This window comes from Actinoplanes sp. NPDC051411 (assembly GCF_040682075.1).
GTDB lineage: Bacteria > Actinomycetota > Actinomycetes > Mycobacteriales > Micromonosporaceae > Actinoplanes.
In genome coordinates, this window is sequence record NZ_JBFBAD010000087.1 from 1 (window position 1) to 40,907 (window position 40,907).

The 40,907-nt window shown below is 70.6% G+C and carries 42 protein-coding genes and 1 tRNA gene; 19 read left to right on the forward strand and 24 right to left on the reverse strand.

The annotated features are described in order from the left end of the window. The first annotated feature begins 120 nt into the window (after window positions 1–120). Both AB0M88_RS36245 and AB0M88_RS36250 read left to right on the forward strand, forming a co-directional pair. Window positions 121–1,326: an MFS transporter gene (locus AB0M88_RS36245; protein WP_364110343.1), complete on the forward strand. Its 1,206-nt coding sequence runs from the start codon at window positions 121–123 to the stop codon at window positions 1,324–1,326. Continuing rightward, a complete protein-coding gene (locus tag AB0M88_RS36250; RefSeq protein WP_364110344.1) occupies window positions 1,319–1,825 on the forward strand; it encodes an N-acetyltransferase family protein in 507 nt (168 codons plus the stop codon). The genes AB0M88_RS36245 and AB0M88_RS36250 overlap by 8 nt, the downstream gene beginning before the upstream one ends. A 158-nt stretch (window positions 1,826–1,983) precedes the next feature. Here AB0M88_RS36250 and AB0M88_RS36255 read toward each other — a convergent pair. Beyond that, window positions 1,984–2,057: transfer RNA gene (locus AB0M88_RS36255), tRNA-Ile, on the reverse strand. 46 nt (window positions 2,058–2,103) lie between these two features. After that, on the reverse strand, window positions 2,104–3,366 hold the full coding sequence (locus AB0M88_RS36260) for an FAD-dependent oxidoreductase (protein ID WP_364110345.1): 1,263 nt from the start codon (window positions 3,364–3,366) through the stop codon (window positions 2,104–2,106). 351 nt (window positions 3,367–3,717) lie between these two features. On the opposite strand from AB0M88_RS36260, the gene AB0M88_RS36265 reads away from it, so the two are divergent. Together AB0M88_RS36265 and AB0M88_RS36270 are read left to right on the forward strand one after the other, a co-directional pair. Continuing rightward, a complete protein-coding gene (locus AB0M88_RS36265; protein WP_364110346.1) occupies window positions 3,718–4,710 on the forward strand; it encodes a methyl-accepting chemotaxis protein in 993 nt (330 codons plus the stop codon). Between the two features lie 54 nt (window positions 4,711–4,764). Then, entirely contained in the window at window positions 4,765–5,088 is a 324-nt protein-coding gene (locus tag AB0M88_RS36270; RefSeq protein WP_364110347.1) for a plasmid stabilization protein, read from the forward strand. Window positions 5,089–5,106: 18 nt separating this feature from the next. Here the strand turns inward: AB0M88_RS36270 and AB0M88_RS36275 are convergent, their stop codons facing one another. After that, window positions 5,107–6,018 (reverse strand): SGNH/GDSL hydrolase family protein, encoded by a 912-nt coding sequence (locus tag AB0M88_RS36275; protein WP_364110348.1) that lies wholly within the window; start codon window positions 6,016–6,018, stop codon window positions 5,107–5,109. Between the two features lie 186 nt (window positions 6,019–6,204). Between AB0M88_RS36275 and AB0M88_RS36280 the strand changes: the two genes are divergently transcribed. Then, window positions 6,205–6,585: an Asp23/Gls24 family envelope stress response protein gene (locus tag AB0M88_RS36280; RefSeq protein ID WP_364110349.1), complete on the forward strand. Its 381-nt coding sequence runs from the start codon at window positions 6,205–6,207 to the stop codon at window positions 6,583–6,585. A 31-nt stretch (window positions 6,586–6,616) separates the two neighbouring features. After that, window positions 6,617–7,132, forward strand: coding sequence for a peptide-methionine (S)-S-oxide reductase MsrA (msrA, locus tag AB0M88_RS36285; protein ID WP_364110351.1), 516 nt, complete (start codon window positions 6,617–6,619; stop codon window positions 7,130–7,132). Between the two features lie 76 nt (window positions 7,133–7,208). Here msrA and AB0M88_RS36290 read toward each other — a convergent pair whose 3' ends face one another. From AB0M88_RS36290 to AB0M88_RS36315, 6 genes are read right to left on the reverse strand one after another with little or no spacing between them, the layout of a single operon-like run. After that, window positions 7,209–7,913, reverse strand: a complete 705-nt coding sequence (locus tag AB0M88_RS36290; protein ID WP_364110352.1) for a hypothetical protein — start codon at window positions 7,911–7,913, stop codon at window positions 7,209–7,211. A 2-nt stretch (window positions 7,914–7,915) separates the two neighbouring features. After that, entirely contained in the window at window positions 7,916–8,230 is a 315-nt protein-coding gene (locus tag AB0M88_RS36295; RefSeq protein ID WP_364110353.1) for a type VII secretion target, read from the reverse strand. A gap of 1 nt (window position 8,231) precedes the next feature. Continuing rightward, on the reverse strand, window positions 8,232–8,672 hold the full coding sequence (locus tag AB0M88_RS36300; RefSeq protein ID WP_364110354.1) for a YbaB/EbfC family nucleoid-associated protein: 441 nt from the start codon (window positions 8,670–8,672) through the stop codon (window positions 8,232–8,234). Window positions 8,673–8,706: 34 nt separating this feature from the next. After that, window positions 8,707–9,501 carry a metallophosphoesterase gene (locus tag AB0M88_RS36305; protein ID WP_364110355.1) on the reverse strand — a complete coding sequence of 265 codons (795 nt, stop codon included), beginning with the start codon at window positions 9,499–9,501 and terminating at the stop codon, window positions 8,707–8,709. Window positions 9,502–9,507: 6 nt separating this feature from the next. Further along, window positions 9,508–9,834 (reverse strand): hypothetical protein, encoded by a 327-nt coding sequence (locus tag AB0M88_RS36310; protein WP_364110356.1) that lies wholly within the window; start codon window positions 9,832–9,834, stop codon window positions 9,508–9,510. A 14-nt stretch (window positions 9,835–9,848) separates the two neighbouring features. Then, on the reverse strand, window positions 9,849–10,469 hold the full coding sequence (locus AB0M88_RS36315) for a hypothetical protein (protein WP_364110357.1): 621 nt from the start codon (window positions 10,467–10,469) through the stop codon (window positions 9,849–9,851). 131 nt (window positions 10,470–10,600) lie between these two features. Here AB0M88_RS36315 and AB0M88_RS36320 point away from each other — a divergent pair, with 131 nt between their 5' ends. Then, complete coding sequence (locus AB0M88_RS36320; RefSeq protein WP_364110358.1) at window positions 10,601–11,224, forward strand: TetR/AcrR family transcriptional regulator; 624 nt, start codon at window positions 10,601–10,603, stop codon at window positions 11,222–11,224. Between the two features lie 269 nt (window positions 11,225–11,493). Next, entirely contained in the window at window positions 11,494–11,970 is a 477-nt protein-coding gene (locus AB0M88_RS36325; protein WP_364110359.1) for a sigma-70 family RNA polymerase sigma factor, read from the forward strand. Between the two features lie 4 nt (window positions 11,971–11,974). Here AB0M88_RS36325 and AB0M88_RS36330 read toward each other — a convergent pair whose 3' ends face one another. The 3 genes from AB0M88_RS36330 to AB0M88_RS36340 are packed head-to-tail and all read right to left on the reverse strand — an operon-like array spanning window position 11,975 to window position 15,263. Continuing rightward, window positions 11,975–13,207, reverse strand: coding sequence for a dihydrolipoamide acetyltransferase family protein (locus AB0M88_RS36330; RefSeq protein WP_364110361.1), 1,233 nt, complete (start codon window positions 13,205–13,207; stop codon window positions 11,975–11,977). After that, on the reverse strand, window positions 13,204–14,169 hold the full coding sequence (locus AB0M88_RS36335) for an alpha-ketoacid dehydrogenase subunit beta (protein WP_364110388.1): 966 nt from the start codon (window positions 14,167–14,169) through the stop codon (window positions 13,204–13,206). The genes AB0M88_RS36330 and AB0M88_RS36335 overlap by 4 nt, the downstream gene beginning before the upstream one ends. 17 nt (window positions 14,170–14,186) lie before the next feature. Continuing rightward, window positions 14,187–15,263: a thiamine pyrophosphate-dependent enzyme gene (locus tag AB0M88_RS36340; RefSeq protein ID WP_364110363.1), complete on the reverse strand. Its 1,077-nt coding sequence runs from the start codon at window positions 15,261–15,263 to the stop codon at window positions 14,187–14,189. A 131-nt stretch (window positions 15,264–15,394) separates the two neighbouring features. Between AB0M88_RS36340 and AB0M88_RS36345 the strand changes: the two genes are divergently transcribed. Next, complete coding sequence (locus AB0M88_RS36345; protein WP_364110365.1) at window positions 15,395–15,859, forward strand: Lrp/AsnC family transcriptional regulator; 465 nt, start codon at window positions 15,395–15,397, stop codon at window positions 15,857–15,859. On the opposite strand, the gene AB0M88_RS36350 is transcribed toward AB0M88_RS36345, so the two are convergent. Both AB0M88_RS36350 and AB0M88_RS36355 read right to left on the reverse strand, forming a co-directional pair. After that, window positions 15,837–17,129: an alpha-glucosidase/alpha-galactosidase gene (locus tag AB0M88_RS36350; protein ID WP_364110366.1), complete on the reverse strand. Its 1,293-nt coding sequence runs from the start codon at window positions 17,127–17,129 to the stop codon at window positions 15,837–15,839. The two genes, AB0M88_RS36345 and AB0M88_RS36350, sit on opposite strands and share 23 nt — an antisense overlap. Window positions 17,130–17,194: 65 nt before the next feature. After that, window positions 17,195–17,953 carry a DeoR/GlpR family DNA-binding transcription regulator gene (locus AB0M88_RS36355; protein WP_364110367.1) on the reverse strand — a complete coding sequence of 253 codons (759 nt, stop codon included), beginning with the start codon at window positions 17,951–17,953 and terminating at the stop codon, window positions 17,195–17,197. Window positions 17,954–18,188: 235 nt separating this feature from the next. Between AB0M88_RS36355 and AB0M88_RS36360 the strand changes: the two genes are divergently transcribed. From AB0M88_RS36360 to AB0M88_RS36385, 6 genes are read left to right on the forward strand one after another with little or no spacing between them, the layout of a single operon-like run. Continuing rightward, a complete protein-coding gene (locus AB0M88_RS36360; RefSeq protein WP_364110368.1) occupies window positions 18,189–19,502 on the forward strand; it encodes an extracellular solute-binding protein in 1,314 nt (437 codons plus the stop codon). After that, complete coding sequence (locus AB0M88_RS36365) at window positions 19,502–20,428, forward strand: sugar ABC transporter permease (RefSeq protein WP_364110369.1); 927 nt, start codon at window positions 19,502–19,504, stop codon at window positions 20,426–20,428. Before AB0M88_RS36360 ends, AB0M88_RS36365 begins: the two co-directional genes overlap by 1 nt. Continuing rightward, window positions 20,428–21,264 carry a carbohydrate ABC transporter permease gene (locus tag AB0M88_RS36370; RefSeq protein WP_364110370.1) on the forward strand — a complete coding sequence of 279 codons (837 nt, stop codon included), beginning with the start codon at window positions 20,428–20,430 and terminating at the stop codon, window positions 21,262–21,264. The genes AB0M88_RS36365 and AB0M88_RS36370 overlap by 1 nt, the downstream gene beginning before the upstream one ends. A 22-nt stretch (window positions 21,265–21,286) precedes the next feature. Beyond that, window positions 21,287–22,177 (forward strand): SIS domain-containing protein, encoded by an 891-nt coding sequence (locus AB0M88_RS36375; RefSeq protein ID WP_364110371.1) that lies wholly within the window; start codon window positions 21,287–21,289, stop codon window positions 22,175–22,177. After that, on the forward strand, window positions 22,174–23,247 hold the full coding sequence (locus AB0M88_RS36380; RefSeq protein WP_364110372.1) for a PfkB family carbohydrate kinase: 1,074 nt from the start codon (window positions 22,174–22,176) through the stop codon (window positions 23,245–23,247). Before AB0M88_RS36375 ends, AB0M88_RS36380 begins: the two co-directional genes overlap by 4 nt. 43 nt (window positions 23,248–23,290) lie before the next feature. Beyond that, a complete protein-coding gene (locus tag AB0M88_RS36385; RefSeq protein WP_364110373.1) occupies window positions 23,291–24,139 on the forward strand; it encodes a class II fructose-bisphosphate aldolase in 849 nt (282 codons plus the stop codon). Here AB0M88_RS36385 and AB0M88_RS36390 read toward each other — a convergent pair whose 3' ends face one another. From AB0M88_RS36390 to AB0M88_RS36405, 4 genes are read right to left on the reverse strand one after another with little or no spacing between them, the layout of a single operon-like run. After that, window positions 24,140–24,715, reverse strand: coding sequence for a low molecular weight phosphatase family protein (locus tag AB0M88_RS36390; protein WP_364110374.1), 576 nt, complete (start codon window positions 24,713–24,715; stop codon window positions 24,140–24,142). A gap of 4 nt (window positions 24,716–24,719) precedes the next feature. After that, window positions 24,720–26,135 carry a polysaccharide biosynthesis tyrosine autokinase gene (locus AB0M88_RS36395; protein ID WP_364110375.1) on the reverse strand — a complete coding sequence of 472 codons (1,416 nt, stop codon included), beginning with the start codon at window positions 26,133–26,135 and terminating at the stop codon, window positions 24,720–24,722. A 21-nt stretch (window positions 26,136–26,156) separates the two neighbouring features. After that, on the reverse strand, window positions 26,157–27,170 hold the full coding sequence (locus AB0M88_RS36400) for an MraY family glycosyltransferase (RefSeq protein WP_364110376.1): 1,014 nt from the start codon (window positions 27,168–27,170) through the stop codon (window positions 26,157–26,159). Beyond that, complete coding sequence (locus AB0M88_RS36405) at window positions 27,167–28,168, reverse strand: GDP-mannose 4,6-dehydratase (RefSeq protein WP_364110377.1); 1,002 nt, start codon at window positions 28,166–28,168, stop codon at window positions 27,167–27,169. The genes AB0M88_RS36400 and AB0M88_RS36405 overlap by 4 nt, the downstream gene beginning before the upstream one ends. Before the next feature lie 138 nt (window positions 28,169–28,306). On the opposite strand from AB0M88_RS36405, the gene AB0M88_RS36410 reads away from it, so the two are divergent. Then, window positions 28,307–29,662, forward strand: a complete 1,356-nt coding sequence (locus tag AB0M88_RS36410; protein ID WP_364110378.1) for an O-antigen ligase family protein — start codon at window positions 28,307–28,309, stop codon at window positions 29,660–29,662. Continuing rightward, window positions 29,662–30,486: a methyltransferase domain-containing protein gene (locus AB0M88_RS36415; RefSeq protein ID WP_364110379.1), complete on the forward strand. Its 825-nt coding sequence runs from the start codon at window positions 29,662–29,664 to the stop codon at window positions 30,484–30,486. Before AB0M88_RS36410 ends, AB0M88_RS36415 begins: the two co-directional genes overlap by 1 nt. Window positions 30,487–30,499: 13 nt before the next feature. On the opposite strand, the gene AB0M88_RS36420 is transcribed toward AB0M88_RS36415, so the two are convergent. The 5 genes from AB0M88_RS36420 to AB0M88_RS36440 all read right to left on the reverse strand — a co-directional run bounded on the left by AB0M88_RS36420 (window position 30,500) and on the right by AB0M88_RS36440 (window position 37,424). Then, the gene (locus AB0M88_RS36420) at window positions 30,500–31,159 is read right to left on the reverse strand and encodes a class I SAM-dependent methyltransferase (protein WP_364110380.1); all 660 of its coding nucleotides are present in this window, start codon (window positions 31,157–31,159) and stop codon (window positions 30,500–30,502) included. A gap of 1 nt (window position 31,160) precedes the next feature. Further along, window positions 31,161–32,084, reverse strand: coding sequence for an FkbM family methyltransferase (locus AB0M88_RS36425; protein WP_364110381.1), 924 nt, complete (start codon window positions 32,082–32,084; stop codon window positions 31,161–31,163). Then, complete coding sequence (locus tag AB0M88_RS36430; protein ID WP_364110382.1) at window positions 32,081–34,315, reverse strand: glycosyltransferase; 2,235 nt, start codon at window positions 34,313–34,315, stop codon at window positions 32,081–32,083. The genes AB0M88_RS36425 and AB0M88_RS36430 overlap by 4 nt, the downstream gene beginning before the upstream one ends. A gap of 74 nt (window positions 34,316–34,389) precedes the next feature. Continuing rightward, the gene (gene asnB / locus AB0M88_RS36435; protein WP_364110383.1) at window positions 34,390–36,258 is read right to left on the reverse strand and encodes an asparagine synthase (glutamine-hydrolyzing); all 1,869 of its coding nucleotides are present in this window, start codon (window positions 36,256–36,258) and stop codon (window positions 34,390–34,392) included. After that, the gene (locus AB0M88_RS36440) at window positions 36,246–37,424 is read right to left on the reverse strand and encodes a glycosyltransferase (RefSeq protein WP_364110384.1); all 1,179 of its coding nucleotides are present in this window, start codon (window positions 37,422–37,424) and stop codon (window positions 36,246–36,248) included. The genes asnB and AB0M88_RS36440 overlap by 13 nt, the downstream gene beginning before the upstream one ends. A gap of 83 nt (window positions 37,425–37,507) precedes the next feature. On the opposite strand from AB0M88_RS36440, the gene AB0M88_RS36445 reads away from it, so the two are divergent. Next, window positions 37,508–38,704 carry a glycosyltransferase gene (locus AB0M88_RS36445; RefSeq protein WP_364110385.1) on the forward strand — a complete coding sequence of 399 codons (1,197 nt, stop codon included), beginning with the start codon at window positions 37,508–37,510 and terminating at the stop codon, window positions 38,702–38,704. 13 nt (window positions 38,705–38,717) lie between these two features. After that, a complete protein-coding gene (locus AB0M88_RS36450) occupies window positions 38,718–39,698 on the forward strand; it encodes an NAD-dependent epimerase/dehydratase family protein (protein ID WP_364110386.1) in 981 nt (326 codons plus the stop codon). On the opposite strand, the gene AB0M88_RS36455 is transcribed toward AB0M88_RS36450, so the two are convergent. Beyond that, a partial coding sequence (locus AB0M88_RS36455) for a DUF4012 domain-containing protein (RefSeq protein ID WP_364110387.1) occupies window positions 39,655–40,907 on the reverse strand: 1,253 nt, incomplete at its 5' end. The genes AB0M88_RS36450 and AB0M88_RS36455 overlap by 44 nt on opposite strands.

A 40,907-nucleotide genomic window follows, 5' to 3' on the forward strand; every position in this document is an offset into this window, starting at 1 on the left:
CCGCGCCCGCGGGGGGGGTTTCTGCGCGCCAGCTCCCCCCCCCCCTCCGCGCCCCGGGCCGCGCGGGGCCAGTTGGCCGGCGGGCGCCCGCCTGTCACGCCCGACAGCAACCGGGCGATCGTGGCCGCGCTGGCGATCACCCAGACCGTCGGCTACGGCACCCTCTACTACGCCTTCGCCGTCTTCCTCGTCCCGGTCTCCGCCACCCTGCACACCTCCACCACCGCCGTGACCGGCACCTTCACCGCATCCGTCCTCGCCTCCGCCGCGCTCGCGGTGCCGGTCGGCCGGTGGCTGGACCGCCGCGGCGGCCGAGCCCTGATGACCGCGGGGTCGCTAGTCGGTGCGCTGCTGCTGGTGGCGTGGTCGCACGTGCACACCCTGGGCCAGCTGTATGCGGTCCAGGTCGGCCTCGGCGCCGCCGGCGCCGCCAGCCTCTACGAAGCAGCCTTCGCCGTCATCATCGCCTGGCACAGCCCCGACCGGCGATCCTCAGCCCTGCTGAGCCTGACCGTCGTCGCCGGATTCGCCAGCACCATCTTCCTGCCGCTGACCGGCTGGCTCGTCGACCAATACAGCTGGCGCACCGCCCTGCTGATACTCGCAGCGATCCAAGCCGTACTCACCGTCCCGCTGCACTTGCTGGTGGTGCGGGCGGCCCCGCGCCGGCACGACGCCAGAACGTCCACCCCGCCCATCCCGTTGCGCTCGGTGGTCACTGACCCGGGTTTCTGGCTGCTGGGCGTCAGCTTCACCGCCAACACCGCCGCCATCGCCGCGGTCACCGTCCACCTGGTCGCCGCCCTGATCAGCTGGGGCCACCCGGCCCCGTTCGCCGCCACCGTCGCCGGGCTGTTCGGCATCCTGTCGGTCACCGGCCGGCTCGCCACCACCGGCCTGCAACGCCGCTACCGCACCACCTCGATCGTCGCCGCCATCTTCGCCGTCCAAGCGATCGCCGTCGCGGCCCTCCCCCTGGCCGGGCGAAACGCCGTCGCCGCGATCATCGCCGTCACCGGATTCGGGCTCGGCTTCGGCGTCGCCGCCATCGCCAAACCGGTCCTGCTCGCCGACCGCTACGACACCCGCCGCTACGCCACCATCGCCGGCATCCTCGTCGTCCCCATAACCATCGCCAAAGCCACCGCACCGCTGGCCGCCGCCTGGCTCCACGCCACCACCCACGGATACACCAGCGTGTTCACCGCGACCGCCGCCATCTGCCTGATCGCCGCGGCATCCTTGATCGCGGTACCCCGCATCAATCCCGGCCACCAGCGAACACCGGCCCACCACGAAGGAGCTGAGGACGGCGGCCATGACTGACGCGAAGATCAGGCTGATGGTCGCCGCGGACGCCGACGCCGTGCTGGCCATCTACCAAGCCGGCCTGGACGGCGGTAACGCCAGCTTCGAGCACACCGCACCGACCTGGGCGGCCTTCGACTCGAGCAAACTCGGCCACCACCGCTTCGTCGCCGTCGACCATCACGGGCGGGTCCTCGGTTGGGTGGCGATCTCCGCCGTGTCGACCAGGGCCGTCTACGCCGGAGTGGTCGAGCACTCCGTATACGTCGACCCGGCCGCCCACGGCCGAGGCATCGGCCGGGCCCTGCTCCAGGCGCTGATCGACTCCACCGAAACCGCTGGGATCTGGACCATCCAATCCGGCATCTTCCCCGAGAACACCGCCAGCCTCGCCCTGCACCACGCCACCGGATTCCGCACCGTCGGCATCCGCGAACGCATCGGCCGCCACCCCGCCCACGGCAACCGCTGGCGCGACGTCATCTTCATCGAACGCCGCAGCCCACTCATCGACTAACCGGAAACCTCCAAGCCGATTCGAACAGCCCGAAGATGGCCCGAAGGCATGCCCTCGTGAAGCCGCGGGTGCAACTCTGGCTCACAGCGCGTTTTCGCAGCTCAAGGGGGTTACTGATGGGCAGCACGAAATGGACATTCTTCGCGAATGCCATACGGTGGGGCGGGCGGGACTCGAACCCGCGACCGAGGGATTATGAGTCCCCTGCTCTAACCCACTGAGCTACCGCCCCGTACCGGCGGCGATCCTAACCCGCCATGTCAGTGGCAATCCACTGATCAAACCGGGACGCGAGCCCCCAGCCAGGAGAGCACCGCGCCGGCCGTTCGCCAGCCGCCGGCCATGGCGCCCTGGATGGAGGGGCTGTCGCGGTGGTCGCCGGCCACGAAGAGTCCGTCGCCCAGATCGACCGGCTTGCGTAGGCCGGCCTGCGGGACGCGGGCCGTGGGCAGCGCCTCGGGCAGGGAGATGACCTCGAGCAGTTCCCAGTCGTCGGCCGGGGAGCCGTACAGGCGGGCCAGTTCCACGCGTATGACCTGCTCGGATGCGGTGGAGGGGGCGGAGACGCCGACCACCGAGGCCGCGATGAGGGATTTGCCCGAGGGCGCGTATTCCGGCGCCGCGTTGCTGACGACGACCGTGTTGGCGATGATCTCGCGGCGGTCGCCGTCGAGCAGGAGTGTGGGCTCGTTGAGCGGGGCGTGGTCGGCGCCGAAATAAAATGTGGTGAGGCCGTGCATGTCCGGGCGCGGCAGTTGCGGTAGCAGTCCGGAGGCGGTGACCGGGTCGGTGGCGACGATCACTGCCCGGGATCGGATCTCGCCGCCCTCGGTGACGACGATGCCGGGGCCTAGTGACAGCGTGCGAGCGCCGATCAGCAGCTGAGGGAACGGCAGGGGTCCGGCGATGGCGGCCGGGAGGGCGGCCATGCCGGCGGCCGGGACGCCGATGCGGCCGCGGAAGAACGAGCGCAGCACCATCGCGAAGACGTGGCTGGAGGTCTCGAGCGACCGGTCGGCGAAGACGCCGGAGAGGAACGGCCGCATGACTTCCTCGATCATCCGGTGGGACAGGCCGGCCCGGCGGAGCATGTCCTGGGTGGTGGTCTCGCGGGCGGCCAGCAGCTTGCCGGCGGGCGCGGTCGCGCAGTAGGTGGCGAGCGCGGCGAACTTCAGGCGGTCACCGAGGGTGCCGACGCCCGACGTCAGAGCGTGCGGGGCGGCGAGTGGCTGTCGCAGCGGGTTCTCGAGGCGGTGCAACTCTCCGCCGCGGCGCACGAGCACGCCCGACGTGAAGAACCGCAGGTCGAGCGCATTCACATCGACCAATGCGGATAGCCGCGGATAGGCGGTGTTGAGCACCTGGAATCCGCGGTCGAGATGCCAGCCGTCGACCACGTCGGTGGCGACCCGCCCACCGATTCGGTCGGACGCCTCGACCAGCAGCCATTCGACGCCGGCACGGTCGAGCCGGCGGGCCGCGGCGAGACCGGCGAGACCGCCGCCGACAATGACGACGTCCACCTCAACGGGTTGCGACACGGGCACCTCACAAGGGGGACGACCAGGCAGGCAAGCCTCAGACTAACGGCGGTCGGCCCCTCCGGCAGGGGAAACAAAAACCCATCAAGACGTACGCGCTACGCGTACCCGCCGCAATTAACGTCACTTCCGGCCGAACCGGATCCTCTCTGCCCGCCCCGCCCTTCTGATCGCCGGGATCGCCGACGAACGCCGACGAGCACCAACGAACGCCGACGGCCGTCAAACCGCGGAAAGCCGCCGAAGGGCCGCCCACAACCACGAAACCGGTCGGAATACCCCGTTTCCGGCATGCCACGCGCCGCCAGCGACAAGAATCGGCCCGAATGATCCGGCCGGCAAGGAGTCCGCATGGCGTTCGGCACCCGCAGGAGTGACCTCCCGGCCACCGGGAACTACGACTACACCAGCGACACCGTCGCCCGCCTGACCGCCGAGAACGAGGACCTCCGCCGTCAACTCTCCGACCAGCAGGCCGAGCACGCGACTGCGATCCAGCGCTACGAGCTGATGATCGAGGCGGCCGGGATCGGCCTCTGGGACATGGACGTGAACGCCGACGACCCGGTCAACCCGGACAACGAGTTCCAGTGGTCGCAGGAGTTCCGCCACATGCTCGGCTACACCGACGAGCGCGACTTTCCCAACATCCTCAGCAGCTGGGCGTCCCGCCTGCACCCGGACGACGTCGACCGTACGGTCACCGCCTTCATGAACCATCTCAACGACCGCACCGGCCGTACGCCCTACCACATCGAGTACCGCCTGCAGCTGAAGACCGGCGAGTACCGCTGGTTCATCGCCACCGGCGCGACCAGCCGCGACCGCAACGGCGTGCCGCTGCGGGTGGCCGGCGCCCTGCGCGACATCGACAACGAGAGGAGCCTGGCCGAGGCCTCGGAACGGCAGCTGGCCCAGTTGTCGTCCTCGTCGTCCCGGCTCGGCGGGGTCAGCGTCGACCTGTCCAAGGCGGTCGACGCGGCCGTGAACCGGGCCGCCGCGGCCACCGAGACGATCGCCCACCTGGACGCCAGCAGTGCGAAGATCGGTGAAGTCATCAAGATCATCACCGGCATCGCCTCGCAGACCAACCTGCTCGCCCTGAACGCCACCATCGAGGCGGCGCGCGCCGGCCAGGCCGGACGTGGCTTCGCGGTGGTCGCCCACGAGGTCAAGGAACTGGCCAACGAGACCAGCCAGGCCACCGACAACATCTCCCAGCAGGTCGAGACGATCCGGGCCCAGACCAGTGAGGCGGTCCGCAGCATCGAGGAGATCCAGTCGTCGATGCAGGCGCTGACCTCGACCCAGCAGGCGATCGAGAGCCTCATCCAGGGCGTTTAGCAAAACGGCGTACGGAAAAATACCGGTGTGGGAGAACGACACCGGGAGGCCGTCATGCCGGCAGGTTCCAGCCCCAAGCGGGAACGTCAATACGAGCACATCAAGGACAGCGTCAAGCAGCGCGGCGGAAGCAAGAAGCGGGCCGAGGAGATCGCCGCCCGTACGGTGAACAAGGAACGCGCCCGCGCCGGCGAGTCGCGGACCGCGAGCCGCTCCTCGCTCGATGATGTCTCGTCCGGGCACCGGGGCGGAAAGCGATCGCATTCCCGCGCGCAGGGACGCACCAAGGCCCAGCTCTACAACGAGGCCAAACAGCGCAACATCACCGGGCGCTCGACCATGACCAAGGCGCAACTCGAACGCGCACTCAGTCGCTGATCAAAATCAGGTCGCTGATCAGAGCGTCAAGCGGTTCGGGTCGAAGGGGACCCATTTGCTGACGGTGACCGACCGCGTCTCGTAGTGGCCTTTGACCCGAACGCGGCGCCTCTCGGTCACCCGGCGCTTGGTCTGCCACGTCCACACCTTGGCGGAGTGGCCGCGGACAACGGTCGCGACCAGAGTCCGGTAATACCAGCGGCAGTCGAAGAACGCCTTCCACTGCGGGCCGGGATCGCCGTCGACGAGGTGGCAGAAGTAGCCGCGGGTCGACGCGTACGGATTGTTGTCCTTAGGCCAGGCGGTGCCGGCGCCGAAGATCCCGGCCATCGCCTGATACCAGTTCCATGACATTTTGGCGTAGCCGAAATCGTTGGGATGCAGGCCGTCCCGAATGTCGATGCCTTTGACCGTGCTCTGGTCCACCAGGTGCACGTGGGGACCTTTGCCCCCCACGACGCCGGGCACCGTGGCGTTATACGCGTCGGTCCGCTTCTGCTGCGCTGCCGCAAAAGTCGACCTGGTCCCAGTGATCTTCGCGACGAAGATTTCCGCCGCCGGGACATCCGCCCTGATCTGATCGATCAGCGCCGACAGCCGGGCGGTCACGCCGACCGCGCCCGACGGCGTACGCATGTCGTTGGTTCCGGCCTGCAGCAGCACGACGTCCGGCCGGTAGGTGGCCAGCCAGCCGTCGGCCCGCGCGGCGATCTGGGCGATGGACCACCCGGAAAGGCCCTCGTGATCGAGGTCCGCGCCGGCCGGGGCGCCGTCGTGCTGCGACCCGACGAAGTCCACGTCCAGTCCCGCCCGCCGGAGCCGATTCTGCAGGTCGACGCGGTAGGAGCTCGTGGTCGCCGACCCGATGCCCATCGTGATGGAGTCGCCCAGCGGCATGATCCGGAGCGGCGGGGCCGCCGCGCTGGCCACCGGGACAGGAGAGAGAACTATGGCGGCGACCAGGGCGGCGGAGAACACACCTACCGAATCGGGCCGAACAGAATTCTTCTTAGCCCGGCGCCCTGGGATCGCCGCGATCAGCGGACACCGGGAGGCCGATCAGTTGATACGCTCGCGCGGCTTCGATGTTGTTGATGTTCCTGGGGAGAAGGCTTCATGTCTGACGGTGACGTTCGCGGGCTCAACTCGGTGTCGCGCGAGGTCGTAGAGAAGATCGCCGCGGCCGCGGCCCGCGAGGTGCCGGGCGTGGTCGAGCTGGGCGGCGACGTGTCCCGCTTCATGAACAAGGTGCTCGACGCGGTCGGCCTGGACGAGGTCGGCGACGCCACCCGCGGCACCCACGCCCACGTGAAGGGCGCCGCCGTCGACATCACCGTCGTCATCGTGGTCGAAACCGGCAAGGTCGTCGGCGAGGTGGCCAAGGCCGTGCAGGCGAAGGTCACCGAGGCGGTCTCCGGCTACGGCCTGACCGTGACCGGCGTCAACGTCAAGGTCGACGACATCGCGTCGCCCTCCACCCCCACGCCGTCCCTCTGAAACGGCGGCAGCCGCAGGTACCGTGGTGGCCATGAGCCAAACCGAGACCGCCATCCTGGCCGGCGGCTGCTTCTGGGGCATGCAGCAACTGCTCCGCCGCCGTTCCGGCGTGCTCAGCACCCGGGTCGGCTACTCCGGCGGCGACGTCCCCAACGCCACCTACTACAACCACGGCACCCACGCCGAGGCCCTCGAAATCGTCTTCGACCCGGCCGTCACCTCGTTCCGGGACATCCTGGAATTCTTCTTCCAGGTCCACGACCCGACGACGAAAAACCAGCAGGGCAACGACGTCGGTTTGAGCTACCGTTCGGCCATCTTCTACACCTCCGACGAGCAGAAGCGCGTCGCCGAGGACACCATCGCCGACGTCGAGGCCTCCGGCCTGTGGCCCGGCAAGGTCGTCACCGAGGTCGAGCCGGCCGGCCCGTTCTGGGAGGCCGAGCCCGAACACCAGGACTACCTGGAACGCCTCCCCAACGGCTACACCTGCCACTTCCCCCGGCCCGGCTGGGTCCTCCCGAAGCGCAGCTCGACCCCGGCCTGACCGGCCGAGCGCCGCACGACCGAGGGACCACGGTCCCTCGGTCGCAGGCTCAGCCACTCACCGCATGGAGAACGGTTCAGGCCTCCATCAGCGCGGTCAGGTTCTGCAGGCTGCTGATCAGCGCGCCGGTGTAGCCGAAGATCCGGGCGCACCACTTGGCGACCGCCGAGATGATCTGCGCGGTGACGATCGGGATGGTGACGATCGCGAGAGCCTCGGTGGTCCACACGATGACGCGCGCCACCAAGTCGCAGATCAGGTCGCGGACGATATCCCGGGTGAACTGGACCAGGTTGCCCGCTGCCTGGGTGGCCGCCGACATGGTGTCGGCCAGCACTGCCAGACCGCCCACCCCGTCCACGTTGTTGGTCATCATCGACCGGTACGACTCGGCGGCAGTGCCGCCCCATTCGGGCAGGTCGGCAGCGAGGCCCGACTGGAGGTCCGCGGCCATGCTCTGAAGCGCGCCGGCCATGTTGGCCCACGTCTGCGCGTGCGCCGCGATCTTGTCGGGGATGCCGGCCAGCTTGTCGAGAATCTCGCGCAGCGGCTCGAAGTGTTCCATCACCCAGCCCAGCCCATTGGCCAGCAGGGCGCTGAACGGGTCGATGACCGTCGCCGCGGCATCACCCACGAGCGAGCCGCCGGCCAGCATGCCGTCGACCCAGCTGCCGCCCTGCACCGACTGGTAGAGCCCCTGGAAGCCGTCGACGAGCGAGACGCCGGTGTACGCGGTCCGGGTGGTCACCGACGTGGCCACCAGGGCGGAGTTCGACACCATGGTCAGTCCAGTCCGCCGGCGGCCCGGATCGTTCTCTGCGCGTTGCTGTCGACGGTGTCGTAGTCGCGGCCGGTGGCCTCGAGGGCCTCGGCCAGCAGTTGGAGGTTCTCGTCGACGTACGTGTAAAGCTGGTCCTGATCGGCGTGCCGCCGCTCGAGGATCGCCGAGATCCATCCGCACAACAGGCCGTACGCGCTGTCGTCCTGCGAGATTGCGCTGCTCGCGCCCCTGATCGCCGTGAGTTGGTCGCGCACCGCGCGGACGTTGGCGGCGTGCCGAAACAGCTGTGACGAGTCCACGTGGAAGGCGTCCGACACGTCAATATCCCCTCTCGGCCGGCGCGTCCTCCGCCGCCTGCCGGCTGTCGTCCGGCCGCTCGAGGACTTGGCGCATCCGGTCGGCGGTGGTGCGCGCCGAGAGCGAGTCGGGGCCCATCGTTTCGACCGCGATGTCGTGGGCCCGGTCGGCGGCCGTGGCCCGGGCTTCGTGCAGCGCGGTCATCACCGCCTGTGCCACCACCGCCGGCTCGAAACGATGGATGCGGTCGGTGAGCTCGAGGCCGACCATTACCCCGGCGGAGTCGATGGTGACCTCGGCGAGGCCGTTTTCGTCCCGTGCCGTGACGCGCAGCCGTTTCATCTGCTCGCTCATTGCGGCCGCCTGCGTCGCCATCCGGTCGACATTGTTCTTCCACGAGCGCAGGTATTCGCGGGACGCATCCGGATCCAGAAACGCCTGGGTGTCGGGAACCTCGGACATGTGCCGGAGTGTAACAACGACCAGCACAAATGGATTACGCCATGAGAACGACGACTCGGGCGTCGACATTGACGACGTGCCCGTCGCCGAGGACGGCGACCGGCTCGGTCCAGTGCACGTGCCCGCAGAGGGTCAGCATCGGCGCTCGACGTGCCAGGGTGCTGCGTACCGTCGGCCGGCCGAGCTGGCCCGCCCGGTCGCCGTTCGGCCCCTCGTGCAGGAGCAGCACGTCGGGGGGTGGCGTGGTGAGCTCCGCGAGGAGAGTAAGGAAGTCGCTCTCCGTACGCCTCAGGGGCCGCCCCGGATCCCCGACGATCCCCGAGCCACCGGCGACCGTGATGCCGCCGAAGCCACGACGGTCACCGTCCAGCAGCGCGACGTTTCGGCCGAGCTCCGCCACCTGCGCGGCGGTCACCTCGTCGTGGTTGCCGGCCACCCCGTACACCATCGGACATCCGGCAGCGGCGAAGGCGAGCCATACGTCGAGGACCGCGCCGGAGGCGCCGCGCCGGTCGGCGCCGGGCGCCGAGTACAGATCGCCGGTGAGCAGGACGCCGACCCGGTCGGCCGGCGGCAGCAGGCCGCTCTCCGCCCACACTTGCAGGTAGTCGGCGAGCGCGATGCCCAGCAACTCCGGTTTCCCGCCGAACGGCGAGGGCGCGACTCCTTGCAGGTCCCCCGCGGCCAGCAACGCGTCGCAGCCGGCCGGGAGCGTGTCGACCGGCAGTCGCTCGATGCCGAGCTGGACGTTCTGAGGGACGCCGCCCGGGCCGGCCGCCCGGTAGGGAACCGTCGCGAGCCGATGCGTCCGTGTGCCGACCAGCCGCATCGGCCGCTACTCCACGACGCTGCGGTAGAGGAACCGCCATTGCGGGAGCGGCGCCAGTTTGTCCCGCACCTCGTCGGGGCGATCGAACTTGTCGACGAACAACAGATAACGGCACTCCGGGAAGTCGGGCTCCTGGTAGTACTCGTCGTCGCCGTCGCGCAGGTCGTTGGACTGGAGCCGGAGCTTGCCGGCGCCGGTTTGCGGGCGCGCGGCGAAGTAGATGCCGCGGTAGTCACTCTCATGCTCGGCCCACTGCACCCCGAGGGCCCGGGCGAGCTCGCCGGGCTGGTCGCCGAGGCTGGGTTCGCCGTAGCCATACACGTCGTAGATCACTGTGTGCTTCCCGTTCAGAACCAGACCTTGATGGTCGGCTTGCGGCCGGCGGCTTCTTCGATAGTACGGAAGATCATGACGTGGACCTCGCGACCCGTCTCGGCCGACGCGTCGTCGAGTATCCCGTCAAGCCCGAGCCGGTCCAGGTCCCGCCCGCTCAGCGGCCCGGTCGACACGCCATCGCCCCGGAACCGCACGCCGTTCTCGTGGGCTGCCTGGTTGACCGAGTCGCCGCTGATCGCGATGTCGTAGTCGCTGACCCGGCCTTCGTCGAACGGCGCCCCGGTATCCGCGCTGCGCCCGGTGACCGAACTACCCTGAAAACCCATGTCCAGGTCGGGATAGAGCTCGCGCATCCGATCCCGGAACCGGGTCGCGAATTCCCGGAACTGCCCGAAGTCCCGGAAGCCGTGCGGCACGCCCGCCGGCTGGCCGGATGAGGACGGGCGCGGCCCGGAGGAGGGCGACGGGCCACCGCCCGCAGCCGTGGGCCGCCCGTGCTGGAACGCCTCGCGGGTGTGACCGTGGCCCTGCTCCACATTGTCCGGCCGGCTGCCCCGGTTCCGGCGGCCCCGGCCGCCGGCCGGTGGTTCGTCGCCGGCACCACCGCCGTGACCGCGGGATCTCGGGGTCAATGTCGGCCTCCCTCGATGTCGGCAACGACCCTATCGCCGCGGAGCTGACGGCCCGGGGTGGTGTTTCGAGTGGTCTCGCCTCGCCCGGGACATCCGCTCGATCGCCGAGTGCGACCGGTACGTTGTGCCGCGTGAGGATCTATGCCGGGAAGACCGCTGACGAGCGGCGCGACGAGCGGCGTTGCCGGCTGGTCGCGGCCGGGCGGCGCCTCTTCGGGGAGTTCGGCTACCACGGCACTTCGATGCGTGCCGTGCTGCGGGAGGCGCGGCTGCCGGACCGTTACTTCGCCGAGAACTTCAAGGGTATGGAGGATCTGCTCGCGGCTGTGCTCCACGACATCTCGGTCGAGGTGTTCGTGCGGATCAGCGAGTGCTTCGACGTGTCGGTGCCGCCGGCCGAGCAGGTCCGGCATCTTTTCGGGAATCTCGTGCGGACGCTCGAGGAGGATCCGGGCGCGGCCCGCATCAAGTTCGTCGAGGTGACCGGTGTGTCGCCGTACATCGATCGCTTGCGCCTGGCGGCGCTGAAGCCGTACGTGGAAGCGACCTATGCCCGGCTCCCGGAGCCGCCGCCCGACTCGAAGATGGACCGCATGATCTTTGCCCAGGCCTACGTGTCGGGCGTCAACGGCATGCTGGTCGACTGGGCGAACGGCACCCTGCCGCTGACCGGTGAGCAGCTGACCGAGCAGGCCACCCTGCTGTTCGAGGCGCTGGAGGCACGGCTCATCGGGAATCCGACACCATTTTTGTGAAACTGTTTCAACAGTCTCGCAACGTAGTCGGCCGGGGACGCAGAACGCATTTTCCGTCACCCAAACAACACCGTTTTATCACCGTGCGCGGCCGTAAGAAACCGTTAAGCAAGAGCCTCGTTGTCGGCCCGGCACGGGTGTCGTACCGTGATCATCGCCATCTGATGACGGCCGTCATCTGATCGACCTGTTGGCCCCCAGGTCGTTCCGGCACTCCAGGAGATATCCCTGCGGGAGGGGTCAAGGAATTGCGGGAAGACCACGCACGAATGGTCGAATTGCACGCCGAGCATAGAACGGCGTTGCTCAGATTCCTCATCGGGCTGACCGGCGGCGAGTGGTATGCCGCCGAGGACCTGTTGCAGGAGACGATGATCAGGGCCTGGCGCTCACTGGAGAGCGTGCCCGCCGACAGCCACGGAAGCCGGCGCTGGCTCCTCACGGTCGCCCGCCGTGTGGCCATCGACTCGGCGCGGCGGCGGCAGGCCCGGCCGGCCGAGACCGGACCGGTCGACGCCGAACGTATCGCCTCGGCCGACGACACCACCGAGATCGTGGTGCTCGCCGACTCGTGGCGGAATGCGGTGCGCTGCCTCAGCGATACGCACCGCAACATCCTGTCCGAGTTGTATTTCCGGGGCCGTTCTCTCGACGAGACCGCCCAGACGCTCGGAATTCCGCTCGGCACCGTGAAGTCACGCGCCCATTACGCGGTGCGCTCGCTCCGAGAGGCGGTAGCCGGATAGAAAGTCACAGCTGAGCAATGGCGTGCGCCGGGTTCTCGATCGCGTCAGCGACCGCCCGCATGAACCCGGCCGCCGTCCCACCGTCGCAGACCCGGTGATCGAAGACGAAGCTCATCTGGGCGATCTTGCGTACGCAGAGCTCCCCCGCCACCACCCACGCCCGGTCGATGATCCGGCCGAAGCCGAGGATCGCGACCTGCGGGTGGTTGATGATCGCGGCACTGCCGTCGACCCGGAACGCGCCGTAGTTGTTGAGCGTGAACGTGCCCTCCCCGTTCACGCGGCCCGTCCGCGCGTCCGCGACGAGCTGCCGGATCGCCGCGTCGAGCTCGGAGGTCGTCATCGTCGAGGCGCCGCGCACGGCGGGCACCACGAGACCGCGCTCGCCCTGCACCGCGATTCCCAGGTCGACCCGGTCGAGCTGCACGATCTCCTGACGTTCGACGTCGAGCCAGGCGTTGAGCACCGGATATCGCCGCAGCCCGGCGACCACGAACCGCGAGAGGTAGGCCATCAGGCCCGGGCCGGCCGGGAGGCTTTCCCGTAGCTGCCACAGCGCGGTGAAGTCGACGTCGACCCAGACGGTCGCCTCGGGGATCTCGGCCCGGCTCCGCGACAGGGCGGCCGACGCGGCCTTCCGGAAGCCGGAGAGCGGGATCCGGTGCTCGCCCACTGTGGACAAGGGCGAAAAGTTGTCATACCCAGCTGCTTCACTCGACCCCAAAACCCGCTCGACATCAGCACGCACGATGACGCCGCCGGCTCCGGTCGGTTTCACCGTACGCAGGTCGACCTCGTTCAACCGCGCCAGCCGCCTGACCAGCGGCGAACTCACCAGCGGCACCCCCGACCCCGACCCCGACCCCGAACCAACCGTGACCCTGCTCCGAGGCCGCCGGCGCCGCCCGGACGACGAGACCGACGACGTGCCATATCCAATGAGGACGTTTCCGGATCCGGCCTTCTCCTCCTCCCGGTAAGCCTCCGCAGCCGGGGAAACCGCCCGAACCGTCAACAGCGGCTTCCCCACGTCAACCGTCGCCCCCTCCGGCGCGTGCCGGACCGCGATCACTCCGGCGAACGGCGACGGCACCTCGACCAGCGATTTGGCCGTCTCCACCTCGACCACCGGCTGGTCGACCGCCACGACATCACCATCGGCGACGAGCCATCGCACGACCTCGGCCTCGGTCAACCCTTCGCCGAGGTCGGGCAGGTTGAAGATCTGGTCGGTCATCCCTCACCCCACTGCAGGTCGTCGACGGCGTCGAGGATCCGGTCGACGCCGGGCAGCTGGAAGTGCTCCAGTTTCGGCGGCGGGAACGGGATGTCGAAGCCGGTCACGCGGCGGATCGGGGCGGCCAGCGAGTGGAAGCACCGTTCGGTCACGCGGGCCACGATCTCTGACGCGACGCTGGCGAACCCGGCCGCTTCCGCGATCACCACGGCTCGCCCGGTCGAGGCGACCGCCGCGCAGACGGTCTCGTCGTCGAACGGCACGATCGACCGCACGTCGACCACTTGCAGGCTGCGCCCTTCCTGGGCGGCCACTTCGGCGGCCTCGAGGGCGACGGGCACGCTCGGCCCGTACGCGATGAGCGTGGCGTCGGTCCCCGGCCGGCGCACCACCGCCCGGCCGATGGCCGGTCCGCGGGCCGCCAGGTCGACCTCTTCCTTGCTCCAGTAGAGCTTTTTCGGTTCGAGGAACACGACCGGGTCGGGCGAGGCGATCGCCTCGCGCATGAGCACGTACGCGTCGGAGGCGGTCGCCGGCGCGACCAGCTGGAGCCCGGGGGTGTGGGCGTAGTAGGCCTCGGACGAGTCGCAGTGGTGTTCGACCCCGCCGATGCCGCCGGCGTAGGGCACCCGGATGACCATCGGCAGCGTGACCCGGCCGCGGGTGCGGTTCCGCATTTTGGCGACGTGGCTGACGATCTGCTCGAAGGCCGGGTAGGCGAACGCGTCGAACTGCATTTCGACGACCGGGCGCATGCCGTTCATCGCCATGCCGATGGCGACGCCGACGATGCCGGATTCGGCGAGCGGGGTGTCGAAGCAGCGGTTCTCGCCGAAGTCGGCGGTGAGCCCGTCGGTGATCCGGAAGACGCCGCCGAGCGCGCCGACGTCCTCCCCGAAGACCACGACCGACTCGTCATGAGTCATCGCGTCGCGCAGCGCGCGGTTGAGCGCCTGCGCCATCGACAGCTTCTCGTGGGTCACCGCGCCACCTCCCGTTCGAGCTCGTCGGCGAGGAATGCCGCCTGTTCCCGCAGTTGCGGGGTGCGCGTGGCGAAGATGTGGGTGAACAGCCCGTCCGGGTCGGGTTCGACGTCGCGGTTGAGGCCGTCGCGTACGGAGGAAGCGACGCGGTCGGCTTCCGCGCGGAACGCGGCCAGCCGGTCCTCGGGCAGGGCGAGGTACCGGGTGAGGCGGTCGAGCGGGTCGCGCGCGAGCCACGGCGTGACCTCGGCTTCGTCGCGATAGCGGGTCGCGTCGTCGGCGTTGGTGTGCGCCTGCACGCGATAGGTGTTGGCCTCGATCAGCTGCGGGCCGCCGCCGTCGCGCGCCCGCCGCACGGCGGAACCGAGGACGGCGAGCAGGGCGGCCGCGTCGTTCCCGTCGACCCGCTCCCCCGGGATGCCGTAGCCGATGCCCTTGTGGGCGAGCGACGGCGCCGCGGTCTGCTTGGCCAGGGGGACGCTGATCGCGTACTCGTTGTTCTGTATGAAGAAGACCACCGGCGCGCGGAGGACGGCCGCGAAGTTGAGCGCCTCGTGGAAGTCGCCCTCGCTGGTCGCGCCGTCGCCGCACATCGCCATCACCACGGTCGGCTCGCCGCGCAGGCGGGCCGCGTGGGCCACGCCGACCGCGTGCGGCAGCTGGGTGGCGAGCGGCGTCGCATGCGGGGCGACCTGGTGCTCGTTCGGGTCGTAGCCGCAGTGCCAGTCCCCCTTGAGCAGGCTCAGCGCCTCGACCGGGTCGACCCCGCGGGCGACGATCGCCACCGTGTCGCGGTAGGTCGGGAACAGCCAGTCGCCGTCGGCCAGCACCTGGGCGGCGGCGATCTGGCACGCCTCCTGGCCGTGCGACGACGGATAGACGGCGAGCCGGCCCTGGCGGACCAGGGCGTTCGCCTGCTCGTTGAGCCGGCGGCCGAGGATCAGCGCGGCGAGAGCGTCGGTAAGCGCGGAGGAGCCGGGCATTTCATAACGGGACTCGACCGCTCGCCCGCTGGGGTCCACCAGCATGACCGGAACGTCCGAAGGAAGTAGGTGCTGTTCATCACCTGTCATGCCGCCATCGTCGTAGCCTTGCCAATCGGACTCCAGACCTCCGGCAAAGGCGAGATAACGTTCTGCTCACCGGCTCCTGAGAAGGCCAAACGTCCAGCGGACAAAGGTCACCGGCGAGGAGGATGAGACGAATGGCCGAGCCTCTCGACGACATCGACCGCCGGATTCTCGGCGAGCTGACCGCCGACGGCCGCCTGTCGATGCGCACGCTGGCCGAACGTCTGCACATCTCGCGCGCCAACGCGTACGCGCGGGTCGAGCGGCTGCGCACGACCGGCGTGATCCGCGGCTTCCGGGCTGACGTCGACCCGGTCGCCGCCGGGCTGGGCACGTCGGCCTATGTGACGGTCAACCTGCGGCAGACCGAGTGGCGCGTGGTGCGGGAGAAGCTGCGGGCCCTGCCCGGCGTCGTCCACGTGGCGCTGGTCGGCGGCGAGTTCGACGCCATCCTGCTGGTGCGCACGACGGACAACGCCGAGCTCGGCCGCCTGGTCCTCAACGTCATCCAGGACATGCCGGGTGTGGTCAACACCCGGACGCTGCTGGTCTTCGAGGAGGCCGACGCCCCGCCGTTTACCGGAGGGACGACGGAATGAGGTCGCCGTGCGCGGTGAACAGCTCGTCGCACATGTCGTGGATCTGCGTGGTGGTCAGCGTGGCGGCGGTGTTGGGGTCGAGCAGCGCGGCCTGATAGACGTGCCGCCGGTCGCCGTCGAGCACGGCGCGCACGGTCAGCTCGACCACGTTGAGGAACGTACGGTTGAGGGCCGTGAGCTGCGGCGGAAGCGCGCCCACCGCCCGGGGGTGCAGGCCGGCCTTGTCGATCGTGGCCGGCACCTCGACGCACGCCTCGGCCGGGAGGCCGTCGATCAGGCCGTCGTTGCGCACGTTGACGTAGATCTCGGCCGGGCGGCCGGTCTGGTGGGCGTGGATGTACTCCGAGGCCAGTTCCGAGGTCGGCGTGAGGTCGAGCGGGCCGTCCGAGCGCAGGGCGGCGAGGGTCTGGTCGAGCTCGGAGAGGTTCTCCTCGGAGCGGCGCAGATATTCGCCGACCGGCACCCGGAACTGGTCGATCTGCGAGTCGTGGTGCATGAACCAGGGCACGTACTCGGCGCCGTGCTCGCTCGACTCGGTCGGGAAGTAGCCGAACTGGCGGAAGATCTCGACGCGTACCCGCCGGCGCAGCTCGGGGTCGGCCTCGACGATCTCGCGCAGCCGCGGGTAGAGGTCCTCGCCGCCCAGGGCGAAGCGCAGCACGAACGCCTGGTGGTTGAACCCGGCGGTGACCAGTTCGAGTTCCTCCTCCGGGTGGCCGACCAGCCCGGCGAGGAATTTGTGGGTGTCGCGGACCGAGTGGCACAGGCCGACGACGTTGCGGAACGGCGTGCCCGAGTAGACCGCCCACGGCAGCATCGCCATCGGGTTGCTGTAGTTGAGCAGCACCGAGTCGGGGGCGACGTCGGCCAGGTCGTGACCGATGCCCAGGAGCACCGGGATGGTGCGCAGGCCGCGGAAGATGCCGCCGATGCCGATGGTGTCGGCGATGGTCTGGCGCAGGCCGTAGCGGGCCGGGATGTCGAAGTCGGTGCGGGTCGCGCGGTAGCCGCCGACCTGGATTTCGTTGACCACGTAGTCGCAGCCCTCGAGGGCGGTGCGCCGGTCGATGCTGGCGCTGACCGTCGCCCCGGCGCCGAGCTGGTCGCTGACCCGCCGGGCGAGCGCCTCGGCGTAGCCCAGCCGCTCGGCGTCGATGTCGTGCAGTGCCAGATGAAGCTCACCGTGCAGCTCGGGGAACGAGCAGAGGTCGGTGACGACGTTGCGGGTGAACTCGACGCTGCCCGCGCCGATGAATCCGATCCTGACCATGCGCGGAGTCTTCCACCGTGCGCAATCAACGAGCAATGGTTGAGCAGAAACGCGCAGTAATTGGCTCAGACCGTGAGCACCTGGCAGCCCTGGGCCCGGATCGCGTCGAGCGCCGGCCCGCTCGCCCGGCCGTCGGTGACCAGCACGTCCACATCGGACATCTTGCAGACCTGGGCGAGCGCGACCCGGCCGATCTTGGTGGCGTCGGCCAGCACCACGCTGATCCGGGCCTGCTCGCGCAGCACGGCGTTGACCCGGCAGCCGACCGGGTCGTAGTTGGTGCAGCCGGCCGTCGCGTCGACCCCGTCGACCCCGATGAACGCGACGTCGATGTTGTAGCCGGCCATGAAGCTCTCGGCGCTCGGGCCGACCGCCTCCTGGCTGCTGCTGCGCACCTCGCCGCCGGCCGAGAAGACCCGCAGGCGCGGGTTGGAGGTCAGGAACGTCGCCACGTTGAGCGCGTTGGTGACGATGGTCAGCCCGTCGCGGTCCATGAGCAGGCGGGCGAACTCCGACACGGTGGTGCCGCCGGTGGTGCCGATGACCCGGGCACCGGCGAGGAAGTCGAGGGCCTTGCGGGCGATCCGCCGCTTCTCGCCGGTGTCCTGCTCGGTCTTGTACGACAGCGGCAGGTCGTTGAACGAGGCGTGCGTGGTCGCGCCGCCCCGGGTGCGGCTGACCAGGCGCTGCTTCTCCAGAACCTCGAGGTCGCGCCGGACCGTGGCGTGCGAGACGTCGAACAGCTCGGCCAGATCCTCGACCTCGAGGCCGCCCTTCTCGACGATCGCCGACACCATCTCGCGCAGGCGTTGCTTGCGTTGCATGGCGGAGAAGGTAGCACCCCGCTCGCGCATTTCGATATGGCACTTCTGCGTCTTCGCTCATAATCCATGCGCACTGTGCGCAGTTTTTCCCAGAGAAGCTGCACGTTACGCAACAACTGCGCAATCTTCTCTTGACCATGCGCATGCCCGGTGCCATCGTCGTCCCCACTGCGGCCCGGGACTTGCGCATATGCGCTCAGGGTGCGCGCCAGCAGTACGAGAAGGGCTGACCGTGATGACATCCTCCAGAATCCTTTTGAGCGCCGGGGCCCTGGTGCTCGTAGGCGCCATGGCCACCGGTTGCGGTGGCGGCAAGAGCAGCGGCGGGTCGGACAAGACCACGGGCGTGACGATCACGGTCGCCCTCGCCACCGAGCCCCCGCCGCAGGCGTCGATCGACGCCTTCACCAAGAGCACCGGCATCACGGTCAAGTGGACCAACACCGACTGGGACAGCCTGCAGACCAAGATCGCAGCGGCGGCGACCGCGAAGACCTACTTCGCCGACGCGACCGACGTGGACTGGTCGCGGGTCGGCCAGCTGGGCAAGCTCAACTGGTTCTTCCCGATGGAGAACTACCTCGACACCAAGTCACTGGCCGCCGAGATGCCGCAGCTGACGTCGTTCAGCTCGGACGGGCACACGATCGGCATCCCGTACGACGCCTCGTTCCTGGTCACAACCGTGAACAAGAACCTGTTCGGCAAGGCCGGCATCACCAAGATGCCGACGACGATCGACGAGTACACCGCCGACCTGAAGCAGATCAAGAGCAAGGGCGTCGTGCAGTACCCGCTCAACATCCCGTTCGCCGCGGCCGAGGGCCTGTCGACCAACTGGTACCAGACCACGGCGGCGTTCGGCGGGACGATCCTCGACGGGTCGGGCAAGCCGCAGTTCGCGACCGCCGACAGCCCCGGCTACAAGGCCGCGCAATGGATGGTCGACGCGATCAAGCAGGGCCTGGTGCCGCCGGGCAACATCAACGTCGCCGACAGCCAGGGCCAGCAGACCCTGATGGCCAAGGGCCAGGTCGCCAGCACCTTCGGCGACTACTCCGGCAACGTCGGCAGCCTGTACAGCGTCCCGGCCTCCTCGAGCGTGGTCAACCAGGTCGAATACCTGGCGACCCCGGGCGTCAGCGGCGTCGGCCCCAACATGAGCAACCCGGACGGCATCGGCATCCCGCGCCAGGCCAAATACCCGGCCGCCGCCGCGAAGTTCATCGACTGGTTCACCAATGCGCAGAACCAGGCCGACTTCGCCGGGGCGAGCGGCCCCGACAAGGTGATGCCCGGCTACTTCCTGCCCTCGCGGCTGGCCGGCATGACCGAGCTGACCGACAAGGGCAAGCTGATCGGCGGCCAGCAGCTCGGTGACCTGCTCAAGAACAGCGCGAAGCCGGTGTTCCCGCAGGGCGCGCCGTCGTGGTACCCGGAGTTCTCCAAGTCGGTCTACACGAGCCTGCACGCCGCCGCGACCGGCTCGATGAGCGTCGACGCCGCCATCAAGGCGATGGCCGACACCGCGAACAAGCTGTCGAGCTGATGGTCGTCGACACCCACAGCGAGGTGGAACCCGCCCGATCGGTAAGAGCGCGCGGGAAGAAGAAGTTCGACTTCCTCCCGTACGCCCTGGTCACCCCCCTCGCACTGTTCATCGTGGCGCTGGCCCTCGTGCCGGCCGGCGTCACGATCGTCCAGTCGTTCTTCCGGGTCGACGAGCTCAATCCGCCGACGACGTTCAACGGTCTCGAGAACTTCCGGCACCTGTTCGCCGACAACGCGATCCGGTCGAGCCTGGCCAACACCGGGCTGTACGTGCTGATCGGCGTGCTCCTGTCGACGCTGCTCGGGATCGTCATGGCGGTCACCCTCCAGCGGCCGTTCCGCGGCCGCTCGGTCCTGATCGCCGTGCTCATCCTCCCGTGGGCGCTGCCCGGCGTGGTCGAGGGCATCGTCTGGACGGGCATCTGGGACAGCAACACCGGCCTGCTCAACAGCGTTCTGACGAGTGCGCACCTGATCGACCACTACCAGGTGTTCCTCGGCCAGCACCGGTTCCTCACCATCTTCGCCATCGAACTGGTGCAGGTCTGGCAGATGACGCCGCTGTCCACGCTGCTGATCCTGGCCTCGCTGCAGAACATCCCGGGCGAGCTCTACGAGGCGGCGGTGCTCGACGGCACCACGCCGTGGCAGGCGCTGCGGCGGATCACGTTGCCGCTGGCCCGCCCGGGCATCGCGATCGCCATGGTGCAGGCGGTCATCGCGACGCTCAACGTGTTCGACCAGCCCTATGTGCTCAACGGCTCGGCCGACACCGGGGCCTCGCTGACCATGCAGACCTACTTCATCAGCTTCCAGAACCTCGACTTCGGCGAGGGCTACGCGCTCTCGCTGCTGATCACCGTCGCCACGCTGGTCATCTCGCTCGGGGTCGTGAGGCTGGTCTACCGGCAGGTGGAGTTCTGATGCCTAAGAGCCGTCACTGGGCCCGCACCCTCGGGATCGCGTTCATCGTCCTGTGGTCGCTGGTGCCTCTCTATTGGACACTCAACACCAGCCTGCAGACCGACGGGCAGATCAGCGCGAAGCCCTCGCACTATGTGCCGCCGACGCCGACGCTGCACAACTATCACGCGCTGCTGTCGGGGGCGGGCGAGATCCCGGACACGATCCGCCGCTCGTCGTTCAACATCTTCGTCGAGTGCACGGCGGCCACGATCGTCACGGTCGTGCTGGCCACGCTCGCGGCGTACGCCTTCGCCCGCATGACCTTCCGCGGCCGGCAGCTCCTGTTTTATGCCGTCCTCGCGACGATGGCGTTCCCGGCCTACACCACGCTGATCCCGCTCTACCGGATCATGAGCCTGTTCGGGCTGGTCAACACGTACACCGGCATCATCCTGGTCTACGTCTCGGGCTTCCTGCCGCTGGCGACCTGGATCCTGCACAGCTACATGACCAGCCTGCCGATCGCGATCGAGGAGGCCGGTCAGGTCGACGGCGCCGGCCGCATGCAGATCCTGTGGCGCATCGTGCTCCCGCTCGCCTGGCCCGGCATCGTGTCGACGGCGATCATCACGTTCCTCTTCGCGTGGGCCCAGTTCCTGTTCCCGCTCGTGCTCTCCAGCGACATCTCGACCCAGCCGCTGACCGTCGCCATCGCCGCCCTGCAGGGCCGGCACGTGGTGCCGTTCGGGCTGCTCAACGCGGCCGGCGTGCTCGCCCTGGCGGTACCGGCCGTGATCGCGGTCGCCCTCAATCGCTTCATCGTCAACGGCCTGCTGAGCGGCAGCGTCAAGTAACCCTCGACTCGAAGGACCTCTCGTGACCGACACTTCCCTGAAACTCGGACAAATCACCGCTCAGGAGATCGCCAGCCAGCCGGAGCTCTGGGAGCGTGCCCGCGACGCCGCGGAAAACGGCCTGCCGGCCAGGGGCGAGCGGGTTCTCGTGCTGGGCTGCGGCACCTCCTACTACGTCGCCGCCGCGTACGCCTGGCTGCGCGAGCAGGCCGGCCACGGCCTCACCGACGCGCTGATCGCCTCGGAACTGCCGCCGATCGTCCGCGACTACGACCGCGTCGTCGCGATCAGCCGCTCGGGCACCACGACCGAGGTCGTGCAGGCGCTCCAGGCGCTGCCCACCGGCACCCCGGTCACCGCCGTGCTGGGCGAGCTGGGCACCCCGGTCGGCGACCACGCGACCGACATCATCGACCTGTCCTACGCCGACGAGCGCAGCGTGGTGCAGACCCGCTTCCCGACCACGCTGCTCACCCTGCTCCGCACCCACCTCGGTCTCGAGACCGCCGACCTGCCCGACCAGGCCCGGAACGCCCTGGCCGAGCCGACGACCACCCCGGCCCCGCGCCAGCTGGTCGTGCTCGGCACCGGCTGGGCGGCCGCGCTGGCCCAGGAGGCGGCGCTGAAGTGCCGTGAGTCGGTCGGGATGTGGGCCGAGGCCTACGCGACCGGCGAATACCGTCACGGCCCGATCAGCGTCGCCGGCCCGGGCACCCTGGTCTGGGCGCTGACCCCGCTCACCCCGGTGCAGGTCGAGGCCATCGAGGCCACCGGCGCGACCGCCCGCCAGGGCACCCGCGACCCCCAGGCCGAGCTCGTCGCGATCCAGCGCCACGCCGTGACCTGGGCCGCGACCGCTGGCCGCGACGCCGACGTGCCCACCCATCTGACCCGGTCCGTCGTGACCCTGTGATCCTCGCCGTCTGCCTCAACCCGGCGGTCGACGTCACCTACGTGGTCGACGCGGTGCGCCCGGGCGCATCGCACAAGGTCTCGACGGTGCATCGGCGGCCGGGCGGCAAGGGCGTCAACGTCGCCCGGGTGCTGGCCCAGCTCGGCGAGCCGGTCACCCTCTGCGGCTTCGCGGGCGGAGCCACCGGCCGCTGGCTCCGCTCAGCACTGGCCGACTCAGCACTGGCCGACTCAGCACTGGCCGGCTCAGCACTGGCCGACTCAGCACTGGCCGGCTCAGCACGGGCGGGCTCGGCGCCGGCCGACTCAGCGACCGTCGACTCAGCAACCGCCGGCTCAGCGAGGGCCGTCTCGGCGCCGGCCGGCTCGGGGGTCATCGACCGGCTGACCGAGGTCGAGGCCGACACCCGGCAGACGGTCACGGTGGTCGACGACGCCGACGCCAGCGTCTTCAACGAACCCGGCCCCACCCTGACCGACCGGGACTGGGCCCGCTTCACCGAAACCTACGACGAACTGCTCAAAGACTGCGAGGTAGCGGTCATGTCCGGCTCGGTGCCGCCCGGCGCGCCGGCCGACGCCTACGCCTTTCTCGTACGCCGGGCCCAGCACCACAAAATCGCGACGGTAGTCGACGCCGCCGACGCCCAGCTGCAGTCCGCCATCGACGCCGGGCCCACCATCCTGGCCCCCAACCGCGCCGAGATCGGCCTCCCCGGCGCGGGCCCGGCCGAGCTCCTGGCCGCGGCCTCCCGGCTCAGCCGCCGCACCGGCGGCACCGTGGTCATCTCGGCCGGCAGCGACGGCCTGGTCGCCTCGGACGGCCTTCGGTCCTGGACCGCTCGGCCACCCCGCCACGTCACCGGCAACCCCACCGGAGCCGGCGACGCCCTGACCGCCGCCCTGGCCCGCGGTTTAGCCCGGCACCTGCCCCGGCCGACCGCGCTGGCCGACGCCCTGGCCCTGGCCGCGGCCGCCGTCGCCGCCCCGGTAGCCGGCCAGATCGACGAGCCCCTCTACCGCGAGCTCACCGCATCATCGACCGTCCAGGAGGTGGCCCCGTGCCCCTGACCCCCGCGTCTCCCGCCCGCATCGCCGCGCCGGAGGTGTCGTCGTGCCGCTGATCTCCACGTCCGAGCTGGTCGGCGACGCGTGCTCGCGGGGCTCGGCGATCGCGGCGTTCAACGTGATCACGCTGGAGCACGCCGAGGCGGTCGTCCACGGCGCCGAGGAGGCCGGCGCCCCGGTGATCGTCCAGATCAGCGAGAACGCCGTGAAGTTCCACGCCGCCCGGCCCATCCCCCTGACCCGCGCCGCCGCCGCTCTCGCCGAGTCGTCGACCGTCGGCGTCGGCCTGCACCTCGACCACGTCACCGACCTGGCCCTGCTCCACCTGGCCGCCGACGCCGGCTTCTCGTCGGCCATGTTCGACGCCGCCCACGAGTCCTACCCCGACAACCTCGCCCACACCGCCGCGGCCGTCCGCTGGGCGCACGACAACGGGCTGTGGCTCGAGGCCGAACTGGGCTACGTCGGCGGCAAACCCGACTCGCCGGCCAGCGCGCACACCGCCGGCGTCCGCACCGACCCGGACGAGGCCCGGCACTTCGTGGCCGAGACCGGCGTGGACGCCCTGGCCGTGGCCGTCGGCAGTTCCCACGCCATGACCACCCGCACCGCCACCCTCGACCACGACCTGATCGCCGCGCTGGCCGCCGCCGTCCCGGTCCCCCTGGTTCTGCACGGCTCCTCCGGTGTCCCCGACGAGGACCTGTCCCGCGCGGTCGCGGCCGGCATCCGCAAAATCAACATCGGCACGGCTCTGAACATCGCCTACACCCACGGGGTACGCGAGTTCCTCGACCGCGACGCCACCGTGGTCGACCCCCGCAAATACCTCGCCCGCGCCCGCACCGAGATGGCCGGCGTGGTGCGGCACCTGCTGGCCACGGTCAGCGGCTGATCAGCGCGCTCGCACCGCGCCCTCGGTCGCGAACAGCGCCTCCATGGTGGAGCGCACCGCGGTGGCGGTGACGGCCGCGCACGCCTGCAGGCCGCGCCGGGTGCGGCGCGGGTCGACGATGTCGTCGCCGTCCGGATCGGTCGCGGCCACCCGCCAGCGCAGGCCGAGCGCCGCCGCCACCACGGCCGCGGGCTCTCCGGCGGCCGGCGGCAGGTGGGTCGCGAGGCGGGCGAACTCGCGGAGCGTGAAGGTACGGTCGAGAGCGGCCGGCAGCATCGTGAGCACGTCGTCGCGTTCGGCGGCGGTCGCGGTCAGCACCAGGTCGGCGGCGGCGATCGCGACGGGTGTGAGCCGCCGGGCGGCGAAGTGGTCGGTCGGGGCGCCGCGGGCGCGCAGGGCCGCCGCCGCGTACGGGTGCATCGGCGCGCCGGGGCGCGCCCGCGTCCCGGCGCTGGTGACCTGAACGGGTCTGGTATCCGGGCCGAAGCGGCGCAGCGCCTCCAGGGTGGTGAGGCGCTCGGCCAGGACCGAGCGGCAGATGTTGCCGACGCACACGTGGAGGATGGCGAACGTCACGCGCTCACCGGGCTTCCACCGGCTGCTTGAGGTCGTCGTCGGCCGTCGTGGCCGGGTCGCCGTCGTGCTGGACGGTGTAGGGCTCGTAGTAGTAATACGATTCGCGGCCGCGGCGCGGGGCACGGTTCAGGACCGTGCCGAGCACGTCCACCTCGGCCTTGCGCAGGGCGGCCGTCGTCTGGGAGAGCTGGTCGCGCCGGGTCTTGCCGTAGCGGACCACCAGGATCGCGCCGTCGCAGGCGGGTGCGATGGCCAGGGCGTCGGCGACCGGGAGCACCGGCGGCGCGTCGACGATGATCACGTCGTATTCGGCGCGGAGCTCGTCCAGGAGCTTGTGCATGTGCTGGGAGCCGAGCATCTCGCTCGGGTTGGGCGGGATCGCCCCGCTGGCGAGCACCCAGAACGGGGTCAGGCCCCACGACTGCACGGCGGCCTCGTGGGTCGACTTGTTCAGCAGAACGCTGGTCAGGCCCGCGCCGCTGGGCAGGCCGAGGTAGCGGGCGGCGCGGGGACGGCGCAGGTCGGCGTCGATCAGCAGCACCCGGCGGCCGGTCTCGGCCAGGCTGAGGGCCAGGTTGCAGGCGGTGACCGACTTGCCCTCGGCGGGCACGCTGCTGGTCACGAGCAGCACCTTGTGGGCCCGGTCGACGTCGACGAACTGCAGGCTCGTACGGATCTTGCGATAGGCCTCGGCCCGATGGCCGTGGGTCTGCTGGCCGCCGATGATCGGGGTCCGGCTGGCGCTCGCGTCGTACGGCACGGCGCCGAGGGCCGGTTCGCCGGAGGTCTCCTCGATCTCCTCGAGCGACTTCACCGAGGTGTCCAGCGAGTGGCGGGCGGCGGCCAGGACGGCGCCCAGGAGCAGGCCGGCCGCCAGCGCGAGCGCCAGGTTGCGTATCGGCTGCGGGGACACCGGCGTCTTCGGGATCTCGGCCGGGCTGACGCCGGCCAGCCGGACCGCGGACTTCTGGCCGTTCGGCAGGCTCTCCAGTGTCGGGATCAGGTCGACGAGTTCGGCGGCGGCCGCGTCGGCGATCCGGGCCGCCTGCACCGGTGAGGGGTCGGTGGCGGTCAGCGCGATCAGCACGGTGTCCGGCACCGCCTCGCCGGTGACCTCGGCGGCCACCTGGTCGGCGGTCATGTTCAGGTGCAGGCGGTCGACGACGCGCTGCATCAGCCGGTGGTCGTGGAGCAGCTCGGTGTACGACTTCACCTTCTGCTGCGACAGCAGGCTGGCCTGGTAGGCCTTGGACGCGTCGCTCTCGTCGGTCCACGTGGAGACGAACAGCGTGGTGCGCGCGGCGTACAGGGGCGTCTGCCGCCACGTCAGCAGGGCGCCGCCGGCGACGGCGAGCACGGTGACGACGAGGATCGAGATCCATTCGTCACGTAGCAGACGGGTGACCGTGCGCAGCTCCACTGCGGACTCTCCTTGCTGACGTCAGGACGGTGTGTGTTCGCGTACCGGCACGTTGAGCAGCAGCGCCACCGCGGTCGCCGCGCCGGTCAGTCCGGCCCCGAACGCCGGCCATCCGGGGATCGCCCCGGCGGCCACGAGCGCGCTCAGTGCGGTGGAGGCGGCGGCGGCCACGAACAGGACCGCCGCGACCTGTCCGGTGCTCAGGCCCAGCCGGTGCAGCCGGTGCGACACGTGGTCGGTGCCGCCGAGGTGCCACGGCCGGCCGCCGCGCCGGCGGTCGATCACCACGAGGGCGGTGTCCACGGTCGCGACGAACGTGACCAGCAGGAGCACCGCGTAGGAGTCGCCGCGAGCGGACGGGGCGTACAGAACCGCCGCGGTGGCGAGCACGAATCCGATGAACAGCGACCCGGTGTCGCCCATGAAGATGCGGGCCGGCGGCCGGTTGTGGGCGAGGAAGCCGAGGCAGCCCCCGGCGAGAAACAGCAGGAGCAGCCCGACCGGGGGCCGGCCCGCGACCAGCGCCGAGACGCCCAGCACCCCGGCGGTGGCCGTGCCGATCGAGGCGGCGGCCGCGTCCATGTTGTCGAGCAGGTTGAACGAGTTGGTCATCACGACGATCCAGGCGACCGTGATGATCGTGTCGAGCCAGGAGACGCCGGAGACGACCAGCGGGTGCGCGGTGAGGGTGACCGCGGTGGCGGCCAGCGTCTCGGCCGCGAGCCGGGTCCGCATGGACAGCGTGCGGATGTCGTCGGCCAGGCCCAGCCCGGCGACGAACAGGCCGGCGACCGCGATCGCCACGAGGTGCGGGCTCCACGGGCGGACGAGCAGCCCGACCGGCAGCAGGCACCCGAGGATCAGCGCCACGCCACCCAGGTACGGCGTCGGCCGCTGGTGCGCCTTGCGCGGGTTCGGCCGGTCGGTGAGGTCGAGCCACAGAGCCACCCGCCGGACGGGGACGGTGACGGCCAGGGCGGTGACCGTCGCGAGGCCGGCGCCGGCCGGGACGACGAATGCGACCGGCAGGCTCACAGCGCCACCAGTTCACCGGACCTGGCCGCCTCGCGCCGTGCTTCCTCGATGGTCTGCCGCAGGATGTCGTCCAACGTGTAGCGCGGGGCCCAGCCGGTCAGTTCGTGCAGCTTGCGGGTGTTGGGTACGCGCCGGTCCATGTCCTCGAAGCCGGTGCCGTACGCCTGCTCGTACGGAATGAGCTGGATCGGCCCCCGGCCGCCGGACCGCTCGATGATCAGCTGAGCGAGCGCACCGATGCTGGTCTCCTCGGACGAGCCGATGTTGAAGGTCTCGCCGATGGAGCGGACGTCGTCGAGCAGCGCGACGAGCGCGTCGACCACGTCGAGGACGTGGGCGAAGCACCGGGTCTGCCGGCCGTTGCCGAAGACCGTCAGGGGCTGGTCGGCCACCGCCTGCCGGACGAGCCGCGGGATGACCATGCCGTAGGCCGGGCTCTGCCGCGGGCCGACGGTGTTGAACATCCGCACGATGATCGTCGGAAGGCCCCGCTCCTTGAAGTAGGCGTTCGCCAGAATCTCGTCGACCGCCTTGGCGGTGCTATAGGCCCAGCGCACGACCGCGGGACTGCCCAGGATGCGATCGGCTCCCTCGTCGAGGGGCCCGCTGGAGTTGCGGCCGTAGATCTCGGAGCTGCTGGCGACCAGGATCTTCCGCCGGTAGCGGTGAGCCGCCGCCAGGACGATCTCCGAGCCGCGGATGTTCGTGGTCAGCGACTTGAGCGGCTGCTCGACGACCCGCTTGACGCCGACCGCCGCGGCCAGGTGCACGACCGTCTCGCACTGGTGGACGAGGTCGTCGATGACGAGTTCGTCGAGCACCGAGCCCTGCACGAAGCGGAACCGCGGATGCCGGCTCGCCCGCTGGAGGTTCGACAGGCGGCCGGTCGACAGATCGTCCAGCGCGACAACGTGGGCACCGGCCTCCAAGAGGGCGTCGACAAGGTGCGAGCCGATGAAGCCGGCCCCACCTGTGACGAGATATGCACCGCTTGGCATGCCCCTCCTTACGAGTCGTCCGATCGGATCGTGACGTTACCTACGAAACCCATCACTCGTGCCCGTTCAGAAAAAACCAGCCGAAACAGGGATCTGATCATTCTTTCCCGGCGAAAGGCTCCGATGTCGGCTTGAATCGTGCAGGGCGCAGGCGACGAGAAGGCGGTGACGATGCTCCTCGACCACCACCGCGCCCGGCTGAGCCTGCACACCGCCGGACGACGGCCGTTCCTGCTGGCCGTGACCGCGACCCTGCTGGCCTTGATCGTGGCGTTCGAATACGCCGGCGTCGGAGGTGCGATCGGCCTCGACCGGCTGGTGCTGGTGGCAGCCGCCGCTCTCGGACTGCTCATCCCGCCACAGCGGCTCGTCGCGGCGATGGCCCCGGCCTGGCTCCTCGCTCCGATATCGGGGCAGGTCTTCGCGATCGCACACGCCGCGACCTGCGCGTTGGCCGTCAGTCTGGTGCTGCGGTTCGTCGGCGGCGCCCTGCCCGCGCGCCGGACCACGGTCTGGTTCGCGCTGTTCGCCGCCGCGCTGACCGTCAGCTTGCTGCACCCCGCCGTCGCCACACCGGCAGCGCTGTCGCCCTGGCATGACCTGGTGGGCGTCCTGACCGGACTGGCGGTGGCCGCGTCGGCCACGTCGGCGCCCCCGGACCTTTCGCTCGTGGCCAAGACGATCGCGATCGCCGGCGCGGTCGTGGCCGGCGTCATCCTGATCGACGGGGCGCTCGCCGCGGGCCGCCTCGTCGGCGCCGGCCTGAATCCCAACTACCTCGGCGGGATGCTGGCTCCGCCGTGCATCGCCGCCATCGGGCTCGCCTGGCATGTCCGGCAGCCGGCGTGGCTGTTCGTCGCGGCACCCGGTGCGGTCGCGCTCGTGCAGACCCAGTCCCGAGGCGCCCTGGTCGCCGCCGTCGCGGGAGCCGGCTATCTCGTGCTGAGAGAACGCTCCTGGTGGCAGCGGGCGCTCGTCGTCGCGGCGACGGCCCTGCTGCCCGTGCTGTTCGGCAATGTCCTGATCAAGCTGCTGATCGGCGGGCGGTCCGCCACCGAACTGGACGCCAACAACGCGATCCGCGGGGAGGCTCTCCGGCTGGCCCTCGAGATCGCCGTGCAGCACCCGCTGCGCGGCATCGGGTACGGCGCGTTTCCGGCGTACGCCGCCGCGGCACCCCAGATCGGCATCTTCGTCAACACACACAACGAGTACGCCCGGCTCGCGTGCGAGGCCGGAGTACCGGCGGCCGCACTCTTCGTCGTGCTCCTCGTCCTGGCGATGCGCGGCCGCCGAGGCGACAGCGCAGCCATCCTGCGTGCCATCGTCGTGGTCTACGCGGTCGGCCTGCTCTTCGGCAACTTCATGTCGAGCATGTTCGTCAGTGTGCCGTTCTGGCTCGCGCTCGGCTGTCTCCTGGCCGGCGGCGAGAAACCGCACGGCGCACCATCGCGCGGCCGGGTGCCGCGACCACAGACGGAAGGGATGCTGTGATGCTCGACAGCCGTACGGAGATCCGCGCCGGGCAACGGTTTGCCTTCGGCGCGAACTGGCGGGCGTTCGTCGACACCGTCGACGAAACGAAGATCCGGACCGCGACCGACTCGCTCGTCCGTGCCCTGCGCAGCCCGGACCTCACCGGACGGACCTTCCTCGACGTCGGCTGCGGCAGCGGCCTGTTCTCGCTCGCGGCCCACCGCCTCGGCGCCGAGGTGCGGTCCTTCGATTTCGATGCCGAGTCGGTGGCGGCCACCGCCGAGTTGCGTGCCCGGTTCGCGCCCGATGCCGTCTGGCCGATCGAACAGGGATCGATCCTGGACGAGCGATACGTCGCGGGCCTCGGCCGGCACGACATCGTGTACTCGTGGGGGGTACTGCACCACACCGGCGACCTGTGGCGGGCCATGGACCTGGCCGCACGCCTGGTGAAACCCGGCGGGCTGCTGTTCGTGTCGGTGTACAACGACCAAGGTCCCAAGAGCCGGCTGTGGGAACGGGTCAAGCGACGCTACAACCGGTCCGGGCGCGCGGGACGCGCAACGATCGTCTTCCTGAGCGCCGCCTATCTGTGGCGCTGGTGGCCACTGCTGCGCCTGATCAGGTGGGTCCGCGGCAGCCGGCTGCCGCGGGCTCGCGGCATGTCCGTACGCCACGACCTCATAGACTGGGTGGGCGGCTATCCGTTCGCGGTCGCCAAGCCCGAAACGGTGTTCGATTTCCTGCGCGAGCGCGGCTTCGAGTTGCGGCACCTCAAGACCTGCGCCGGCGGCCTGGGTTGCAACGAGTACGTATTCACGGCGCCGCACCAGCCCGGATGATCGTCAGGACCGGTCAGAGAGGCGGACGGTGCAGTACGCCCATCCCGTACTCGTATCGCTCGGGCATCCCCTGCTCGGCGCAGAACCGCTGGAAGCCCGCGCGGGCCCGGAACCCGGTCCGCCGGTCGCAGTCGTCGACGAGGACCACCCCGCCCGGTGCGACCAACGGCCACGTCTTCGTCAGGGCGGCGTGCACCGGGTGCGAGAGGTCCACGTCCACCAGCGCCGTGGAGATCTGCCGTGGGAGCCGGTCCGCGGGCATCGCCACGATGTCGCCGCGGACCAACTCGACGCCGGAGGCTCCGAGTTGCCGCAGGATCTGCCGGACCAGTGCGGGCGAGGAAACGGAGAAGCCGTACCGCACCGCCTCAGGAGTGCCGAGCTGCACGTCGTGGTCGAACTGCTCGGGTACGAAACCGCTGAACGTGTCGACGGCGACGTACCGCTTGGGCGCGCCGATGTTCTGCAGCAGGCGGTAGCAGTGCGCCGACGTGCCGCCCGAGGCGCAGCCGATCTCCACCACCGCCCCGGGCACCCCGGCGGTTTCGATGATCGCCTGTGCCCACAGGTAGAGCCGCTCCGGGTTCAGTTGCGACAGCGGCCTCCGGTACAGCCAGCGGGCCAGCGCTCGGCGCCGGACATAGGTGAGCCGGCCGCGCATCGTCATCGGCATGTCACTGCCCTCCCAGGGTTCGTGATCGGTCGCCCCTCCACGCCGCGCCGACCATCGGCTCGGTGCGGAACAGGTAGTTGGGGCATCGGTACGGATGGACGAACGTGTCGTCGATCGGCACCGGGCCGTGACCGTCGAGGTGGTAAATGTGGTGGTAACCGAAGCCGGATGTCGCGGCGCGGGCACGCTGCAGTGCCAGCTGATCCAGGCATTCGGCGATGATGCTCGGCCGGTGCGTGGCCAGCACGGTCTTCAGGCCGGCGAAGACGTGCGGCTCGAAACCCTCGACATCGACCTTGATCAGGTCGACCCGCCGGTCGCCGAGGAGCTCGTCGCCCGTGGTCACCTCGACCTCGACTTGTCTGGCTCCGACCCGGTCGGCGACTCCGTGCAGCGTCGCCTGCGAGTCGTCGGAGGGGATCGTCAACCTTGCCCGCCCGGCGCTCGACGAGAGCGCCTTGGCCACGATGGTGACCCGGTCGTCGAGGCCGTTGAGCCGCACGTTGGAACGCAGCTGGGCGAGCTTGACCGGATTGGGCTCGCAGGCGATCGCCTGCAGGTTGCGGTTGGCGACGCAGGCCAGCAGCGTGTAGATCCCCGAATACGCGCCGACGTCGACGAAGACCTCGGCGTGCCGAGCCAGCTCGAACAACACCGGCTGGACCGTGGTCTCCCAGTGGTGCAGGTCGGTCCACACGATGTGGCGGGCCAGCCGGTCGTCGTCGAAATCGGAGTTGTAGAGGAACGGCGCACCGTCCGGCGCGTGCAGCGTCCAGACCCCCGTGGGGCGCAGTCGCCACCATACGGCCGGAGGCAACTGCCCGCGCTGTGCAAGCTCGCGGATCACCCGCTGGAGGCCCGGCGCCCGGCGCAGTAGGGCGTCGCGGCCGGATTTGGCGAGTTCGCGAGCGCTTTTGGCGTTCATGAGACCGAGCCCTCCTTCGCCAAGGAGTGCGCAGGTCCCGCCGGTCCGTCCACCGCCATCGGCCGATGCCGCACCCGGTCGCGGCGGTACAGCACCCACCCACAGGGCAGGCAGGTGGCCCATAGCAGGCGGGCGCGCCAGGTGGTCAGCGGCCGCGGCTGGCGGTGCACCGGCACGCCGAGGTGGAATTGCCCGCGGACGAGGTTTCCGGCCGTCCGGACGAACGTCGTGGGATGGTGCCGGAACCACCGGATGTCCTCGGTCAGCACAAGGATGTGGTAGTGAACCATGCCGGCGGCGACCGCGCTGTAGGGCAGCCGCGTGATCCGGTCCGCGCCGCTGGTGCGGCAGGAGAGAACGGGGACGTTCACGTACCGGGTGCGGTAGCGAAGGCCGATCCGGCGCCACACCTCTCCCTCGGCGATATAGCCCTCGGCGATCCGGAACGGGTTGTCCCGCAGAACGTCGGTTCGCAGGACGCCCCACTTGTCGCCGGTCATGCGGCAGCGGTATCTCATCTCCTGCCAGGTGGCATCCACGACGTCGGCCGGAAAGCGGGCGCCGATCACCTGCCCTGCCTCGTCGATGTCGAGCCCGGTGACGCCCACATATCCGGCCGGATCCGCGATCGCCACCCAGTGCTCGAGCAGGCGGTCGAGCGCGCCGGGTAACAGCGCGTCGTCGGAGTCGAGCAGGGCGACCAGCTCACCACGGGCGGCGGCGACGCCTCGGTTCACGGCGAGGTGCTTTCCGGCGTGCGCCTGCCGCAGATACCTGACCGGGAACGGCGCCCGGTCCGCGAGTTGTTCGACGAGCGCCTTCGTGCGGTCCGTCGAACCGTCGTCGACCACGATCCACTCCAGCGCGGCCTGCTGCTCCAACAGGCCGGAAAACGCGTCGCGAAGAGTGTGCGCACGGTTGTACGTGGGCGTGACGACGCTGACCAGCCCGGCCGGCCGCGCACGGGCCCGGAGCGCGGTATCGCCCGGTGACTTCTCACCGGCCGGACGCCGTGCGCGAAGCGCCGCGATCTCGGACCGCGCTCGCGCCAGGTCGTCGCGGCCGGGCAGGAGCGCAGCCGGCGACGTGCCGGTCGCCCTGGTGAACCACGTCACCTGGCATCCGGCCAGGACCAGCCACCCGGCGCTCGACGCCAGCGCACATCCGACGATGCCCCAGCGCGGAATGAGCAGGAGGTTGAGCATGACGTTAACCGCCAGCGCCAGGAAGGACGTGCCCGATACGAGCCAGGGGCGGTCCAGCCGGAGCAGATACGGCAGAACCGAGCGGGTCGCACTGATTGCCAGCACGCCCGGAGCGAGTGCAAAGATCGCCGGCACGCTGCCGCGGAAGTCGTTGCCGTAGAGGATCGGCACAAGCCACGGTGCCGCCAGACACGCCGCGCTTACCACGCCGGCCGCCATGATCACCGAGGCGCGGACGCTCCGCACGGTCAGCCCGGTCGCCCGGTCCAGGGACGCCTCGGCCTGATCGGCGAGCACCACTTGGGCGAGTGCGTTCGTCGCGACGTGGGTGATCTCCCCGACGCTGACCGCCAGGGTGTACAGGCCCACCGGCGCCCCGGGCACGAGCGCGTTGAGAATCAGCACGTCGATGCGGGAGAGAAGATTCAGCGCCACCAGGCCGGCCTGGTAGCGCAGTCCGGTGCCGACCATGCGACGAGCCACACCGGCATCGCCCCGGCCCAGGTGCGGCCGGAGCACCGGGAGGAAGAACAGCAATGGCACCGCGCCGCTCAGCACCCAGACCCAGATCACGGCCGCCGGTGACGGGTGACCGGCGAGGCTCAACGCCACCAGCGCTCCGCACTGGAGCAACGCCGAGACCGTGACGGAGCGGTTGACCGCGGTCATCTGGCCCAGCAGAAGAACGACGGTGCTCAGGTGGACGCACGCCACCGCGACAGGAACCGAGGCCAACGCGAGGAACAGCAGCGGCCAGGCGGATCGTGGCACGGCTCCGGGCGAGACCAGCAGGATCGCCGCCCCGGTCAGCACGGCCGACCCGGCACCGAGCAACGGACCGAGAATCAGACTGTTCGTCGGTATCGCGGAGCGATCGGTCGACCAGAACGAGACGCTGGCCTGGCCGATGGAGAGGTGGCCGAGAACCGTCGCGGTCGAGGCGATCGTCACGATGACCGAGTAGATTCCGCGCCCTTCCGGATTCAGTGCCCTCGAGATCACGACCCCGGTCACGGCCGCCAGCACCAACCGGACTCCGAATGCGCCGACAGCGTCGCGAATCTTCGCCGCTCTGGGGCCGGCCGCCGTGGAACGCCGGCTCAGATCCATACGCCCGCGACTCTCGTCGGCGCGGCGTCGAGGGCCGACCGATGCCACTGCTCGAACTGGATCAGGGCCCACAGTTGCCGGCTGCGATCGACGCCGGCGTCGTGCTCACGAAGCAGGCTCGACACGGCGGCGGGCCGGAACAGGCCACGGCCGTCGGCGGTCCGGTCGGTGAGCAGGTCGTACGCGTAATCCCGCAGCTCGCCGCGCAGCCAGGCCGCCAGCGGGACACCGAACCCCATCTTGGGCCGGTTCACCACCTCGGGCGGCAGCCACTCGGCCACGGCCCGTTTCAGGATGAGCTTGGTGCCGCCGGGCCGCACCTTCATCCGGGTCGGCAGCCCGGCCGCCCACTCGAGCAGATGATGGTCGAGGAACGGCGACCGTGCCTCCAGCGAGTGCGCCATCGTGGTGATGTCCACCTTGGGCAGCAGATCGCCCGGCAGGTAGGTGTTCACGTCGGTGTCGATGGCGCGGCCGACGTCGTCGGTCGCCCCCGATGCGGCGAACGTCTCGTCGAGGAGCCGGTAGCTGTCGACGTCGTGCAGTTCGTCGCGTAACGCGTCCGAATACAGCGCCCACTTCTGCTCCGGGTCGAAGTACGACATGATCCGGGCGTACCGCCGGGGCGCCGGGTGGGAGAGCAGCTCGAGTGCCCGTCCCAGCCGGCGCGGCAGCGCTCCGGGACGGGCACCCGCGAGCGGGGCCAGAGCACGGAACGGGAAACCGGCGAGCCGGGCCATCACGGCGTAGCGCTGGTAGCCGCCGAAACACTCGTCGCCTCCGTCGCCGTTCAGCACCACGGTGACGTGCTGCCGGCTCAGCCGGGCGACGTAGAAGCTGGGAATCGCCGAGGCGTCGGCGAACGGCTCGTCGAAGTGGCCGGCCAGATCGGGGAGCACCGCCGCCGACGACGCGGTCACCACCATCTCGTGATGGTCGGTCCCGTACTGGGCGGCCACCATGCGGGCGTAGCGGCGCTCGTCGTAACCGTGCTCCTCGAACCCGATGCTGAACGTGCGCACGGGATCGGAGCTCTGCCGGGCCATCGCCGCGACCACGGCCGACGAGTCGATGCCGCCGGACAGGAACGCGCCGACCGGCCGCTCGCTGACCATCCGGATCCGGGTCGACTCGAGCAGGAGCGACCGTACGCGCTCGCAGCTCTCGGCCTCCCCCGGCGTCGGCCGCGGGGTGGAGTCGAGCCGCCAGTAGCGCCGCACCGAGGCGACGCCGTCCTGCCAGACGAGCAGGTGACCCGGCGGCAGCTTCTGCACCTCGGTGTAGATGCTCCACGGCGCCGGCACGTACTGATAGGTCAGGTAGTGGTGCAGCGCCACGTGGTCGAGCGTGCGGCTCCAGGAAGGGTCCTCGAGCAACGCCTTGAGCTCGGACCCGAACGCGAGCCCGTCCCCGGCCGGGCGCCAGTAGAGCGGCTTCTTGCCCACCCGGTCGCGGGCGAGCAGCAGGCGCGCGCGGCCGGCGTCCCAGATGGCGAACGCGAACATGCCGCGCAGTCGGTGCACCAGCTCGTCGCCGTACTCCTCGTAGAGGTGCACCAGGCACTCGGTGTCGCTCCGGCCGGTCAGGCGGTGGCCCCGGCGGATCAGGTCGGCCCGCAGCTCGGGATGGTTGTAGAGCTCGCCGTTGAACACGGCGAGCACGCTGCCGTCCTCGCTGCGCACCGGCTGCTGGCCGCCGGCGACGTCGATGACCGCGAGCCGGCGCATGCCGAGGGCGACCCGCGGGCCGGTGTGGAAGCCCGATCCGTCGGGGCCGCGGTGTTCGAGGGCGGCGCACATGCGCCCGACGAGATCGGGGTCGACCTCGCCGGTCGACACCATCCCGGCTATCCCGCACATCGGGCCTCCAGCAGCTCCGAGTAGATGTCCAGATGCCGGTCGACCATGCCATCGAGGTGCAGGTACCGGCGGCTCCAGGCACGCGCGTCGGCGGCCCGCCCGCGGGCAGCGGCTGGGTCGCGCAGGACCCGTTCCAGCCCGGCCGCGAGGGCGTCCGCGTCGGCCGGGGGCACCAGTTCGCCGCGGCCCTCGATCAGCTCCGCGGTGCCGCCGACGCGGGTGGCCACGACCGGCCGCCCGGCCGCCATCGCCTCCATCACGGCGTTGCTCATGCCCTCGGTGAGCGACGGCAGCACGGCCACGTCGGCCCGGGCGAGGAGCGCGGCGATGTCGGTGCGCGCGCCCAGGAACCGTACGTCGAGGCCGAGCGCCGCGGCCTGGTGTTGCAGGCTCTCCTGTTCGGGGCCCTCGCCGGCCAGCGCGAGCGTGCACGGCAGACCGCGCTCGCGGAGACGGGCCGCCGCCTCCAGCAGATAGCGGTGTCCCTTGTACGGCCGGAGGTTGGCCACGCACAGGACGACGGGAAGGGAGCTGGCGAGCGCAGCCGGGGGTGCCGGTTCGAAAGCCGGGTCGGTGAGACCGTTGTAGACCACCCGGATCCGGTCCCGCGCGACCCCTTCAGTGCGGACCACGTCGTCGGCCACCGCGTCCGCGTTGGCGATGAGCACGTCGGTCATCCGGGTCGCGACCCGCTCCCCCGCGACGGCGAGCCCGAGGCCGGCCTTGTAGTGGCTCAGGCTCCGGCGACCGGCCACGCAGACCGGAACCCGGGCCAGCCGCGCGGCCGGGGCGGTAAGCACGCAGCTGTGCAGGAGAAACGCGTGTACGACATCGGGCCGCAACCGGCGCAACGTCCGCCGGAGGCGCTCGACCGCCAGCGCGAAGACGGCGAGCCGCTGCCAGCTCCGCGCGGGTGACGGGAGGTCGAGGTTGATCAGAGGCACGCCGGCGTCCCGGAGAATGGCCTCGCGCGGGCCGCCAGTCCGCAGGACCACCACCGTCGCCTCGACGCCTCGCTGCCGGAGGCCGGCCGCGAGCAGGGCGAGTTGCTTCTCCGCGCCGCCGAGACCGAGCTGCCCGATCACCAGGCAGACCCGCCCGACCCGGGGCGGACGCGGGACGGCGGATCCGACGGCGACGTCCGGTGATCGGTTGGCGAAGACCATGTCCTGATCGTACGAGATTCGCCACATTAGAACGGATATATCGGGTTTAATCGTGCAGGTGCTGGCTGAAGCTTGGAGGACGCATGCCTGACGACCGCCTGCGCGTAATGCGGATCATCGCCCGCATGAACGTCGGCGGCCCGGCGGTGCAGGTGCTCGGCCTACTCCGAGGGCTCGACCCGGACCGGTACGACCAGCGGCTCTACACCGGACACGTGCAGGACCAGGAAGCCGAGTACCAGCCGTGGTGCGCCTCCGGCCGGCCGGCCCACCGGGTCGCGGCGCTCGGCCGTCGGGTCCGGCCCTCCGACGACCTGCGGGCGCTGGCCGCGCTGATCGCCGCCGTACGGGAGTTCCGGCCCCACATCGTGCACACCCACAGTGCGAAGGCCGGCACGGTCGGCCGCCTCGCCGCGGCGGTCACCGGCGTTCCCGTACGCGTGCACACCTTCCACGGCCACCTGCTGCACGGCTACTTCCCGCCCTTGACGACCCGCCTCGTGATCGGGGCCGAGCGTCGCCTGGCGGCCCGCACCCACCGGCTCGTCGCCGTCGGCCGGCAGGTCCGCGACGACCTGCTCGCGGCCGGGATCGGGCGGCCCGGCCAGTACGCCGTCATCGCCCCCGGCACCACGCTGCCCGACCCGCCCGGCCGGACCGTCGCCCGCGACCGGCTGGGCCTGCCCCGGGACCGGCCGCTGGTGGTGTCGGTCGGCCGGGTCACCGGGATCAAGCGGCCCGACCGTCTGGTCGCGGTCGCCCGGGCGGTACGCGAGCTGGTGCCCGACGTCCTGTTCGCGGTGTTCGGCGAGGGTGACCGCCTGGACGAGTTGAAGGCGGCGGCCCGCGAACTCCCGGACACGCTGCGGCTCGGCGGCTGGCGCACCGACGTCGAGACCGTCTACGCGGCCGCCGACCTGGCCCTGCTGACCTCCGACAACGAGGGGATGCCGATGTCGCTGGTCGAGGCCGGCCTGGCCGGTGTCGCCGCGGTGGCGACCCGGGTCGGCAGCGTGGCCGAGGTGGTCCTGGACGGCCGGACCGGTCTCCTGGCGAGCACCGAGGTGGCCGCCCTGGCCCGGTGCACCGTGGATCTGCTCGGTGACCCCGCACGCCGCCAAGCGATGGGCCGGGCCGCGCGCATCCATTGCGCCCAGCACTTCAGTGGGGACCGGCTGGTGGCCGACACCGACCGGCTCTACGCCGCGCTCGCCACCGAACGCGGCTGGCTGCCGCGCCCGGCCCGGCGGGCGCCCGAAGCCGAGGAGGCAGAACGATGAAGGTGGCAGAACTATGAAGGTCGCGGTCACCGGCGGAGCCGGGTTCATCGGGGCGAATCTGTGCCGTGCGCTGGCCGCCCGGCCCGAGATCGACCGGGTCGTCGCCTACGACAACCTGAGCACCGGCGACGCGGCCAACCTGGACGGGTCCGTGGCCGAGCTGGTCGTCGGCGACATCCTGGACCGGGCGCTGCTGCGGGACGTGCTCGACTCGGCCGACGCGGTGGTGCACCTGGCCGCGCGGCCCTCGGTCCCGCGTTCGCTGGCCGACCCGGTCGCGAGCCACGACGCCAACGCCACCGGCACGGTCAACGTGCTGGAGGCGTGCCGGCACGCCGGCGCCCACCTCGTGGCGGCATCGTCGTCGTCGGTCTACGGCGCCACCCCCGAGCTGCCCAAGCACGAGGATCTGCCGACCCGGCCGCTCAGCCCGTACGCCGCGAGCAAACTCGCCGCCGAGTCCTACGCCCTCGCCTACGGCTCCTCCTTCGGGCTGCCGGCCCTGGTGCTGCGGTTCTTCAACGTGTACGGGCCGCTCCAGTCGACCGGCCACGCCTATGCCGCGGCGATCCCGGCCTTCGTGCACGCGGCGCTGAGCGGCAAACCGCTGGCAGTGCACGGCGACGGCCGGCAGACCCGCGACTTCACCTTCGTCGGATCGGTCGTCGACGTGCTGACCCAGGCGGTGCTCGGCCGGGTCACCGCCGGCACGCCGGTGAACCTCGCCTTCGGCGAGAGCGTCAGCATCCGGCAGGTCATCGAGATCATCGGCGAGGTGCTCGGCCGCGACCTGGAGGTCTGCTACGGGCCGTCCCGTACGGGCGACGTCCGCCACTCGCACGGCGCGAACGACCGGTTGCTCGCGCTGTTCCCCGGGCTGGCCCCGATCCGGCTGGCCGACGGGCTGCGCCAGACCATCGACTGGTTCGCCACCACCGGCGCCTACCCGGTCAGCACCGGCCGGCCGGCCGGTGCTCGATCCGCCACGGTGTGACCGTCGGGGTCGTCCAGAGCCGCGGTGCCCGCACCGTGCCCGAGCCGGCGAGCAGGGTCACCTCCAGCTGCCGGCTCGTGCCGGGCGCCAGGTCGACCTGAAAGACGCCCACCCCGCGGCGGCCGTCCGAGCCGGCCCGGAACGGAGACGGCAGGCCGTCCACCCACGCCCGCACCACCGAACCACCGGTCGGGCTGAAGACCGAAACAAAGGTCCGGATCGTGTACGGGTGGACGGTCCCGGCGGAGTTCAGAACGTACGGGCTCAGGCCGGTCCGCGGCGCCACCGACGAGAGCGTCAACCGCAGGTTCAGCAGCGCCCGGCCGGCAAGCTCGCACCCGCTGTCGCCGACCTGGACCGCCGGCCGCAGGTAGTAGCTCATCTTGCCGGCCCCGCCGTCGTTCAGGAACACGCCGACGGTCGGAGCGTCCGGGCGGTCCTGCGGCATCGCCCCCTCCAGCACGGTGCCGGCGAGCAGACGTTCCTCCTCGGGCCGGGCGCTCCAGGCCAGCAGGCGCCGCTCGCCGGCCGCCCGGGCCAGCTGGGCCAGCATGGGACGTACGGCGACCGGCCGCCCGGTCAGCGCGTTGAACGTCGCGCGGGCCACGGTGCGGAAGTAGGCGTCCTGCTGCGGGCGCGAGAGCCGGCCGGCGTACACGTGGGACAGCAGCACCGGCACCGCGTTGTCCATCCGCAGGTCCGGTCCCCCGGGCACCGCGACCGGGCCGGTCGCGCCGAGCAGATACGACAGGGCGACCGGGTCGGTGGCCAGGACGCCGTCGACCGTCCGCCCGGAATGCCGGCGGTACATCTCGCGGGCCAGCCGGGCCGCGGTGGGAAAGTCCGGCGTCTCGTTGATGTTGGCCGGGTACCGCGCGATCGCCGTCCCGTACAGGGCCTCCACGCCGGGGTCGAGCGGGAGCACCGGGGCGTCGCTGACCCCGAGGCCGCCGGTCGCGTTACCCGCGTCGACCACGCGGACCGCGCCGTGGTCGGCCGCGATCACCAGATAGGCACCCGGCATGCCGCCGGTCGCGCGGATCTCGGCCGGATTCTGGAACAGCACGAGGTAGGTCCGCGGCCCCGACGCGCCCAGCATCGGCGGGATCAGTTCGGCCGCCCGCAGCGCCGAGCCGATGAGCGCGACCGCCTGATCGAGCCGTGCGTTCAGCTCGGCGACCGGGGCGGCGAGCGGGCCGGCCAGGCGAC

Coding starts and splice junctions, on each gene's coding strand:
- AB0M88_RS36350 (WP_364110366.1), bottom strand. CDS start 17,129: ATGGTCAGGATCGGATTCATCGGCGCGGGCAGCGTCGAGTTCACCCGC.
- AB0M88_RS36250 (WP_364110344.1), top strand. CDS start 1,319: ATGACTGACGCGAAGATCAGGCTGATGGTCGCCGCGGACGCCGACGCC.
- AB0M88_RS36440 (WP_364110384.1), bottom strand. CDS start 37,424: ATGGTCTTCGCCAACCGATCACCGGACGTCGCCGTCGGATCCGCCGTC.
- AB0M88_RS36365 (WP_364110369.1), top strand. CDS start 19,502: ATGGTCGTCGACACCCACAGCGAGGTGGAACCCGCCCGATCGGTAAGA.
- AB0M88_RS36290 (WP_364110352.1), bottom strand. CDS start 7,913: ATGGTGTCGAACTCCGCCCTGGTGGCCACGTCGGTGACCACCCGGACC.
- AB0M88_RS36340 (WP_364110363.1), bottom strand. CDS start 15,263: ATGACAGGTGATGAACAGCACCTACTTCCTTCGGACGTTCCGGTCATG.
- asnB (WP_364110383.1), bottom strand. CDS start 36,258: ATGTGCGGGATAGCCGGGATGGTGTCGACCGGCGAGGTCGACCCCGAT.
- msrA (WP_364110351.1), top strand. CDS start 6,617: ATGAGCCAAACCGAGACCGCCATCCTGGCCGGCGGCTGCTTCTGGGGC.
- AB0M88_RS36280 (WP_364110349.1), top strand. CDS start 6,205: ATGTCTGACGGTGACGTTCGCGGGCTCAACTCGGTGTCGCGCGAGGTC.
- AB0M88_RS36265 (WP_364110346.1), top strand. CDS start 3,718: ATGGCGTTCGGCACCCGCAGGAGTGACCTCCCGGCCACCGGGAACTAC.
- AB0M88_RS36420 (WP_364110380.1), bottom strand. CDS start 31,159: ATGCCGATGACGATGCGCGGCCGGCTCACCTATGTCCGGCGCCGAGCG.
- AB0M88_RS36325 (WP_364110359.1), top strand. CDS start 11,494: ATGGTCGAATTGCACGCCGAGCATAGAACGGCGTTGCTCAGATTCCTC.
- AB0M88_RS36335 (WP_364110388.1), bottom strand. CDS start 14,169: ATGGCGCAGGCGCTCAACCGCGCGCTGCGCGACGCGATGACTCATGAC.
- AB0M88_RS36330 (WP_364110361.1), bottom strand. CDS start 13,207: ATGACCGACCAGATCTTCAACCTGCCCGACCTCGGCGAAGGGTTGACC.
- AB0M88_RS36355 (WP_364110367.1), bottom strand. CDS start 17,953: ATGCAACGCAAGCAACGCCTGCGCGAGATGGTGTCGGCGATCGTCGAG.
- AB0M88_RS36305 (WP_364110355.1), bottom strand. CDS start 9,501: ATGCGGCTGGTCGGCACACGGACGCATCGGCTCGCGACGGTTCCCTAC.
- AB0M88_RS36425 (WP_364110381.1), bottom strand. CDS start 32,084: ATGAACGCCAAAAGCGCTCGCGAACTCGCCAAATCCGGCCGCGACGCC.
- AB0M88_RS36445 (WP_364110385.1), top strand. CDS start 37,508: ATGCCTGACGACCGCCTGCGCGTAATGCGGATCATCGCCCGCATGAAC.
- AB0M88_RS36270 (WP_364110347.1), top strand. CDS start 4,765: ATGCCGGCAGGTTCCAGCCCCAAGCGGGAACGTCAATACGAGCACATC.
- AB0M88_RS36370 (WP_364110370.1), top strand. CDS start 20,428: ATGCCTAAGAGCCGTCACTGGGCCCGCACCCTCGGGATCGCGTTCATC.
- AB0M88_RS36360 (WP_364110368.1), top strand. CDS start 18,189: ATGACATCCTCCAGAATCCTTTTGAGCGCCGGGGCCCTGGTGCTCGTA.
- AB0M88_RS36300 (WP_364110354.1), bottom strand. CDS start 8,672: ATGTCCGAGGTTCCCGACACCCAGGCGTTTCTGGATCCGGATGCGTCC.
- AB0M88_RS36345 (WP_364110365.1), top strand. CDS start 15,395: ATGGCCGAGCCTCTCGACGACATCGACCGCCGGATTCTCGGCGAGCTG.
- AB0M88_RS36450 (WP_364110386.1), top strand. CDS start 38,718: ATGAAGGTCGCGGTCACCGGCGGAGCCGGGTTCATCGGGGCGAATCTG.
- AB0M88_RS36415 (WP_364110379.1), top strand. CDS start 29,662: ATGCTCGACAGCCGTACGGAGATCCGCGCCGGGCAACGGTTTGCCTTC.
- AB0M88_RS36405 (WP_364110377.1), bottom strand. CDS start 28,168: ATGCCAAGCGGTGCATATCTCGTCACAGGTGGGGCCGGCTTCATCGGC.